The sequence below is a fragment of the Iamia sp. genome (assembly GCF_035575815.1).
Classification (GTDB): domain Bacteria; phylum Actinomycetota; class Acidimicrobiia; order Acidimicrobiales; family Iamiaceae; genus Iamia.
Window position 1 is genome coordinate 1 of the sequence record NZ_DATLXO010000011.1, and the last position, 56,518, is coordinate 56,518.

The 56,518-nt window shown below is 72.2% G+C and carries 53 protein-coding genes and 2 pseudogenes (1 of these 55 cut by a window edge); 23 read left to right on the plus strand and 32 right to left on the minus strand.

The window, feature by feature from the left end; all coding sequences use genetic code 11:
* Positions 1–2,285: S8 family serine peptidase (locus VNL12_RS00580; RefSeq protein WP_325590600.1), on the plus strand; the 2,285-nt coding region annotated here is incomplete at its 5' end.
* Positions 2,286–2,419: 134 nt separating this feature from the next.
* On the opposite strand, the gene VNL12_RS00585 is transcribed toward VNL12_RS00580, so the two are convergent.
* Entirely contained in the window at positions 2,420–4,609 is a 2,190-nt protein-coding gene (locus VNL12_RS00585) for a prolyl oligopeptidase family serine peptidase (protein ID WP_325590602.1), read from the minus strand.
* Positions 4,610–4,643: 34 nt separating this feature from the next.
* On the minus strand, positions 4,644–5,831 hold the full coding sequence (locus VNL12_RS00590) for a pyridoxal phosphate-dependent aminotransferase (RefSeq protein ID WP_349257768.1): 1,188 nt from the start codon (positions 5,829–5,831) through the stop codon (positions 4,644–4,646).
* A 144-nt stretch (positions 5,832–5,975) separates the two neighbouring features.
* Here VNL12_RS00590 and serC point away from each other — a divergent pair, with 144 nt between their 5' ends.
* Complete coding sequence (gene serC, locus VNL12_RS00595; protein ID WP_325590606.1) at positions 5,976–7,115, plus strand: phosphoserine transaminase; 1,140 nt, start codon at positions 5,976–5,978, stop codon at positions 7,113–7,115.
* A 32-nt stretch (positions 7,116–7,147) separates the two neighbouring features.
* Here the strand turns inward: serC and VNL12_RS00600 are convergent, their stop codons facing one another.
* The 6 genes from VNL12_RS00600 to VNL12_RS00625 all read right to left on the minus strand — a co-directional run bounded on the left by VNL12_RS00600 (position 7,148) and on the right by VNL12_RS00625 (position 10,902).
* Positions 7,148–7,318 carry a hypothetical protein gene (locus tag VNL12_RS00600; protein WP_325590608.1) on the minus strand — a complete coding sequence of 57 codons (171 nt, stop codon included), beginning with the start codon at positions 7,316–7,318 and terminating at the stop codon, positions 7,148–7,150.
* Positions 7,319–7,420: 102 nt separating this feature from the next.
* Positions 7,421–8,344 carry a GDSL-type esterase/lipase family protein gene (locus tag VNL12_RS00605; RefSeq protein ID WP_325590610.1) on the minus strand — a complete coding sequence of 308 codons (924 nt, stop codon included), beginning with the start codon at positions 8,342–8,344 and terminating at the stop codon, positions 7,421–7,423.
* A gap of 3 nt (positions 8,345–8,347) precedes the next feature.
* Positions 8,348–8,512, minus strand: coding sequence for a hypothetical protein (locus tag VNL12_RS00610; RefSeq protein ID WP_325590612.1), 165 nt, complete (start codon positions 8,510–8,512; stop codon positions 8,348–8,350).
* Between the two features lie 27 nt (positions 8,513–8,539).
* Entirely contained in the window at positions 8,540–8,728 is a 189-nt protein-coding gene (locus tag VNL12_RS00615) for a hypothetical protein (RefSeq protein ID WP_325590614.1), read from the minus strand.
* Between the two features lie 55 nt (positions 8,729–8,783).
* Positions 8,784–10,580 carry an HNH endonuclease signature motif containing protein gene (locus tag VNL12_RS00620; RefSeq protein ID WP_325590616.1) on the minus strand — a complete coding sequence of 599 codons (1,797 nt, stop codon included), beginning with the start codon at positions 10,578–10,580 and terminating at the stop codon, positions 8,784–8,786.
* Positions 10,581–10,713: 133 nt separating this feature from the next.
* Positions 10,714–10,902: a hypothetical protein gene (locus VNL12_RS00625; protein WP_325590618.1), complete on the minus strand. Its 189-nt coding sequence runs from the start codon at positions 10,900–10,902 to the stop codon at positions 10,714–10,716.
* A 698-nt stretch (positions 10,903–11,600) separates the two neighbouring features.
* On the opposite strand from VNL12_RS00625, the gene VNL12_RS00630 reads away from it, so the two are divergent.
* The 3 genes from VNL12_RS00630 (at position 11,601) to VNL12_RS00640 (ending at position 13,669) form a co-directional block, all read left to right on the plus strand.
* The gene (locus VNL12_RS00630; RefSeq protein WP_325590620.1) at positions 11,601–12,107 is read left to right on the plus strand and encodes a class I SAM-dependent methyltransferase; all 507 of its coding nucleotides are present in this window, start codon (positions 11,601–11,603) and stop codon (positions 12,105–12,107) included.
* A gap of 546 nt (positions 12,108–12,653) precedes the next feature.
* Positions 12,654–13,064, plus strand: coding sequence for a phosphotransferase (locus VNL12_RS00635; RefSeq protein WP_349257766.1), 411 nt, complete (start codon positions 12,654–12,656; stop codon positions 13,062–13,064).
* A gap of 65 nt (positions 13,065–13,129) precedes the next feature.
* Positions 13,130–13,669 (plus strand): hypothetical protein, encoded by a 540-nt coding sequence (locus VNL12_RS00640; RefSeq protein ID WP_325590622.1) that lies wholly within the window; start codon positions 13,130–13,132, stop codon positions 13,667–13,669.
* Between the two features lie 160 nt (positions 13,670–13,829).
* Here the strand turns inward: VNL12_RS00640 and VNL12_RS20730 are convergent.
* The 6 genes and pseudogenes from VNL12_RS20730 to VNL12_RS00665 all read right to left on the minus strand — a co-directional run bounded on the left by VNL12_RS20730 (position 13,830) and on the right by VNL12_RS00665 (position 18,594).
* Positions 13,830–14,026 (minus strand): annotated as a pseudogene (locus VNL12_RS20730) (type II toxin-antitoxin system VapB family antitoxin).
* A 209-nt stretch (positions 14,027–14,235) separates the two neighbouring features.
* Positions 14,236–15,072, minus strand: coding sequence for an SDR family NAD(P)-dependent oxidoreductase (locus tag VNL12_RS00645; protein ID WP_325590623.1), 837 nt, complete (start codon positions 15,070–15,072; stop codon positions 14,236–14,238).
* Positions 15,073–15,158: 86 nt separating this feature from the next.
* A complete protein-coding gene (locus VNL12_RS00650) occupies positions 15,159–15,860 on the minus strand; it encodes a hypothetical protein (RefSeq protein WP_325590625.1) in 702 nt (233 codons plus the stop codon).
* A 147-nt stretch (positions 15,861–16,007) separates the two neighbouring features.
* Positions 16,008–16,559: a Uma2 family endonuclease gene (locus VNL12_RS00655; protein WP_325590627.1), complete on the minus strand. Its 552-nt coding sequence runs from the start codon at positions 16,557–16,559 to the stop codon at positions 16,008–16,010.
* An 80-nt stretch (positions 16,560–16,639) separates the two neighbouring features.
* Positions 16,640–17,203, minus strand: coding sequence for a Uma2 family endonuclease (locus tag VNL12_RS00660; protein ID WP_325590629.1), 564 nt, complete (start codon positions 17,201–17,203; stop codon positions 16,640–16,642).
* A 74-nt stretch (positions 17,204–17,277) separates the two neighbouring features.
* A complete protein-coding gene (locus tag VNL12_RS00665) occupies positions 17,278–18,594 on the minus strand; it encodes a bifunctional o-acetylhomoserine/o-acetylserine sulfhydrylase (RefSeq protein ID WP_325590631.1) in 1,317 nt (438 codons plus the stop codon).
* Positions 18,595–18,806: 212 nt separating this feature from the next.
* On the opposite strand from VNL12_RS00665, the gene VNL12_RS00670 reads away from it, so the two are divergent.
* The 5 genes from VNL12_RS00670 to VNL12_RS00690 all read left to right on the plus strand — a co-directional run bounded on the left by VNL12_RS00670 (position 18,807) and on the right by VNL12_RS00690 (position 23,397).
* Entirely contained in the window at positions 18,807–20,198 is a 1,392-nt protein-coding gene (locus tag VNL12_RS00670) for a cation:proton antiporter (RefSeq protein WP_325590633.1), read from the plus strand.
* Between the two features lie 124 nt (positions 20,199–20,322).
* Complete coding sequence (locus tag VNL12_RS00675; protein WP_325590634.1) at positions 20,323–20,925, plus strand: DM13 domain-containing protein; 603 nt, start codon at positions 20,323–20,325, stop codon at positions 20,923–20,925.
* Between the two features lie 101 nt (positions 20,926–21,026).
* Complete coding sequence (locus VNL12_RS00680) at positions 21,027–22,625, plus strand: hypothetical protein (protein ID WP_325590636.1); 1,599 nt, start codon at positions 21,027–21,029, stop codon at positions 22,623–22,625.
* Positions 22,626–22,728: 103 nt separating this feature from the next.
* Entirely contained in the window at positions 22,729–23,004 is a 276-nt protein-coding gene (locus VNL12_RS00685; RefSeq protein WP_325590638.1) for a type II toxin-antitoxin system prevent-host-death family antitoxin, read from the plus strand.
* A complete protein-coding gene (locus VNL12_RS00690) occupies positions 23,005–23,397 on the plus strand; it encodes a type II toxin-antitoxin system VapC family toxin (RefSeq protein WP_325590640.1) in 393 nt (130 codons plus the stop codon).
* A 265-nt stretch (positions 23,398–23,662) separates the two neighbouring features.
* Here VNL12_RS00690 and VNL12_RS00695 read toward each other — a convergent pair whose 3' ends face one another.
* Complete coding sequence (locus VNL12_RS00695) at positions 23,663–24,136, minus strand: DUF6326 family protein (protein WP_325590642.1); 474 nt, start codon at positions 24,134–24,136, stop codon at positions 23,663–23,665.
* A gap of 172 nt (positions 24,137–24,308) precedes the next feature.
* Here VNL12_RS00695 and VNL12_RS00700 point away from each other — a divergent pair, with 172 nt between their 5' ends.
* Positions 24,309–24,893, plus strand: coding sequence for a TetR/AcrR family transcriptional regulator (locus VNL12_RS00700; protein ID WP_325590644.1), 585 nt, complete (start codon positions 24,309–24,311; stop codon positions 24,891–24,893).
* A 601-nt stretch (positions 24,894–25,494) separates the two neighbouring features.
* On the opposite strand, the gene VNL12_RS00705 is transcribed toward VNL12_RS00700, so the two are convergent.
* The 5 genes from VNL12_RS00705 to VNL12_RS00725 form a co-directional block, all read right to left on the minus strand.
* On the minus strand, positions 25,495–26,247 hold the full coding sequence (locus VNL12_RS00705; protein ID WP_325590645.1) for a nucleotidyl transferase AbiEii/AbiGii toxin family protein: 753 nt from the start codon (positions 26,245–26,247) through the stop codon (positions 25,495–25,497).
* Positions 26,237–27,283, minus strand: a complete 1,047-nt coding sequence (locus VNL12_RS00710; protein WP_325590647.1) for a helix-turn-helix domain-containing protein — start codon at positions 27,281–27,283, stop codon at positions 26,237–26,239. Before VNL12_RS00710 ends, VNL12_RS00705 begins: the two co-directional genes overlap by 11 nt.
* A gap of 89 nt (positions 27,284–27,372) precedes the next feature.
* Positions 27,373–28,419, minus strand: a complete 1,047-nt coding sequence (gene ilvC / locus VNL12_RS00715; RefSeq protein ID WP_325590649.1) for a ketol-acid reductoisomerase — start codon at positions 28,417–28,419, stop codon at positions 27,373–27,375.
* Between the two features lie 48 nt (positions 28,420–28,467).
* Complete coding sequence (gene ilvN / locus VNL12_RS00720) at positions 28,468–29,019, minus strand: acetolactate synthase small subunit (protein ID WP_325590651.1); 552 nt, start codon at positions 29,017–29,019, stop codon at positions 28,468–28,470.
* Complete coding sequence (locus VNL12_RS00725; RefSeq protein ID WP_349257767.1) at positions 29,019–30,794, minus strand: acetolactate synthase large subunit; 1,776 nt, start codon at positions 30,792–30,794, stop codon at positions 29,019–29,021. Before VNL12_RS00725 ends, ilvN begins: the two co-directional genes overlap by 1 nt.
* Before the next feature lie 479 nt (positions 30,795–31,273).
* Here VNL12_RS00725 and VNL12_RS00730 point away from each other — a divergent pair, with 479 nt between their 5' ends.
* The 3 genes from VNL12_RS00730 to VNL12_RS00740 are packed head-to-tail and all read left to right on the plus strand — an operon-like array spanning position 31,274 to position 34,231.
* Entirely contained in the window at positions 31,274–31,786 is a 513-nt protein-coding gene (locus VNL12_RS00730; RefSeq protein ID WP_325590653.1) for a hypothetical protein, read from the plus strand.
* Between the two features lie 10 nt (positions 31,787–31,796).
* The gene (locus tag VNL12_RS00735; protein WP_325590655.1) at positions 31,797–32,600 is read left to right on the plus strand and encodes a serine/threonine-protein kinase; all 804 of its coding nucleotides are present in this window, start codon (positions 31,797–31,799) and stop codon (positions 32,598–32,600) included.
* A complete protein-coding gene (locus VNL12_RS00740) occupies positions 32,597–34,231 on the plus strand; it encodes an FHA domain-containing protein (protein ID WP_325590657.1) in 1,635 nt (544 codons plus the stop codon). The genes VNL12_RS00735 and VNL12_RS00740 overlap by 4 nt, the downstream gene beginning before the upstream one ends.
* 22 nt (positions 34,232–34,253) lie before the next feature.
* Here the strand turns inward: VNL12_RS00740 and VNL12_RS00745 are convergent, their stop codons facing one another.
* Complete coding sequence (locus VNL12_RS00745; protein WP_325590659.1) at positions 34,254–36,464, minus strand: cation:proton antiporter; 2,211 nt, start codon at positions 36,462–36,464, stop codon at positions 34,254–34,256.
* Between the two features lie 132 nt (positions 36,465–36,596).
* On the opposite strand from VNL12_RS00745, the gene VNL12_RS00750 reads away from it, so the two are divergent.
* From VNL12_RS00750 to VNL12_RS00770, 5 genes are all read left to right on the plus strand, one after another.
* Positions 36,597–37,583: an ABC transporter ATP-binding protein gene (locus tag VNL12_RS00750; protein WP_325590661.1), complete on the plus strand. Its 987-nt coding sequence runs from the start codon at positions 36,597–36,599 to the stop codon at positions 37,581–37,583.
* Entirely contained in the window at positions 37,576–38,466 is an 891-nt protein-coding gene (locus tag VNL12_RS00755; RefSeq protein WP_325590663.1) for a hypothetical protein, read from the plus strand. Before VNL12_RS00750 ends, VNL12_RS00755 begins: the two co-directional genes overlap by 8 nt.
* Before the next feature lie 127 nt (positions 38,467–38,593).
* Positions 38,594–39,559, plus strand: coding sequence for an ABC transporter ATP-binding protein (locus VNL12_RS00760; protein ID WP_325590665.1), 966 nt, complete (start codon positions 38,594–38,596; stop codon positions 39,557–39,559).
* Positions 39,559–40,332 carry a hypothetical protein gene (locus tag VNL12_RS00765; RefSeq protein ID WP_325590667.1) on the plus strand — a complete coding sequence of 258 codons (774 nt, stop codon included), beginning with the start codon at positions 39,559–39,561 and terminating at the stop codon, positions 40,330–40,332. Before VNL12_RS00760 ends, VNL12_RS00765 begins: the two co-directional genes overlap by 1 nt.
* Entirely contained in the window at positions 40,329–41,678 is a 1,350-nt protein-coding gene (locus VNL12_RS00770) for an MATE family efflux transporter (protein WP_349257770.1), read from the plus strand. Before VNL12_RS00765 ends, VNL12_RS00770 begins: the two co-directional genes overlap by 4 nt.
* A 65-nt stretch (positions 41,679–41,743) precedes the next feature.
* Here the strand turns inward: VNL12_RS00770 and VNL12_RS00775 are convergent, their stop codons facing one another.
* From VNL12_RS00775 to gatC, 8 genes are all read right to left on the minus strand, one after another.
* Positions 41,744–42,988, minus strand: a complete 1,245-nt coding sequence (locus VNL12_RS00775) for a GNAT family N-acetyltransferase (protein ID WP_325590669.1) — start codon at positions 42,986–42,988, stop codon at positions 41,744–41,746.
* 66 nt (positions 42,989–43,054) lie between these two features.
* Complete coding sequence (locus VNL12_RS00780; RefSeq protein ID WP_325590670.1) at positions 43,055–44,821, minus strand: serine/threonine-protein kinase; 1,767 nt, start codon at positions 44,819–44,821, stop codon at positions 43,055–43,057.
* A gap of 119 nt (positions 44,822–44,940) precedes the next feature.
* A complete protein-coding gene (locus tag VNL12_RS00785) occupies positions 44,941–45,573 on the minus strand; it encodes a TetR/AcrR family transcriptional regulator (RefSeq protein WP_325590672.1) in 633 nt (210 codons plus the stop codon).
* Positions 45,574–45,578: 5 nt separating this feature from the next.
* Entirely contained in the window at positions 45,579–46,559 is a 981-nt protein-coding gene (locus VNL12_RS00790; RefSeq protein WP_325590674.1) for an MFS transporter, read from the minus strand.
* Positions 46,478–47,299, minus strand: coding sequence for an MFS transporter (locus tag VNL12_RS00795; protein ID WP_325590676.1), 822 nt, complete (start codon positions 47,297–47,299; stop codon positions 46,478–46,480). The genes VNL12_RS00790 and VNL12_RS00795 overlap by 82 nt, the downstream gene beginning before the upstream one ends.
* 229 nt (positions 47,300–47,528) lie before the next feature.
* Positions 47,529–49,127: an Asp-tRNA(Asn)/Glu-tRNA(Gln) amidotransferase subunit GatB gene (gatB, locus tag VNL12_RS00800; RefSeq protein ID WP_325590678.1), complete on the minus strand. Its 1,599-nt coding sequence runs from the start codon at positions 49,125–49,127 to the stop codon at positions 47,529–47,531.
* Entirely contained in the window at positions 49,124–50,560 is a 1,437-nt protein-coding gene (gene gatA, locus VNL12_RS00805; protein ID WP_325590680.1) for an Asp-tRNA(Asn)/Glu-tRNA(Gln) amidotransferase subunit GatA, read from the minus strand. The genes gatB and gatA overlap by 4 nt, the downstream gene beginning before the upstream one ends.
* 28 nt (positions 50,561–50,588) lie before the next feature.
* Entirely contained in the window at positions 50,589–50,891 is a 303-nt protein-coding gene (gene gatC, locus VNL12_RS00810) for an Asp-tRNA(Asn)/Glu-tRNA(Gln) amidotransferase subunit GatC (protein ID WP_325590682.1), read from the minus strand.
* Positions 50,892–51,112: 221 nt separating this feature from the next.
* Between gatC and VNL12_RS00815 the strand changes: the two genes are divergently transcribed.
* Positions 51,113–51,640 carry a demethoxyubiquinone hydroxylase family protein gene (locus VNL12_RS00815; protein ID WP_325590684.1) on the plus strand — a complete coding sequence of 176 codons (528 nt, stop codon included), beginning with the start codon at positions 51,113–51,115 and terminating at the stop codon, positions 51,638–51,640.
* A gap of 69 nt (positions 51,641–51,709) precedes the next feature.
* Positions 51,710–52,137 (plus strand): annotated as a pseudogene (locus VNL12_RS20735) (sulfotransferase domain-containing protein); the annotation flags it as partial.
* A 357-nt stretch (positions 52,138–52,494) separates the two neighbouring features.
* Here the strand turns inward: VNL12_RS20735 and VNL12_RS00825 are convergent.
* The gene (locus VNL12_RS00825) at positions 52,495–53,244 is read right to left on the minus strand and encodes an alpha/beta hydrolase (protein WP_325590688.1); all 750 of its coding nucleotides are present in this window, start codon (positions 53,242–53,244) and stop codon (positions 52,495–52,497) included.
* Positions 53,245–53,502: 258 nt separating this feature from the next.
* Here VNL12_RS00825 and VNL12_RS00830 point away from each other — a divergent pair, with 258 nt between their 5' ends.
* Both VNL12_RS00830 and VNL12_RS00835 read left to right on the plus strand, forming a co-directional pair.
* Complete coding sequence (locus tag VNL12_RS00830; RefSeq protein WP_325590689.1) at positions 53,503–54,156, plus strand: TetR/AcrR family transcriptional regulator; 654 nt, start codon at positions 53,503–53,505, stop codon at positions 54,154–54,156.
* Positions 54,157–54,279: 123 nt separating this feature from the next.
* Complete coding sequence (locus VNL12_RS00835; protein ID WP_325590690.1) at positions 54,280–54,690, plus strand: hypothetical protein; 411 nt, start codon at positions 54,280–54,282, stop codon at positions 54,688–54,690.
* Between the two features lie 52 nt (positions 54,691–54,742).
* Here VNL12_RS00835 and VNL12_RS00840 read toward each other — a convergent pair whose 3' ends face one another.
* Complete coding sequence (locus tag VNL12_RS00840) at positions 54,743–55,060, minus strand: hypothetical protein (RefSeq protein WP_325590692.1); 318 nt, start codon at positions 55,058–55,060, stop codon at positions 54,743–54,745.
* Between the two features lie 299 nt (positions 55,061–55,359).
* A protein-coding gene (locus VNL12_RS00845) for an MFS transporter (protein ID WP_325590694.1) crosses the window boundary here: on the minus strand, positions 55,360–56,518 show its 3' portion. The gene runs 296 nt beyond the window's last position; 1,159 of the gene's 1,455 nt are visible here — the last part of the coding sequence; the start codon falls outside the window, past its right edge — the gene reads right to left on this strand; its stop codon occupies positions 55,360–55,362.

Sequence of the window (56,518 nt, forward strand, 5' to 3'; positions counted from 1 at the left end):
TCAACCGACGACGGGTCGCGATGGTTGTCGTGGTGGCGGGGCTGGTGGCCGGCCTGGCCGCAGCCACCCCCGCGACAGCCCAGGTGAGGGGCAAGGGCGGCGGCTCAGCGTCGCCGCTCTCGGTGCGACTCGAGACCCTGGCCGACCAGCGCGCCGGCGCGTCGACGGCGGCCCAGAACCGCGTCGTCGACTTGCCCACCGACGGCGCCGGAAGCCTGCTGCGCGACGACACCGGCCGCCTGCTGGTCGACATCTGGGTCGACTCCCCCGCCGTGCTCGCCGGCCCTGGGCTGAGCGCGACCGGGGCCGTGGTCACCGCTGTCGACCCGTCCCGCACCCTGGCCACCGTGGCCGTCGACCCGCCCGACCTCGACGGGCTGACAGGTGTCGACGGCCTCCGTTCGGCTCGCGAGATCCAGGAACCGATCGTCGGCGGCAACACCAACGGGACACCCGAAGCCAGCTCCCCCGACGGCGGACCGGTCACCAGCTCGTGCGCGGACCGGCAGACCTCCGAGGCCGACACGCAGCTGCGGGCGGCCCTCGCTCGCTCCACTCACGGCGTGAGCGGCGCCGGCATCAAGATCGGCATCTTGTCCGACTCGTTCGCGTCCACCGCCGGCGGGCCGGCGGCCGATGTGGCCGCCGGAGAGCTGCCCGGCGCCGGCAACCCGTGCGGCAAGACCACACCGGTGCAGGTCCTGACCGACATCTCCGGCGGCATCGATGAGGGCCGAGCCATGGCCCAGCTGATCCACGACCTGGCTCCTGACGCGGAGCTGCTCGTCGCCAGCGCCTTCAACGGCGATGTCGACTTCGCCAACCAGATCCGGGCCCTGCGCACCGCAGGGGCCACCGTCATCGTCGACGACATCACCTACTTCAGCGAGCCGATGTACCAGGACGGGGTCATCGCCAAGGCGGTGAACGACGTCACCGCGTCGGGTGCCGTCTACTTCTCCTCGGCGGCCAACAGCCACGCGACGGTGGGCGGAACACCCATCGGCTCCTACGAGGCCACCTCGTACCGACCGGCGTCGTGCCCGGCCGCCGTCGCCGACGCGTCCTGCCACGACTTCGATCCCGGCGTCGGAGTCGACAGCACCAACCGGGTGACGGTCCCGAACGGCCAGCGGGTGCACCTGTCCATGGGGTACAGCGAACCGCTGTTCGGCGTGTCCACCGACCTCGAGATCCGCCTCCTGAGCTCATCGGGCGCGGTCGTGGCCGAGAGCCTCGAGAGCAACCCGTCGACGGGCTCGACCTTCGAGTTCCTGAACTTCACAAACAGCACCGGGACCAGCCAGAGCTACGACCTCGTCGTCTCCCGGTTCTCGGGCGCCAACACCCCCCGGTTCAAGGTCATCTTCCACCGTGCCCGTTTCGCGGCGATGGAGCACACCGCCACCACCGGCGGCAACATCGTCGGCCCCACCACCTTCGGCCACAACGCGGCCCGCTCGGGCGCGGCGGTCGCGGCCACGCCGTGGTTCGACTCGAACACGATCGAGAGCTTCTCGTCCCGGGGGCCCGCCACCTACTGCTGGAACCCGGTGAACGGCACCACCCCGGCGACGGCGATCACGCCGTGTGCGACGAAGCAGATCGACTTCTCGGCCTCCGACGGCACGGTGACCACCGTCGCTGGCTTCGAGGACTTCTTCGGCACCTCGGCCGCCGCACCGCACGCCGCGGCGGTGGCGGCCCTGCAACGCGAGGCCGAGCCGTGCCGCACCGGGCCCGAGGTGATGGCCGCGCTGCGGACCAGCGGCCGGCCGATCGCCGGCTTCGGTGCCGACGCCCAGGGCAGCGGCCTCATCGACGCCGTCACCGCCATCAGCGGCCTCGGCAGCTGCCCGGCCGGCGCCGGCCAGTCCTACAGCTCGATCACCCCGTGCCGCGTCGTCGACACCCGCGCCTCAGGAGCAGGCGGCGCCTTCACCGCCGGCCAGCAACGCAGCTTCCAGGTCGCCGGCACCGGACCCGGCTTCGCCGCCCAGGGCGGCACCGCCGGAGGCTGCACCATCCCCACCGGCGCCGTCGCCGTCGAAGCCTCCATCACCGCCGTGGGCCCCACCGGCACCGGCTACACCCGCGCCTGGCCCGCCGGCACCCCCCTCCCCGGCGCCACCTTCCTCAACTACCCGACCGGCACATCGATCACCAACACCGGCACCATCCCCATCACCACCACCGCCGCGATCAGCGACATGGCCGTCCAGACCTTCGGCGCCGGCACCCACATCGTCATCGACATCCAGGGCTACTTCTTCCCCGCCGCGTGACGGGGCCCGCCTGGACCTCCGGGGTGGTGGTGGCGGTCGGGAGCCGGGACGACGCCCGACGACGGCGGGTTCGCCCTCGAGGTGTGGCGCGCGCTGGTGGCTGAACCGCCGATCCGCGCCCCGGGAGGGCCGGGTCAGGCCGGAGGGGTCGCGGTGGCGGGGAGGGCGGGCAGGTCATCGGCGGGGGTGAAGCCGAGCACCTGGCCGTAGAAGGCCAGCTCGGCCCCCACGGCGGCCACGATCACCTCCGCCCGGCGGAAGCCGTGGCCCTCACCCTCGAAGAGCAGGTAGGCGTGGGCCAGGCCCTTGGCTGCGACTGCGGCGACGACGGCCTCGGCCTGGCTCGGGGGCACGACGGCATCGTCGGCCCCCTGCAGCACGAGCACCGGGGTGGCCAGGCCGTCGAGCAGGCCGAGGGGGCTGCGCGCCGCGTACACGTCGGCCGCGTCGGGCCACGGGCCCACCAGGCCGTCGAGGTACCGGGACTCGAACTTGTGGGTGTCGGCGGCCAGGGCGGCCAGATCGCACACGCCGTAGAGGCTGGTGCCGGCGGCGAAGGCACCGGAGGTGCAGAGGGCGACGAGGGTGGTGAAGCCCCCCGCAGAGCCGCCGCGGATCACCATGCGGTCACCGTCGACCACGCCCTCGGCGGCGAGGTGGCGGGCGGCGGCGATGCAGTCCTCGACGTCGACGATGCCCCACTGGCCGTCGAGCAGTCGCCGGTAGGGCCGGCCGTAGCCGGTCGACCCGCCGTAGTCGACGTCGACCACAGCGAGGCCACGCGACGTCCAGAACTGGCGGCTCAGCTCGAGCATCGGACGCGCCGCGCTGGTCGGCCCGCCGCGGATCATCACCACCAGCGGAGGCCGCTCACCGTCGGGTGCGACCGAGGTGAGGCTGGTCGGTCGGTAGAGCAGGGCGTGGCCGGTGCGCCCGCCGTGGCTCCTGAAGGTGAACGGCTCGGCCTCGGCGACCTCGGCGCCGGTGAGCCCGACGTTGCGAGCGGCGCGCAGCGGGCGGGCCTCGGCGGTGGGGGCCACGTCGAGGGCCCCCACCGCGGCCGAGGGTGTCGACCGCTCCGCCCGGGGGATGGCCCGACGGCCCCGACCGGCGTCGGAGCCGGGTGTGTCGGGTACCGGCGGCAGGTCGATCAGCACCGGCGTGAGCTCGGCGCGCGCCGAGCCGACGATGACGACGGCCTGGGCCGGACCGGGGCCGGAGACGACCTGGCTGACCACGGTGGCCGGCGAGCCGCCGAGGTCGAGCGCGACGTGGGCGACCGGCGTGGTCGCGCCCGTCCCGTGGGGGCCGGCGGCCACGACGCCCAGGGCCGTCGCGCCCTCGGCGGTGACCGCAGCGAGGATGCGCCCGTCGCCGAGCGGGGCGTACTCGCGGAGCCCCCCGACCCACCGGGGACCGCCGATCTCGGCCTCGACGGGGGCCACGACCTCGACGGCCCCGTCGGGTCCGTCACCGCCCGGCTCCGCGATCCGGTGGAGGTTCCACCAGCCCGAGCGGTCCGAGCAGAACCAGAGGGCGCCGCTGCGATCCCACTCCGGCTGCACGACCGACTCGTCGGGGCCGCCCGCCACGACCATCGAGTCGTTCCGGACGACGGGCGCGCCATCGGCATCGAGGCCCATCCCGACGACGACCAGCTCGGTGCCGTCCCACGGCATGCGGGGGTGGTTCCACTGGACCCAGGCCAGGCGGGCGGGCCCGGGCCGGGGCGAGGCGACGAAGTCCGGGCCCGACACCAGCACCCGGACGCGAGCCGGATCGGTCGCGGCCGAGCCGTCGGTCGGGATGGCCACCACCTCGTGGACCGGCTCCTCGGCGCCGAGGGCCGCGTCGACGTCCTCGCCGGGATGGGCCTCGCGGACCGCGAGCAGCCAACCGTGGTTCAGGGCGACCACGTCGCCGTAGCGCAGGCCCCGGGGCGAGGCCGGCTCGGGGGTCAGCGGGGCCGGCAGGGCGTCGGGGTCGTCGGCCACCAGGCGGTGCAGGCGCTGGTCGTCCCACTGGGCGAAGGTGACCACGCCGCTCTCGACGCACCAGGCTCCCCCGCCGTACTCGAGCAGCGCGGTGCGAACGTTCCCCGGGCGGTCCTCCGGTGCGACTCGGGGCGCGAGCACGTCCTCGGTGGTGCCGTCGACCCGGCGCCGCACCAGCTCGATGCGCCCACCGTCGGAGGGACGCGACTCGCTCCACCAGATGTCGTCGCCGTCGACCCGGACCTCACCCGGCGCCGCAGCCCCGGCCACCAGGGCCTGGGGCGTGACCACCGACGGCCAGGTGCCATAGGGCCGCACCTGGCGCGTCACCGTCGGCCTCCGTCGAAGGGGCGTGGGCCGCGAGTCATCGCGACAGCAGCTCGTCGATGCGGCCGATGCCTTCTCCCAGGTCGTCATCGCCGAGGGCGAAGGACAACCGGGCGTAGCCGGGGGCGGCGAAGGCCTCGCCGGGCACGATGGCGACCTTGGCCTGCTCGAGGATCACCTCGGCCAGCTCGACGGTGGTGCGCACGGGTGTGCCCGCGACCTCGCCCCGCTCGAGCACGGCCCGGAACGAGGGGAAGGCGTAGAACGCGCCCTCGGGACGCATGGCGGTGACCCCCGGAATGGCGTTCAACATGTCGTGCATCCGCTGGCCCCGACGCTCGAAGGCCTCGCGCATGCGGGCCACATCCTCCAGCCCGCCGCTGACCGCAGCGAGGGTGGCGCGCTGGCTGACGTTGGCAACGTTCGAGGTCTGGTGCGATTGCAGGTTCGCAGCCGCCTTCACCACGTCGGTCGGGCCGACCATCCAGCCCACCCGCCAGCCGGTCATGGCGTAGGTCTTGGCCACGCCGTTGAGCACCAGGCAGCGGTCGGCCAGCTCGGGCACCAACACGGGCATGGAGTGGAACTCGTGGTGGTCATAGGTCAGGTGCTCGTAGATCTCGTCGGTGACCACCCAGATGCCGGCCTCGGCGGCCCAGCGGCCGATGGCCTCGATCTCGTCTCGGGGGTAGACGGCGCCGGTGGGGTTTGACGGCGACACGAAGACCATGGCCTTGGTGTCGGGGGTGCGGGCCGCCTCCAGCTGGTCGACGGTGACCCGGAAGCCGGTCGTCTCGTCGGTGAGCAACGGAACGGGTACCCCGCCGGCCAGGCGGATCGGCTCGGGGTAGGTGGTCCAGTAGGGCGCCGGGAGGAGCACCTCGTCGCCGGGGTCGAGCAGGGCGGCGAAGGCGTTGTAGACGGCGTGCTTGCCGCCGTTGGTGACGAGGACCTGGTCGGATCCGACCTCGTAGCCCGAGTCGCGGCGGGTCTTGGTGGCGATGGCAGCGCGCAGCTCGGGCAGGCCGCCGGCCGGCGTGTAGCGGTGGTTCAACGGGTCGCGGCACGCGGCGACCGCGGCCTCGACGATGTGGTCCGGGGTGGCGAAGTCGGGCTCGCCGGCTCCGAAGCCGATGACGTCCTCCCCCGCCGCCTTCATGGCCTTGGCCTGGGCGTCGACGGCGAGGGTGGCCGACGGGGCGATGGCGGCGATCCGACGGGACACGCGGCGTGCCTCTGTCGGATCGGGTCGGCGTCCGCCGACGCCCTCAGGGCGGTGAGCGGGGTCGGTGTGCAGGTGATCGGGCATCGGGTGCCTCCTGGGGAAGCGATTTCCCCCACACGGGGTCGGCCGCGATAGTGGCACGCGATGAGCACGCCTCCGCCCGAGATCCGGATCCCCACCGACCTGCTGCCGGTCGACGGCCGCTTCGGCTGCGGTCCGTCCAAGGTGTCGCCCGAGGCGGTGGCCGCCCTGGCCGCCGAGGCCGGCGAGTACCTCGGCACGTCGCACCGCCAACCTCCGGTGCGCCTCATGGTGTCGCGGCTGCGCAACGCGGTGGCCGAGATGTTCGCCCTGCCCGACGGCTACGAGGTGCTGCTCGGCAACGGCGGCACCACCTCGCTCTGGGACGCCCTCTCCTTCGGCGCCGTCGACGACCGCAGCCACCACCTCGTCTTCGGTGAGTTCTCGCAGAAGTTCGCCGAGGTCAGCCGGGCCGCGCCGCACCTGGGTGAGCCGTCCACCGCTCGCTCGGACCCCGGTTCCGCCCCGGCCCTGGCGGCGAGCGAGGGCATCGACGCCTACTGCCTCACCCACAACGAGACCTCGACCGGCGTGGCCGTCACCCCCACCCGACCCGAGGGCGCGGACGACGGCGCCCTCGTGCTGGTCGACGCCACCTCGGCCGCCGGCGGCTTGCGCTTCGACGCGGCCGAGACCGACATCTACTACTTCGCACCGCAGAAGGGCCTCGCCTCCGATGGTGGCCTCTGGCTGGCGGCCTGCTCCCCCGCCGCCATCGCGCGCATCGAGCGCATCGCAGCCGGCGACCGCTGGGTGCCCGCCTCGCTCGACCTGGGCATCGCCCTCGACAACTCCCGCAAGGACCAGACCTACAACACGCCCGCCCTGGCCACGATCTTCCTCGCCGTGCACCAGGCCGAGTGGGTCAACCAGAACGGGGGCCTGGCCTTCGCCGCCGGGCGCAGTGCCCAGAGCTCAGCCACGATCTACGGGTGGGCCGAGGCCTCCGCCTACGCCACTCCGTTCGTGACCGAACCTGAGCTGCGCAGCGGGGTGGTCGCCACCATCGACCTGGACGATGACGTCGAGGCCGCTCTGGTGTCTGCGGTGCTGCGGGCCAACGGCATCGTCGACACCGAGAGCTACCGGAAGCTGGGCCGCAACCAGCTGCGCGTCGCTCTGTTCCCGGCGATCGATCCCGATGACGTGGCCGCCCTGACCCTCTGCATCGACCACGTGGTCGGCGAGCTCCGCTCGGCCTGACGCCTCGACAGTGATGGGCGGCGCGGACGACCTCAGCCCTCCAGCGCGGCGACGAGCGAGTCGGCCAGGGCCCGGTGGCCCTCGACGGTGGGGTGGAACGAGGCGGAGTCAGCGACGAGCACGCCGCGCTCGAGCCTCAGGCCGTAGATGAAGGGGGCGTCGCTGCAGACGGCGTGGCCGGCGAACTCGTCGGTCGAGTCCACGTAGGTGAACCCGGCGCCGTCGGCGGCGTCGCGGAGCGTGGCGTTGAGGTCGGTGAACAGGTCGCGGAGGCGATCGACGTACTGCTCGGCCAGGTTCCAACGTCAACCGAAGGCGTCGCTGCCGTCGTCGAAGAGGAGGGGGCCGCTGCAGTCGCCGTTCGTGACCTCCGGCAGGGGCGGCGGGTACCCGACCACCGCCACCAGGGCGTCGGGGGCCCCGGCGGCGATGTCGTCGAAGAGGGCCGGCACCGTGCAGGGCCCGTCGCCACAGGTCAGGGGCTGATCGTCGCCGTCTCGGAGCCCGGTGGTCAGCTCGGCGATCTTCCGGGGGGCGATCTCGTCGAGCTGCTCGTCGCAGGCCTCCTCGCTGTAGTCCGGGTTGAGCTGGCTCGTCCCGGAGGTGACCTGCAGGCAGGCGGTGAGGATGGGGACGAAGCCGATGTCGTTGCCGCCGATCGCCACCGAGACCAGCTCTGGTTCGGTGCCGCCCAGGGCGTCGAGCTGCGGGGCCTCATCCCGGTTGCCCTCGCCCGACTGGTAGAAGTCGGGGATCACCGCGCCGCTGCAGGCGGCCAGCTCGACGTCGTCGGGCACCACGGCGCTGTCGGTGGCGGCGACGTTGGCGTAGGCGTCGTCGGAGCGGTGGCAGGTGTTGGACGGCTCCGCGTCCGGCGTGTCGGTGCCGGGGTGGTACGGGGCGTTGCCCTCGCCCGAGGCGTAGGAGTCACCGAGTGCGACGTAGGCCCCGTCGGTGGTCGGCGGGGGAGGCGGCGGCGGGTTCGAGCCGCCGTGGCCCAGCACTTCCTCGGCGCGGCCCGCTTGCGCGACAAGTCGGCCGAGCGCGGCCCGGCGCCGTGGTCCCCACCCGGCCACCTCGGCACCGAAGCGCATCTCCGCCACCACGGCGAACGGCAGCACCCAACGGGCGGGCTCGAGGAGCGGAGCCCATCGGGCCTTGCGGTCAGACGGACGCACGCTGAGCCATGCGCCGGCGACCATCGTGTCGACCACGACAGCCGTGGACACCGGTCAGGCTTCCTCGAGGATCCTGAAGAACTCGGCCTCTTCCTCCGGTGTGAGGTCCTCGATGCCGAATCGGCTCAGGTCGCCCATGGGCTCGATGGTCCGGAGGATGTCGGTGATCGTCGTGGCGTCACCGGCCCGGGGAGTGTCGTTCGCAGTGGTATCCGACACGGTTCGCATCCTCAGTCTCCGACCGGCTCAACGATACGGCCCCGGTACCCCGAAGCGACGACCAGAAGCCCTCGAGCTCGTGCCGGAGGGGCTTGCCCACTCTTTGGAGGCGATGATGTCCTCGATACCGGCCACATAGGCGACGATGCCGGGCGCCACACGGGCCTCGGCCGGCACCACCCACTGATGATCCAGCCGGAGACGCTGCTCGACCACGCGCGCACCCTGGCGGGGTCGGGACCCGGATGCCGCCCGAAAGCGGCCGGGGTTCTCAGTGGTGGAGGGTGGTGGTGTCCGAGGGGGCGCGGCGCCTGCAGTGGCGGGCGACCTCGGCCTGGCGGATGAGATCCTTGATGCGGCATCGGGTCAGGTAGTCGGCCTGAGTGCGTTCGGCTGCGATCTCACCGGCGTCGTCGGTGGGTGGCGCACCGGGGGGTGATGCACCGGGGGGTGGTCGGGAGCGGACCAGGGGGCTCCGGGCGCGAAGGGGCGCGGTGAGCGGTTCTCGGTCGGTGCGCGCGGTGACGATGGTGCCGTTCGGGCCGCGGGTCATGGTGAAGCCGCCGCCGTGGACCGCCTTGTGATGGTGGCGACAGAGCAGGACCAGGTTGATGAGGTCGGTGCGACCGCCGTGTTCCCACCAGATGAGGTGATGGGCAATGCAGTGCTCGGGCGCGACCGAGCACCCGGGGAACTGACATCCGCCGTCGCGGATGCGCAGGGCGCGGCGTTGGGCCCGGTTGGCGATGCGCAGGCCGCGACCCATGTTGAGATGATCGGCGCCGGGGCCGACGTAGACGGGGACGACGGTGCCCTCACAGGCCAGGCGACGGACCACGTCGGGGTGCACTGGCCCGGACCGCGACAGCTCGGAGAGCATCGCCGGGTACGGCATCAACGGATCGAGGTCGACCAACGGATCGGCGAGGAGCCAATCGTCGAGGGGCGGATCGTCGGGATCGGGGTCATCGGGATCGGGGTCGGCGTCGAGACCTAACGGACCCGGCCAGCCGCCGCAATCGGGGTCGGGGGCGGTGCCGTCGAGGGGGAGGGGCCACGGCGGGGGCGGGGTGCGGGTTCCGGCCGTGCCGCACGCGGCGTCATCGGGGCGGCGGTCGGCTCTCGCGTCGGCCGGCGCGTCGTGGTCCGATGCGCTCTCGCGGCAGCGGTCACTTCCCTCTGTCCCTGAGCCGTCGTGGTCGTGGCCCCGGTCGGTGGGCTCTGAGCGTGTCGCGTGGGCGGGGGGCTGGCGGAGGGTGGCGGGGGTGGTGAGGGCGAAGATCAACGGGCGGGCGGTGCCGTCGTCGTCGCCGCCGCGGGTGCCGCGGGTGATGACCTCGACGAGGGCGATGGCCCGGCGCTCCGAGGGGTCGAGGCCGTCATCGGCGGTGAACACCCCGTCGTGCCACAGGGCGTCGATCTGATGCGCGAGAGCGGTGGCGATCTTCTCGCCGTCCTCGGCGCAGAGGTTCAGCTCGCCGGCCCAGCGGTCGCCCACCGGCGACAGCCGGGCCCGGGACCGGCCCCCGCCGCCGTTCGGTTCGGGGCCGTCGGGCTCGCCGATGCCGAAGCGCTCGCGGACCTGCTGGGCCCAGCGGGCCAGAAACCTCCGCCCCGCGCCCAGGGTGGCGCCGGCGACCTCGGCGACGAGGATCTCTTCGCAGAGGTCGAACGCCTCCTCCAGGCCGGGCTCACGGGCACCGAGCAGGGCCCTCACCTGGTCGCGGGTCAACCGGCCGGCGGCGTGGGCGACGCGGATGGGATCGTGGCCGCGCAGGTCGCGGGCGAGTGCCAGATCCGTCTTGGCCTGGCTGTAGGACACTCCGACGCGGGCCGTGACCCACCCCGGGGCGTTGCGGGCCCCATCGGCGGCCCACACGACGCGGGCATCGAAGCAGTCGGTGAGGGCCACCACCGTGGCATCGAGCCGGGCCCGCATCCTCTGGGCAACCAACAGCCGATCGACCAGCTCGGCGTCGCTCAGCGCACCGGGCTCGGCGTCGACGAAGGCCTCGAAGTCACCCGTCTCGGTTGTCTCGGAGGGGGGCCGATCGGCCACAGCAACCATGGGAACGACTGTACCCCAAGGGTACGACAACGAGGCCCGGTTCCTCGGCACCCCGCTCCGCCTGACCTGGTGCCCCACGAACCTTGGACCGATGTCCCCAACCACGGTGGTGTTCGGTCCGATGTTGGCAGGCTCAGGGCGTCCCGAACCGGCGGCGAAGCCGGAGGTGGCGGTGGTGGAACAGGCGGACCGCGATCACCGCCACCAGGGGGCGCGCCAGGCCGACCCGCGGTTCGATGATGAGCTGATCGGTGGCGATCACGCACCCCCCGTCGACCCGATCGGTGAGCGTGCGCTCGTGGGCCCTCGACGTTGCAGCCAAGACGTGGACCCCTCCACGAAGCCGCACCCGTCCACCACCTCCCCAAGGGCCAGTGCGCGTGGCGGTCGAAGGGCAGGACGCCGAAGAAGAGGAGCCAGCTCCCGAACACGATCTGTCCTGGCACCACGGCGGCTTCGCCCAGCGATCGCTGGTCGCGGGGGTGGGTCATGCGGACCAGCGGGAAGAGCTCCGAGTTCACCCCATCCGTCGCCGAGACCCAGTGCCACACCACCTCACGGGACGTCGCCAGCGTCGACGAGAAGACGATCTCGATCGCATCGCGCATGTCACCACCCTGGTACGTCGGGGGCGGCAACGCACGACGGAATGCCAACGGCGCAACGCGCCAGCCACGTCCGTGAGAGGCTGGGTCCGTGGCGCCAGGCGACGAGCTCCTCCTCGGCGCGTCGGGCGGGGTGGGGACCGCCGGCCAACCTGCGCCGACCGGGTCGTGGCCCACCGGGCGTTCGTGAGCTCCGGGGACGGATCGGGGCCGTCCTGGTTGGACATCGCGCCCTGGTACGACGCGTTGGTCACCGCCGGCAGCGGGCACCACGACACAGCGGTGCGCTGCCTGCTCGGGCTCACGCCGTCGCTCTCCGACCAGGTGGTGCTCGACGTGGCCTGCGGCCAGGGCGTGGCCACGAGGGCGCTGTTCGCGGCCGGCGCCCGCCGGGTCGTCGGCGCCGATGCGTCCCATGATCGAGCTCGCCGAGGGCCACGGGGCACCGCCCGGGGTCGACGTCTCCTACCTCGTCGACGACGCGCAACGACTGTCGCTGATCGACCCGGCGACCTTCGACGGTGCCACCTGCCAGCTCGGCCTCATGGACATCCCCGACCTCGACGCCACGCTCACCTCCATCGGGCGGATCCTCCGCCCGGGTGGCTGGTTCGTGTTCGTCATCGGCCACCCGTGCACCCTCGCTCCCGACGCGACGAAGACCACCGCGCCGGACGGGCGTCCGGCGGTCGCCCTGACCGGGTACTTCGCCGAGCGGTTCTGGCGGTCGACGAACCCCGAGGGCGTGCGCCGGGCGGGAAACCACCACCGCACCCTCGCCACCTACCTCAACGCCCTGGTTCGCTGCGGCTTCGTGATCGAGGAGGTCGACGAACCCGAGGCCTCGGACCTCCTGGCCGCGGCCCAGCCGCTGTACCGAGAGGTCCCCACCTTCTTCGCAGCGCGCACCCGCCGCCGCTGACCACTCCGTCAGCCGGGGGCCGGGCGCACCGTCATCCGAGAAGTCCACGGAGGGGGGACCGTTGGAGGCCCCCTCGTGCAACGCCACAAACCTTTCGATCGACGTGCTCGTCGACAGGTTCATGAGGTTCTATTGCGTCATGCGGTCGGTCGTCGGCCAGAGTGAGCGGGTGGACGAGCAGCAGCTCAGGGGCGGGGTGGCCAACGCCGGGAGCGTGGTCCGAGTCGGAGGCCACGTGCTGCGTCCCTCCAACCCGCACTCGGAGTCGATCCGCCGCTTCCTGTCGTCGCTGAACGCGGCGGGCTTCGGGGGAGCGTCGGTGCCCGTCGGCATCGACGACGACGGTCGCGAGCGCCTCATCTTCATCGAAGGTGACGTACCGGTACCGCCGTACCCGAGCTGGGCCCAGTCCGACGTCGCGCTGATGTCGATCGCCCAGCTGCTGCGTTTCATGCACGACGCGTCTCGGACGTTCGACCCATCGGATCTGACGTGGAGCAGTGAGATGGCCGACCCGGCCGAGGTCCCATCATCGGCCACAACGATGTGTGCCTGGAGAACGTCGTGTTCGACGGTGGTGTCGCCGTGGGCCTGCTCGACTTCGACTTCGCGGCGCCGGGGCGGCCGACCTACGACCTCGCCCAGATGGCGCGCATGTGCGTACCGATCGACGACGACATCAACGCCGCCCGTCTGGGTTGGGAAGCCGGGGATCGGCCCGCTCGGCTCCGGCTGGTCGCCGACGCCTACGGGCTCGACGCCGCCGCCCGACGAGAGCTGGTGGACATCCTGGCCGACTCCATCGCTCGCGGCGGCGAGTTCGTCCGCCGGCGGGTCGAGGCCGGGGATCCGAACTTCATCGCGATGTGGAAGGCGATGGGCGGCATGGAGCGCTTCGACCGTCGCCGGCGATGGTGGACCGATCACCAGGACCGGTTCCGAACCGCTCTACATTGACTGGCGGAGTGGGTGTGGCCAGCGAGGGGGCACGAGTGAACCGGACGCAGCGAACGGTGGTGGCGATGGCGTGGGCCGTTGTGGTCGGCGCCATCGTCCTGGGCGTCACCTCGCCGGATGCGCCGGCCGAGGGGGCGTGGTTGAACTTCGCACCCGAGGGTGGGGCCACCTCCGACGGGTCCGGCGGGTTGCGAACGGACCCGTGGATCCAGGCGGGGGCGTGGGCGATCGGTGCGTTGGTCGCCGGTGGCGGCGCCCTCGTGACCCTGCGGGGATGGCCACGGGCCCAGCGGGTCGCGACCCTGGCGGCCGCGGCGGTGGTCCTGCTCGCACCGGTGGTCGGGTTCGACGCGGCGCGCACCGACCAGTCCGGTGACGGCGCGCTGTGGGCCGTGACGGTCGGGACCAACGTCGTCGGCTACTCGGGCGCGCCCACGGGCCTCCCCGCGGGCAGCGGGGACCTGACCGACGTGTCGCCGTGGGTCACCGTCGGCCTGGTGGTCGTCGCCGTGGTGCTGTGGCTCGCGCTGGCGCTGTGGCTGCTCCGCGACCGGTCGCCCCTGTCGGTCGACGACCCGCCTGCGCCCGACGCCCAGGCGGCCTGACGCATGGCGCCCACCTGCGGTCGCACGGAGTGCGGGCGGCGGGCAACCTGGCGGGGAGACAGACGCTCAGGTGCTCACCACCGCAGAGCTGCCCGGGGAGCGGCGGACGGGGCGTGTCCCCTGCGGAGGTGTTCGACCCAGATCGAGGTGTCGACCAGGATCACGACGGGTCGGGGCGGCGGCGAGGAACAGGGGTCAGGGTTGGTTCGCTACCGCCCAGTGCGGCGAGGCGCCGAGCGCTCTCCCGCTCGATCAGGGCCGTCAGGGCCTGCCGGACCAGCGGCTCTTCCCGATCGTTCCGGTCAGCCGCTGGGCCTCCGCCAGCAGGTCGTCATCGAGAGCCAAGGTCGTTCGCATCGAGGCCTCCTCACGGCACGGCCTGGAGCACAGAGTGATGACGGCCCTCGTGCCGATGACTCGGGCGGGCGGCGGACCGTTCGCGATGCTCGATGGTCGGTCCTCCGCTTCGGCCCCAGCGCAGGGGTCGACCTGGCCGGCCCGATCGTCTGCGAGACCCGCGCCGGCGACGACTTGGTAGCCAACGCGGCGTCCGCCGTCGACGGCGGTCAGCGGAGGCGGAGAACGTTGCCGGTGACGAGGTGGTTGGCCTCGGCGCAGAGCCAGGCGATCGTCTCGGCCACCTCGTCGGGCGAGGCGACGTGGTGGTGGTCGTGGTCGGTCGCGACGAACGCCCGCACCTCGTCGGTGACCCAGCCCGTGTCGGTGACGGGTGGGTACACGACGTTGGCCGTGACCCCGTCGGTGGCCATCTCCGACGCCGCCGACAGCGTGTAGCTGACGAGCGCCGCCTTGGCCGCCCCATAGGAGACCTCGCCCGGGAAGCCCCCGCCGGTCCCGGAGGTCAGGGTGACGATGCGCCCCCAGGTGTCACGTCGGGCCCGGTGGCGGACGATGAGCTCGTTCATGAGCAGGGCGCCGGCGCGGGCGTCGACCTGGAGCTGGGCGTCGATCGACGTCGCCGTGATCCCCGCCGCCGTCCGTCCGACCGCATCGGAGGTGCCGGGGGCGAAGGTGTCCTGGCGCCAGCCGCTGGCGTTGTGGACCAGCACCGTCACCGGCCCCAGCTCCGCCTCCGCGACGTCGAACAGGCGGCGGGGCGCGTCGGTGTCGGCCAGGTCGACCTCGACCGGCACGGCGCGTCGGCCGCACGCCTCGATCTCGGCTGCGATCCCGGTCCCGTTACGGGTGCGGGCGGCGAGGTAGGTGTCGGGGCGCGACGGGTCGACGGCTTCGGCCGCCGCGTCGGCGTCGGCGCGCAGGTAGGTGACGAGCAGGTCGGCGCCGCGCCGGGCGAGGGCCCGGGCCACGGCGGCGCCGATGCCGTGGTTGGCCCCGGTGACGAGGGCGACGCGCCCGGAGAGGGGCAGGGGAGCTGGAGCCACAGCAGAACCTCGGGGAGCCGGGGACGGATCGGACGGTGAGGGTCGGATCAGCGGTCTGCCACGGCCGCGATGTTACAGGTCGGACCTCACGCCTGCAGTGACGGGCCGCAGGTGCGGGTGGACTCGCCGTCGATGGCGTCGACCTCGACGGCGACGGCCATCTCGTCGCCCTCGACCGGGCCACGGTCATCGGGCGCGAGGGCGGCATCGGCGAAGGCGTCGACGCAGAGGCGGTAGCCCTCGACGGCCACCGGTTCGCCGCTGATGTCGACGAGGGCCTCGGGTGGCGGTGGGGCGTCGGTGGCCTCCAGCTGGATCGCCGCGCCGGGCGCGACAGGGCGGAACACCACCGCCGGTGGGTCGAGGCCCTCATCGGCCGCCGGCGTCGGGGGCACGACCCACCCGAGGTCGATGAGGCCGTCCCCGGCGGCCGCCGGCACGAGGCGTGGTCGGCTCGACCCAACGGTCCCGACGGGGATCCAGATGGGCCCGGGCCCCTGGTTAGTCAGGGTGATGCGGCCCACGAGGTCATCGCCCGCTCGCTCGAGGGTGCCCTCCACACCCACGACCGGCGAAGCGGCGGCCGGATCCACCGTCTCGTCCGGGGCGCCCGGACCGCCCGGCCCGCCCCGTCCGACCGCCCTCGTCGTGGTGGTGGTGGTGGTGGTGCCGCCGTCGGACGCGGGCTCACCGCGGCCGACGCCGGCCACGGTGGCCACGATCACCAGGGCGACCACCGCGGCCGCCGCCCCGCCGACCATGGCCACCCGCCGCCGCGACCCGGTCACGATGCCCTCGGCCGCGCTGACCGGAGGATCGCCGCCACCTGTCCCATCGCCGGGCCGAGCCTACGGGCACCAACCTTGGATCCATGTCCGCCACCACGGTGGACTTGGGTCCAAGGTTCGCGGCGCGAGGGGCTCCGTGGCGCGTCGTCAGGACTCGACGGCGATGAGGGCCTCGACGGGCAGGTCCGCATCGAGGTACGGCGCGCGGACCAGGTCTCCGGGGCGGAGCTCGGTCCGGTGGCGGTAGCCATCGGGCGTCGGTTCGGTGTGCACGTAGACGGCCTCACGGGTGACGACCCAGTAGGTGGCGCACCCGGCCGACCCGTACAGGCGAGCCTTGGTGGTGAGGTCGAAGGTGACGGTCTCGTCGGAGACCTCCACGACGAGCAGGACATCGTCGGGGTTCCACTCCGGGAGCCGTGGCGCCACGCGTCCGACCGGCTCGGCGCCCCTGCGCCGCACCCAGCAGTCCGGGTCGGGCAGCGACCCCGCCGCCGGGAGCGTGGATTGGGTGACGGTCACCGTCGGGTGGCGGAGGCGAGCGACGATGCTCGCCGTCACCAGTCCGTGCCAATCGCCGATCACCACGGGGACCACCTCTCCCTCGACGTACTCCACCCGTGCGTCGAAGGCACCGGCCTCCCACGCCCGCACGAACCCCTCCCGGCTCCAGCGGTAGGTGAGCGAGGCCTCGGTCATGGGCCGAGGCTACCTGCGGGTCGCGACGGCACCGTCGTCGTCGACGCCCTGCAGGATGCCGTCGGCGTGGCCTGTCGGGGTCAGCGGATGAACAGCTCACCCAGGTCGATCGTCCAGCCGTCGATGAGGGGTGTCGCCAGCGTGTCAGCGGTGGTGAGCTCGAGGGCGACGTCGAAGGTCGTGGCGTCGGACGTGCGTCGGCGGAACACGAGGACGACGTCAGCCGCGGTGTCGACGAGCCAGACCTCGGCCACGCCGGCCGCCTCGTAGTGGCGCAGCTTGCTGCCGATGTCGTAGCGCCAGGTGGAGGGGGAGCGGACCTCGACCACCAGCGGCGGGGGCGAACCGAAGCGACTCTGGTCATCGGCGAGCCGCCGACCATCGGGCACCCACCAAAGGTCCGGCGCATACACGTTGACCTCGTCGAGGACGGTGTCGATCTCGATGCCCAGCTCCCCGCAGCCCGGGTGGCTCTGGCGGTGGACGTGGAAGAGTCCGATCAGCTCGGCGACGAGGCGCTGGTGACCGGCGGTGGGCGTGGACACGACGAGCTCCCCGTCGATGAGCTGGGGGTGAGGCAGCTCGCCGGGGAGCGCGAAGAACTCCTCGGCCGTCATCTTCGGGGCCGACGCTGCGAGGGCCATGAACCTCACGCTACCCAGAGGCTGTGACAGTGGAGGCACTGCGGACCTCGGTCCAACGTGGGTGGCGCGAGGGGCTACTTGGCGGCGGTGAACCCGGCCTCGAGATCGGCGAGGATGTCGTCGATCGACTCGAGCCCGACCGAGAGGCGCACCAGGCCCGAGGCCACGCCGGAGGAGGTCTGCTCGACCTCGCTGAGCTGCGAGTGGGTCGTCGACGCCGGGTGGATGGCCAGGCTGCGCACGTCGCCGATGTTGGCGACGTGGCTGTGGAGCGTGAGGCCCTCGACGAATCGCGTCCCGGCCTCCTTGCCGCCGGCGATGACGAACGCCGGCACCGAGCCGAAGCCCTTGCCGCCACTGAGCTCCTTGGCCCGGTCGTGCCAGCGCGAACCGGGCACGGCGGCGGACTGGACCGACTCCACTTGCGGGTGACCGGCCAGGAGCTCGATGACCTTCAGGGCGTTCAGGTTGTGGCGCTCCATGCGGAGGCTGAGCGTCTCGAGCCCCTGGAGGAGGAGGAACGAGTTGAACGGGCTGATGGCGGGGCCGAGGTCGCGCAGCAGCTGCACCCGGGCCTTCAGGATGTAGGCGCCGGCGCCGAGGGCGGGCCAGTACTGGAGGCCGTGGTAGCTCGGGTCGGGCTCGGTGAACTGGGGGAAGCGCTCGGTGTGGGCGCCGAAGTCGAACGACCCGGCATCGGCGATGACCCCGCCGATCGATGTGCCGTGGCCGCCGATGAACTTGGTCGCCGAGTGCACCACGATGTCGGCGCCGTGCTCGAACGGGCGGATGAGCCACGGCGTGGCCACCGTGTTGTCGATGATGAGCGGTACGCCGGCCTCGTGGGCCACGTCGGCCACGCCGCGGATGTCGAGGAAGTCGTTGCGGGGGTTGCCGATGCTCTCGCCGTAGAACGCCTTGGTGGTGGGCCGTGTCGCGGCTCGCCAGGCGTCGAGGTCGTCGGGGTCGTCGAGGAACGTCGTCTCGATGCCCATCTTGGGCAGCGTGTAGTGCAGCAGGTTGTAGGTGCCGCCGTAGAGGGCGGCGGAGGCGACGATGTGGCTGCCGGCCTCGGCCAGGTTCAAGATGGCCAAGGTCTCGGCGGCCTGGCCCGACGCCACCGCCAGGGCCCCGGGGATGCCGAGGGTGGTGTCGGGCGCCCCCTCGAGGGCGGCGACGCGCGCCTCGACCACCGCCGTGGTCGGGTTCATGATGCGGGTGTAGATGTTGCCGACCTCGGCCAGCCCGAAGAGGCTGGCGGCATGCGCGCTGTCGCGGAACTGGTACGACGTGGTCTGGTAGATGGGGGCGGCGCGCGACCCGGTGGCGGTGTCGGGCGCCTGGCCGGCATGGATCTGTCGGGTCTCGAAACCCCAGTCGGGTGAAGTCATGTCGCCACCCTAGCCGCCAAACCCGACCAAGCGGGTCAGGAATCGGTCCCCGGCGCAGCCCTGGTCCTGCGCCCCGCCGTGGTAGGGGACCTCCACCCGTTACGGGTGACAGCCGACGGGACCCGGGCGTACTGTCAGCGCGTCCGCCGAGGCAGGCCGGCGGCGAATGGGGAGGTCGACCAGTGGGACCAACGTCCTTGGCCCAGGTACCGATGCCGTTCGCGCCCTCGGGGTTGCGACCGGGCGTCGTCGTGGCCTTCGTGCTGCTCGACATCGTGATCATCTTGATCGCGGCGCGCCTGTGCGGCGCCGCGGCCCGCAAGGTGGGCCAGCCCGCCGTCGTCGGTGAGATCGTGGCCGGCATCCTGCTCGGGCCGACGCTGCTCGGCCCCAAGCTGTTCGAGCTCGCCAACCCGCCCGACTTCCTGCACTGCGACGTCTCGAACCCGGCGACGACCGCTGACGGGTCACCGTTCGTGGCGAGCGTGTCGTCGTGCCTGTTCCCGGCCCAGGCCCGCGGGGTGCTCGGCCTCCTCGGCCAGGTCGCCCTCGTCTTCTTCATGTTCCTCGTCGGCATCGAGGTCAACGCCCGCACCCTCAAGGGCAAGGAGAAGGGCATCGGCCTCGTCTCCGTGGGCGCCGTCCTCGTGCCCGTGGCCCTGGCGTTCGTGATCGCCCCGATCCTCTGGAACTCCGACTTCGTGCCCGGCTTCGGCACCGACGCCTCTCCCAACCGGCTCGGCTTCACGCTCTTCGTCGGCGCGCTGCTGTCGGTCACGGCCTTCCCGGTGATGGCCCGCATCCTGCAGGAGAAGGGACTGACGACGAGCCCCATGGGCGCGACCGGCATCGCCGCCGCCGGCGTCGTCACCATCCTCATGTTCCTGATCATCGCCAGCGCCGACGGCGTGGCCAAGGAGAAGGACCTCCTCGACATCGGTCGTGTCTGGGTCATCGCCGCGATCTACATCGCGGTGATGCTCCTCGTCGTCAAGCGCCTGCTCGCCCCTCTCGGCCGGTCCTACGCCCGCACCGGGAAGCTCAGCCCCGATGCCTTCGCCCTGTTCATCGGCGTGGCCGTTGCCTCCGGCTACGTCGCCGACCGCATCGGCATCAACGTCATCGTGGGCGGGTTCATCGCCGGGCTGGTGATCCCCGAGCCCCGCCCCGAGATGTGGCGTGAGCTCACCAACCGCATCGGCGAGTTCACCGCGGTGATCCTGCTGCCCATCTTCCTGGCCTTCAGCGGTCTGAACACGGACTTCACCGCGCTCACCGCTGCCGCGGTCCCGGGCATCATCGTGCTCGTCGTCGCCGGCATCGTCGGCAAGCTCGTGGGCGGCGCGGTCTTTGCCCGCCTGGGCGGGCTGTCGTGGGCCGAGGGCCGGGTCATCGGGGTGCTCATGAACTGCCGTGGCCTGCTGGTGCTGGTCGCCGCCCTGGTGGCGGTGGAGGCCGGGGCCATCAGCCCGCTGCTCCAGCTCGGCGGTGTGGTGATGGCCCTCGTCACCACGGCGATGACCGGCCCGCTCTTCGACACGTCGGTCGCCCAGCTGAACACCCCCGGCACCGAGGCCGAACCGGAGCCGGAGCCCGCGCCGTGATGGCCGACCGGGCGCCCGTCCCCGGGCACCCGCACCCCTACCGCCGTCGGCTGGACGCCCGTAGGTTCAGCCCCGACCGTCCACCCCTCGACCGTCGAGTACCGAGAACGCCACGGAGGCACCGATGACCACCACCGCGAATCCCGACCACCAGCTTCCGCCCCACCTGCGGCCACCCAAGCGGAGCCGGATGCCCCTGGTCATCGGCGGCGTCGTGGTCGCCCTCCTCGTGGCCGGCGTCCTCGCCTTCGGCGTGTTCGAGGTGCACACCCTCGTCACCGACGCGGAGGTGGCCGAAGCGGGACCGACCTTCGATTCCGGGGCCCAAGCCGGCGACGACACGCCCGCAGGCGAGACCGATGCGGCCGGCGAGGGCGGGGAGGGCACCGACGAGGAGCCCACAGGGGACGCAGGCGCGGCGGTCACCGTCGCCGCGTCGGGCGCCTTCGAGGCCCGCGACCACCCCGGCGAGGGAACGGTCAGCCTCCTGACCGACGGGAACCAGACCTTCGTGCGCTTCGACGACGACTTCTCCACCGACAACGGCCCCGACCTCTACGCCGCGGCCGTCGTCGGCGGTGAGCGGGTCGAGCTCGGCGAGCTGAAGGGCAACCGCGGCTCGCAGAACTACGAGCTGCCGACCGACATCGACCCGGCCGCGGTCGAGACGGTGCAGGTCTGGTGCAAGCGGTTCGACTCCACCTTCGCCGAGGCCCCCCTCGCCTGATCGCCGCGCCGCGACGCCGACCTCGGCCGACCCGACCGGCCCCACCCACCATCCGATCTAACGACGAGGCGGGAGCCACCGGCCACCGCCGAGGGGGACCTGTGAGCGATCCGAACTCGACCATCAGCATCAACAGCTCGGCGCTGTCGGAGGCCATCCCCGACCCCGTCGACCAGACCGCGCCCGGCGACCTCACGCCCGGGCTCATCGCCACCGACGTGTGGACCGACCAGATGGTCGCCGATGCGGGCATCCCGATCTACGACGTGCCGCTGGTGTCGGTGGGCGGCGGCATCGGCAGCTTCGTGATGGCTGACTTCCTGCGCATCGCCGGGATGCCGGCCCACCAGATGCGGGTGCTGACCAACCTCGACGTGCCCTGGCAGACCTACGAGTACCTCACCAAGGTCTCGCAGATCCCGCGCCGCGAGCGGTTGCGGTCCGACTCGCAGTCGATGCCCGACAACCTGTGGGGGTTCCCGAGCTACGCGTTCCGCGAAGCATGGAACGACAAGAAGCTGGCACCGGTGTGGAACGTGTGCACCGAGCCGATCCTCAACGATTACTACACGCCCCGCGCCGGCCAGGTGTTCGAGGGCATGGAGCGCGAGGCCGCCCGCATCGGCTACTGGGACATGGTGTCGAAGGGCCAGGTGCGCATGACCCGGCGCCGCTACGGCGGCGGCTACTTCACCATCCTGACCCCCCCGCAGGGCACCAGCGCGACCAAGCGCATCGCCTTCCGGTCGACCTATGTCCACCTCGCGGTCGGCTACCCGGGGGTGGCCTTCCTGCCTGACCTGCAGGCCTACCGCTCCGCGCACGACGACTACGTCCGGGTCGTGAACTCCTACGAGCCGCACGAGCACGTCTATGAGGAGCTCCGCCGGCGGCCGGGCGTGGTGGTCATCCGGGGCAACGGCATCGTGGCCTCCCGCGTGCTCCAGCGCCTGATCGAAGACCGCGACACGTACGGTCTCCAGACCCAGATCCTCCACCTGTTCCGCACCTTCCGCACCGAGACCTTCGGACCGACCATCTTCGAGCGCCGCAAGGCCCGCAACGGCTGGATCTACCAGGGCTTCAACTGGCCGAAGTCGTCGTGGGGCGGGGCCAACAAGGTCAAGTTCGAGAGGCTCGAGGGCGAGGAGCGCGCCGCGTACTACAAGCGCCTGGCCGGCACCACGACCCCAGCCCGCAAGGACTGGAAGGAGCAGCTGGCCCGGGGACGCGCGGAAGGTTGGTACCGCACCTACGTCGGCACCGTGGACTCGGTGGTCCCCGGGACCAACGGCACCGTGGTCACCCGGGTGGTGGCCAAGGACGGCAGCATCCTCGAGGTGCCGGCGCACTTCATCGTCGACGCCACCGGGCTGGAGGCCAACATCCGCGAGCACCGCCTCTTCGCCGACCTGCTCGACCACTCGGGCGCCGGGCTCAACCCCCTCGGCCGCCTCGACGTCGAACGCCACTTCGAGGTCCGCGGCACCCAGAGCGGGCCCGGCACCATCTACGCCATGGGCACCATGACCCTGGGCGGCTACTTCGCCGGGGTCGACACGTTCCTCGGGTTGCAGTACTCCTCGCTGCGCATCGCCGATGACCTGGCCCGGCGCGGCTTTGTCCAGAAGATCGGTCCCCTGCGCAGCATGTCGCAGTGGGCCAAGTGGGCCCGCCACAAACCCCTCCCGCCCGCCTGAGCTCAGTCGGCGCAGGACCGGAGGTCGCGTCCGCTTTGGCGGTCGACCATCGACATCACCGCCCGCGCTGGTCCATCCGGAGGTGATGTGCTACGTGTAGCTCATGAGGTCGGTGGGTGTGCGGGAGCTTCGGCAGCGAGCCAGCGAGCTGCTGCGACTCGTGGAGCGGGGAGAGACCGTGGAGATCACCGATCGTGGTCGCCCCGTCGCTCTCCTCGGACCCGTCCCGGAGGGGAACCCGCTCGAACGGATGCGGGCGACGGGCGAGGTCTCACCCGCGACCGGGGAGATCGACGACCTGCCTGAGCCGTTGATGCTCGCAGCGGACATCGATCTGCCTTCAGCGGTGCTGGCACGACTGCGACGCGACGAACGCTGAATGGCCGCCGTCTACCTCGACTCCTCGGCGATCGTGAAGCTGGCAGTCCGCGAACCCGAGTCCGATGCGCTGCGCCGTCATCTGCGGCGGCGGCGACCGTGGGTGTCGAGTGCCCTCGCTCGGACCGAGGTGCTGCGAGCGCTGCTGCCCGGCGGCGATGCGGCCCTCGTCGCCGGCCGCCGGGTCTTGGCCCGCTGCGACCTCGTCCGCCTCAACGACCGGGTGCTCGACGCGGCGGGGCAGATGCCACCGAGCGAGCTGCGGTCACTCGACGCGATCCACCTGGCGACCGCTGAGCGCCTCGGGGCCGACCTCGGCGGGCTCGTCACCTACGACGCGCGCATGGCGGCAGTCGCCCGTCAGCTCGGGATGCGCGTCGCCTCACCCGCGTAGGCGCCCCGCGCCTGAGTCGAGTTCCGGATGCCCTCATGCAGGACGCGAAGCTACCGTCGCCGGTGTCGGCAGGATCAGGCGGATCCCGAGGCGCCGTACGAGGCGGATCATCGCTCGAAGCGCGACCTTCCTGGGGCGAGGGATCGGTAGGGATCATCGTGTCCTACGCGAAGCTCTCGTCGGGCTACGGAGAGCTTGTCGGACCGGGCACAGGGATGGTTCTCGCGACGCTCGCCGTGATGGGTGCGCACCTGGGGCGGGCGCGTTACGGAGCAGTGGCTTGGATGTGGTGAGGTGTGGCCTCTCGTCCGGTCGTGCGCGTCGGTGCCGTTTCCTTCGGCCAGGTCCAGGAAAAATAGACGATGGCCGCGAGCAGTGCGACCTGGAAGGCGCTGCCGAAGACGTAGTAGCTCCACTCGCCGATCGCGCCTGCGACGATGGTGACCGCGTACACGATGCCCAGCACGATGTTGACGAGTCGGTTGACTGGCGGTCGCAGGACGAGTGTGCAGAACACCATCAGGCTGGGGACGACGACGTAGGCGGTGGCCCCCAGCAGGAACGACTGGTCGACCGTGAACCCGCCGATCTCGCCGGCCTCGATGTCGGCCCGGACGTCAGGTCGGTAGAGGCTGAAGTGGTCGACGTAGGCGAACAGGAACAGCATCGACGTCCAGAGCGCCGAGATCTTGAGCCTCACGTTCACTGTGAACGGTCTGAACGTCGTCTCGGCGGTCATGTGTGCCCTCTCCTCGGCTCATCGGCGGCTGACGTCGTCAGGCTCGCCGTTCGGGTGGGGCGGAACCTACCAGCGCACCACAAATAACGCAACGATACGTATCGGAATAGCAGGTGCCCGCACCTTGGCTGCGTCTGGCTCGATCTCATCGTCCGGTACGGTTCGTAGCGTCATGGGTCGCCCACCGAGCAAAGCCGCTCGAGCCAAGCTGCTCCGGGCGACCACCGAGATCCTCGTCGAGGAGGGAATCGGCGCGGTGTCGATCGAAGCGGTTGCCCGCCGGGCCGGGGTCGCGAAGACGACCCTGTACCGGCACTTCGGTGGGATCGACGGCCTGGTGTTCGCTGCCGCGACGGCGAGCGTGAGCGAGACCGTCGGGCCCGATACGGGTTCGCTCATCGGTGATCTGCGTGAGATCCAGCGGAACTACCTCGACATCGCCAGCTCGCCCATCAACCGCGAGGTGTTCGCGTGGATGCTCACACGGGCGATGCACAGCTTGGAGGCCGCCGCGCTGTTCAGGCAGGAACGGATTCAACCACGAGGTCCGACCGTGGTGGCTCTTCAACGCGCCATCGCCCGTGGAGAGCTCCCTCCCACAACCAACGTGGAGCTGGCCATGCACATCATCCAGGGACCACTCATCTCGAAACGGTTCGTCGAGAACTCCGACCTCACCGATGATGAGTTCGAGACCCTGCTCGAGATGACCGTCCGAGCGCTCGTCGACACCACGGCCGGACGACCGCCTCTGTGAACCCGGGCTCTCGTTCCCGCTGCACCACAAAGCGAACGGGCTCCCGATCGGGGCACAGCTCATCGGGCAGCGACGAACTGCTGGCCGCCCGTCGACCTCGTCGAGGTTCTTCCGCCGGGCCCGGGCGGCGTCCGCCGTGGTGGCGAAGCCTGCTTGGTCACCTGCTGCTGGCGGCCGTCAGAGGGCCCCGGCCGGACCAGCCCTCGACGTACCAGCTGACCCTGCCGCCCTGGTGCACACCGTCGTGCTCGGAACTGACGCGTCGTGAGAAGCGGGGGTGAGACGCAGCATCCCGGACGCTTCCGGGGCTCCTGCTTCCCTCACGCCCCTCACGGCAGTGCCCCGGACAAGGGCCTCCGCCGAAGACGGCCTCTGACACGGGGACTTCAGCGCGCTTGGAGGGACTCGAACCCCCAACCTTCTGATCCGTAGACGCTTCCGACGGGTCCGTCTGGTGGAGTCGACTGCCGCTCTACCAGCTCAGGTGGAGCGCACAGTCCGGCGACTGCTGCCGAATCCGGCCCCGTGGCGCCCCGTGGAGTGCCAATCGGAGTGCCAACGACGGTCGCCGTCCGACGAGCGGACCGCACCCGCGACACGGTCAGCTCAGCAGCCGGTTGACGAGTGGGCCGACCACGTCGCTCAGGTCGTCGGGGGTGACAGCGCCCATCTCCTGACCTCCACCGAGCAGCCAGCGGACAGCACGTTCGGGCTCATCGACGATCCGCGTGCGGAGGGCATCGCCAACCAGGCTGCCGAGCCGGAACGGTGCCGCCGTCAATGACTCGGCGACGGCCCCGGCTCGGTCGTACTCCAGCAGCAGCCGGTACACGTCATAGAGGTCCGAGGCCCGCTTGCGCGGGTCGCGGGGACGACCGCGGAGCACCGCACCCGACTTCATGGCCACGAGCGCCGACGGCGTCGCCACCCGGATCGCAGCCACCGCGCCCCCGGCGACGATCTCGGTACCCGTCGCCGTGTCGAGTGCCCAACGATGGCTGATCACGAAGAGCCGATCTTCCGGGCCGACGCCGTCGAGGTCCTCGTGCCGGAAGCCCTCGGTGTCGATCACGTCGATCTTCACGCCATCGACGAGCACCCGGTTTGGGTTGGAGAGGTCGGTCGACCCGATGCTCGACGCGATCACCTCTACCGCCGACGGTGCCGTGGTCTCGGTGACCGTGTCGACGTCCTGAGTCGCGCGGTGCACAGCGGCGAGACGGCACATCACGGCGAGTCCCCCGATCAGCGCGTGAGGACCGAGGTCCGCCTCAGCCAGCCGTGCGGTCGCCTTCACCAGGCGGGCCGCGTTCCCGTCAGCGCCGCCGGCGAGGACGACTCGCTCACCAGACACGCGTGAAGTCCTTCGGGTCCCATTCGGCCAGGATCTCGCCCCCCCGGGCCTGGTCCTGCGCAAGGTCGAGGGCCGCGAACAGGCCGTGGGCGAAGCGCCAGTGGCCCCATTCGCTGGTCTCGCGGTCGTCGCGCGACGCGCAGACGAGCGGGGTCGGAGCCACGGCCACGGTGCAGGCCCGGTCCTCGGAGCGCGCTGCCTCGCCGAGGCGGAGTGTGGCCTGGCGCAGCTCGACTGCCGAGGGGACGTAGAAGTCGAGTGGATAGGCGCCCCCGATCGCCATCGGCGCTCCCCACACGACGGCGCCAACGGTCCCGGCGACGGCCCATCCGGGGCCGTCCTCGTCGAGGTTCATGCCGAGCGCGCCGTAGGTGTCGGCATCGCCGACTGGTGGGAGCTGAGCGAGAGCAACCGGGCTGCGATGCCACTCCTCCGCCAAGGTCCAGAACAGCTCGGGAACGAGGGGGCGACCGTCGGAGCGGACCAACGACGCCGCCCGGAGCTTCTTCGCCGCCGCGACGATCGCCGAATGCGAGATCGAGACCCGACGCGCAACCTCACGCATCGAAGGCGGATCCTCCGGTGCGAGCAGGAGCGCCGCGGCCCACGAGATCGCTGCGGTACCCGAGATCGGCTTCGGTGGTCCTCCAGCGGTCAGTCGCTCATCGGGTGGAACGTCAGCATCGATGTGCACACCTTTGGCCCGGACCACGAGGTGTCCCCGGCGGTCGAGCCACCCCCAACCGGCGTCTCGGAGCGCCTGTTGCGCCGGGCCGGTGATCAGGTCGCCCACGGCGACGCAGGCGACGGCCTTGCTTCGCTTGTCCACCGAGGCGAGCATGCGGGCGACCGTCTCCGGTGTGACCACCGAGGCCGCCCTTGTCTCGACCGGGACCTCGATCCCGTCCACGGTCACGTTCAGGTCCCAACCCACGTCGCCAGGCGTCTCGATCGCACGATGGCCGAGGGACTTGATGGCGCGAGCGAACGCAGTCTCGCCCTGAGCTACCAGATCGGCCTCGGTCGTTCGGGCCATGCCGCCAGGATACAGCGTTGCGGTCTGTGAACACTAATAAGTGACCACAGGCCGCCAGGTGCCGTCGAAGGCGGGCGATCGCAATACGTTCAGTCGCCGCCGCTCGCGTCCTCGACCTTGGTCTTGCCCTGGGAGATCCACGGCATCATGCCGCGGAGCTCGGCGCCGACGGTCTCGATCTGGTGCTCCTTGCCGGCCTGGCGCAGGGCGTCGAAGCGCGAGCCGCCGCCCTTGATCTCGCCGACGAACTCCTCGGCGAAGCGGCCCGAGCGGATCTCATCGAGGATCGTCTTCATCTCCGCCTTCACCGTGTCGGTGATGATGCGGGGGCCGCGGGTGACGTCGCCGTACTCGGCGGTGGTCGAGATCGAGTAGCGCATGCCGGCGATGCCCTGCTCGTACATGAGGTCGACGATGAGCTTCAGCTCGTGGAGGCACTCGAAGTAGGCCGACTCGGGCTGATACCCGGCGTCGACGAGGGTCTCGAAGCCGGCCTGCACCAGGGCGGTCAACCCGCCGCAGAGCACGACCTGCTCGCCGAAGAGGTCGGTCTCGGTCTCCTCCTCGAACGTGGTGTCGAGCACACCGGCGCGGCTGGCGCCGATGGCATCGGCGTAGGCCAGCGCCACACCCCGGGCCGCGCCGGAGGCGTCCTGGTGCACGGCGACGAGCGCCGGCACGCCGCCGCCCTCGACGTAGGTGCGACGCACGAGGTGGCCGGGACCCTTGGGCGCGACGAGGGCGACGTCGACGCCCTCGGGCGCCGTCACGTAGCCGAACCGCACGCTGAAGCCGTGCGCCACGAGCACCATGTCGCCCGGGTTCAGGTTGGGCGCGACGTGCTCGGTGAAGACGGCCTCGTGCTCGGTGTCGGGCAGGAGGATCATGATGATGTCGGCCTCGGCCGTGGCCTCGGAGAGCCCGGCCACCGCCAGGCCGGCCTCGCGGGCCTTGGTCGCGGAGGACGAGCCCTCCCGGAGCCCGACGCGCACGTCGATGCCGGAGTCGGCCAGGTTCAGGGCGTGGGCGTGGCCCTGGGAGCCGTAACCCAGGATCGCGACCTTCCTCCCTGCGATGAGTGAGCGGTCGGCGTCAGCCTCGTAGGACACGGTGGCCATCTGTGCAGTGCCTTTCATCGGTGGGAGCAGGCTCCCGTTCAGTGTGGGGCGGGATCGCCCCGGAGATCAGGTGCGGGGCGAGCCCGCGGGGGCGGGCTCGGGCGCCCGGTCGAGGCGGGGTAGGGCGACGCGCCCGGTGCGCTGGATGTCACGGATGCCGAAGGGTCGCAGCATCTCCTCGAAGTCGTCCACCTTGGTCGGGTGACCCTCGAGTGACACGGTCAGCTCCTCGTGGGTGACGGCCAGGATCCGCCCCTCGAAGATCTGCACCAGCTCGACGACCTGGCCCCGCGTGGCCGGGGGGGCCGACACGCTGGCGAGCAGCAGCTCGCGCTCGACCGAGTGGCGGGGGTCGAGCTCGCTGATCTCGACCACGTTCACCAGCTTGTCGAGCTGCTTGACGATCTGCTCCAACGGGGAGGACTCGACGTCGACGACGACGGTGATGCGGCTGAAGTCCGCATCCTCGGTGGGGGCCACAGCGAGAGAGACGATGTTGTAGCCCCGCCGGGAGAACAGGTTCGCCACCCGGGAGAGCACGCCGGATCGGTTCTCGACGAGCACCGAGAGGACGTGGTGGGTGACCTCGTCTCCCGGCAGGGCGTCGCGCCGGCCCATCAGTGGCCCCCCTCGCCGGTGCCGACCTCGCCGCCGGCCTGGAACGGGGGGACCTGGATGTCGTCGTTGGTCTTGCCCGGCGGGACCATGGGGAAGACCTTCTCCCGGCTGTCGGTGCGGAACTCGACGACGACGGGGCGGTCGTCGATGTCGTTGGCCTTGTCGATCGCCGGCTGGATCTCCTCGGGCGACTCGACCCGGATCCCGACGCAGCCCATGGCCTCGGCCCACTTCACGTAGTCGGGCAGGTCGGGCGAGAGGTACACCTCGGAGTAGCGCTCCTCGTAGAACATCTCCTGCCACTGGCGCACCATGCCGAGGTACGCGTTGTTCAAGATGGCGACCTTCACCGGGATGCGCTCGGCCGAGGCAGTGACGAGCTCCTGCGCGGTCATCTGGAAGCACCCGTCGCCGTCGACGGCCCAGACCATGCGATCGGGGCGACCGACCTTGGCGCCGATGGCGGCGGGCACCGAGAAGCCCATGGTGCCGAGGCCGCCGGAGTTCACCCACGTGTAGGGGTGGCGGAACGTCCAGTACTGGCTGGCCCACATCTGGTGCTGGCCGACCCCCGATGCGAGGATCGTGTCCTCGGGCACCGAGGTGCGCAGGTGCTCGAGCACCATCTGGGGCTTGAGGTGGTCGCCGGGCTCAGGGGCCTCGTACGCCAGCGGGTAGCGCTCCTGCCACCCGCTGATCGTCGAGCTCCACGGGGTGCGGTCGGGCGTGGTGGACCCGGCGGCCTGCTGGCGCCGCACGGCCGCGACGAGGTCTTCGATGATCAGCCGGCAGTCGCCGTGGATCGGGACGTCGGGGCGGCGCACCTTGCCCAGCTCGGCAGCGTCGATGTCGACGTGGATGACCTGGGCGTCGGGGGCGAAGCCGTCGACCTTGCCGGTGACCCGGTCGTCGAAGCGGGCCCCGAGGGCGACGAGCAGGTCCGAGCGCTGGATGGCGGTGACGGCGGTGTAGTTGCCGTGCATGCCCGGCATGCCCAGGCACTGGGGGTGGCTGTCGGGGAAGGCGCCCCGGGCCATGAGCGTGGTGACGACGCGGATGTCGGTGAGCTCGGCCAGCTCGCGCAGGACCTCGGCGGCCCGGGCCTTCAGGACGCCGCCGCCGACGTAGAGCACCGGGCGGTTCGCGGCGAGGATCATCTCCGCCGCCCGCTCGATCGCCGCGGGGTCACCGGAGGTCGCCGGGTGGTACCCGGGCAGGGAGCGTGCCACCTCCTCGTCGGTCGGCCAGTCCCAGCCCGTGGCCGACCGGGGGTGGGTGGGATCCACGATGTCCTTGGGGATGTCGACGAGGACCGGCCCCGGTCGCCCACTGGTGGCCAGGTGGAACGCCTGGCGGATGACGAGAGGGATGTCGTCGGCCTCGGTGACGAGGAAGTTGTGCTTGGTCACCGATTGGGTGATGCCGGTGATGTCGCACTCCTGGAACGCGTCGGTGCCGATGGCCGCCGTGGGCACCTGGCCGGTGATGCAGACCATCGGCACCGAGTCCATGTAGGCATCGGCGAGGGGGGTGACGATGTTGGTGGCCCCCGGCCCCGAGGTCACCATGGCCACGCCCGGGCGCCCGGTGGCGTGGGCGTAGCCCTCGGCCATGTGGCCGGCGCCCTGTTCGTGGCGCACCAGGATGTGGCGGATCGTCGAGTCCAGCACCGGGTCGTACACGGGCAGGATCGCGCCGCCGGGCAGCCCGAACATGACCTCCACCCCCTCCATCTCGAGGGCGCGGATCAGCGACTGGCCTCCGTTCAGCTCCATGGTGTCTCGGTCTCCTGGTCTCGGTCCCGGTCGGGTGGGGGTGGCAGGGCGGGGGTGGCGGGAAGGTGCGCCGAAAACGACGACGACCTCCCCGAGGGGAGGTCGTGGGAGCGCACGCGGGTGATGCCGGCGGCGTGCGCTCTAGGGCCCGAGTACGAGGAAGGTGCCAGCGGACATCGCTCGGGAGTGTCGCGCACCTCCGTCCGGCCGTCCAACCGGGTCCCGACAGGTCCTCCCGTCAGCCGGTGGGGTCCCCTCCCCGAGCCGGACCACGAGCCCGGAGGACGACGCTACGCTCCGGCCTGGTCCGAGAGCCGAGTGGCTCCTGAGCGAGCCCGCTCGGACCGCGGTGCCGGGCCAGAGAGGGCGAGCGACCAGGTGAGTGACCCCAGCGCGACGATCAGCACCCGGCGCTCGGACCGAGCTGTTCTGCCCTCCGACCCGGGCGCACCCACCCGTCCCCGTCCCGAGCTCGACCGATGACCCCCGTGCTGTTCGGACGCATCCAGACCCGCCTGTTCGTGCTGTTCACGGTGGGCGCCCTCTGGACGCTGCTCATCTCGCCGTTCCTGCTCGTCAACGCCCCGGGCCAGGACGGGTACAAGGTCGCCTTCACCATCGACAACATGGTCGGCGACAGCGGGCTGGTCGCCGCCTACAAGCTGGCCTTCGCGGCCCTGGTGATCACCGCCATCTTCGGCTGCCTCGTCTGGGAGCCGCTCTACCACTTGCTCATGCAGTTCCGGTGGGAGAAGGACTGGCCGGCGCTGTTCCACCTGCTGACGATGATCCCCGAGGGCATCTCGACCTTCCTGCTGTTGCACGTCGGCAGCCTCAACCCGCTCGAGACCGAGAGCGGCAAGCCGTTCGTGCCGGTGGCGGCGTATGTCTTCTTGTTCTTCACCACCTGGATCGTCACCTGGCTAGCGGCGAACGGGCCGATGAAGATCTTCTTCGTCCGCTGGCGCTTCTCCGGCGGCCGGCTCGTCTGATCGAGGGACCATGGATCGCATCGCTGACTACCAGTTCATCCAGCCCCTCGGTGAGGGCAGCAACGGCACCTACTACCTGGCCGCCGCCCCGCCGCGACTGGGCATCGCCGCACCGCAGGTGGCGGTGAAGGTCCTCCAGGTCGCCGCGGGCGAGGAGACGTTCCACCGCCTCACCCGCGAGCTGCGGACCTTCGCCAAGGTGCGCAGCCCGCACCTGGTCTCGCTCTACGACGCGGGCCAGGAGGGCGGTCGCTGCTACTACGCCATGGAGTACTGCCCGCTCGGGTCCTTGGCCCACCCGGCACGCGAGCTCGACCGGGCCGGCCAGATCCGGGCCCTGGCCGCCGCGGCGCGCGCCGCTCACCACCTGCACGAGGCCGGCATCGCCCACCGCGACATCAAGCCGGCCAACGTCCTGCTCACCGACGAGGGGGCCAAGCTCTCGGACCTGGGGCTGGTGCAGGTCCTGGCCCCGGGCCAGACCATCACCGGCCTCGGCGCGATCGGGTCGGTCGAGTACCTCGACCCCGCGATCATGCGCGGCGAGCGGGCGTCGCGGGCCACCGACATCTGGGCCCTGGGCGTCACCCTCCACCGGGTGCTCACCGGCCAGGGCATCTACGGCGAGCTGCCCGATCGCGATCCCCTCCTCGCCGTTCGCCGGGTGCTCTCCTCGCCCCCGACCCTCGACCCCGGTCTCAGCGACGCCGAGGCCGAGCTGATCCGGGGTTGCTTCGACAAGGACCTCTCGGCCCGGTTCCCCACCGCCGCTCTGCTCGCCGACGCCCTCGACGCCCTTGGGAGCCCCTCATGAACCTCGCCGCCGCCCGCCTCGCCCCCTCGCCGGGCGCCGACGGCCTGGTGTGCCGGTCGACCGGTGCCGTGCTCTTCGTCGCCGCCCGCACGCCGGTCGCCGACGTGGCCCGGCTGGTCGACGAGGTGCTGGCCCACGACCATGCCGTCCCTGGGCGACACCTGGCCCGCCAGCTGGCCACCATGGTCGGGGCCGACGCGGATACCAGCCTGCCCGGTTTCGCCCTCGTCGCCGCCACCCCCGCCGGGCTCTACGTGAAGGCCTACGGGCCGGTCGAGATCCGCCTGCAGGGCGAGGGCGAGGAGCAGGTCATCAGCGCCGTGGGGACCCTCACGGGCATCGACCGCGAGGTCTCGGGGCCCTTCCACACCATCGTCGCCCACCGGGCCGGCGAAACGGTGCCCGTCGCCGTGTTCGACGTCGACGTGCAGGCGGGCTCGGCGCCCGGCAGCGGCTTCGCCCTCACCATGCTGACCGGCGTCACCGACGCTCCCATGGGTGTCATCCCGCCCTCGTCGACGCCGGAGGCGGCCACCTCGGGCGACTCGGCCGACGACGGGCTCGACGCCCCGACCCAGGCCTGGAGCCCACCGCCCGAGGACCGCACGCCCCCCGCACCCGAGGCCGTCCCCGCCTTCGCCTCCCCGCCGATCGAGCCGCTGCCCGCCGAGCCGCCGCTCACCGACGAGCCCAGCTGGGGCGGCCCCGCCGCATCGCCGTCCGCCCCCCCGGTCGAGCCCGCCGCCGAGACGCCCTCGGTCGACGAGGCGCCGGTCGCCCAGGGCCCGCCGGCCTGGGAACCGCCGGTCGACGAACCGCCGGCCTGGGACCCTGCCGTCGTCGGACCGCCCGGCACGGCGCCGGTGGCTCACGAGCCCCCCGTCGAAGCCGAACCGCCGGTCCACGGCGCGCCCGTCGTCGAGCCTCCGCCCGCCTACGAACCGCCGGTCGACGAGGGCCCGCCAGCCTACGAACCACCGGTCGGCGAAGCCCCGCCGGCCTACGAACCCGCCACCATGGCGCCATCAGCGGCCACCGGCGCCGGGTTCACCTCGCAGCTGCTGGGCGCCCTCGACGCCGATGAGGTCGAGGAGCGCGAGGCCCTCCCGCTCGATCTGGACCCGGCCGAGGTGCGGGCCCCGGAGCAGGCCACCAGCGAGGTGCTCGTCCAGGGCGTCATCTGCTCGCGGGGGCACTTCAACGACCCTCGCTCGCGCTTCTGCTCGTCGTGCGGCATCTCCATGGTGCAGAACACCCAGGTCCTCACGCGCGGCCCCCGCCCTCCGCTGGGGGTCATGGTCTTCGAGGACGGCGCCACCTTCTCGCTGTCGTCGGACTACGTGGTCGGCCGCCAGCCCGAGGTGAGCGAGCTGGTGCAGGAGGGGCTGGCCCTGCCGCTGCCCGTCGATGACCCCGAGCGGTCGATCTCCCGCGCTCACGCCGAGCTCCGCCTGGTCGAGTGGGACGTCCACCTGGTGAACCTCTCGGCCACCAACGGCTCCTTCGTGTGGGACGAGGCCCAGCAGCAGTGGGTGCCGATCCCCGCCGGTCAGTCGGTGGTGCTCACCCCCGGCCTGCGCGTCGCCCTCGGCCGTCGCACCGCGGTGTTCGAGTCCAGCCTGGTGCGGTGACCCTCCGGGTCGGGGGGAACGGTCAGTCCACGGGGGTCGGGAGGGGCTCGACCTCGGCGAGGAGGCTGTTCAGGCCCGTGCGCTCGATCTGGTTGGGATCGGGGGCGACGAGCAGCACCGGGCAGCCGAAGCGCTCGGCGTCGGGCCGGGCCCGCTCGACGGGCTGCAGGCCCTCGGGGCCGGCGAAGGGGCGCACGACGGCCACCGCCCCGGCGGCGGCCTCGGCCCCCTCGACCGTCTCGAGCGAGGCGGCGAGGCTCCGGCCCGGGCGGCCGAGGGCACCCAGGCGATCGAGCACGGTGCGGTAGCGGCGCGACGACCGCGCGCTCTCGTCCAGGCCCACGACCATTGGCCCCGCGATGGTTGCCAGGGCCAGGCGCACCCCGTACTCCAGGGCGGCGAGGCCGGCGGGGCCGTCGCCGACCTCGACCACCGGCGCCCCCGACGCCGACGCCGCTCCGGGCCGGGGCAGGGGGGCGACCACGACGCCGATGTCCGCCGGCCCCGCAGCCACGAGCTCGGCCACGGTGGCCACCCAGTGCGGGTCGTCGCGCCGGTCGCCGACCAGCACCAAGCGCACGCCCATGCGCTGGGCCTGGGCGGCGATGTCGGCGGCGAGGGAGGTCGTGCGCTGGGAGAACGACTGCACCGACAGGCCGCGGGCCCGCACCCTCTCCTCCAGGCCGTGGAGGGAGTCGAGCTCCGAGGCGATGGTGTCGAGGAAGCTGGCGATCTGTCGACCGTCGGTCTCCTCCTGCTGCTCGAAGGAGGTGAGCACGACCTCGGCCGGCTGCTGGGAGAGGGCGATGCCACACGCCATGTCGACCAGCGGCTCGGCCCGGGCCGGGTCGTCGATGGCCACCAGCAGCCGGAAGGAGATGGCATCGCCCAGCGCGGCCCGTTCGGCCTCGGCCACGTCGTGTTCGACCATGCGGTCCGGGTAGATCCTCTTCAGCAGGGGCGAGGTCATGAGCGTCGTGATGATCGCCATGAGCACGAGGGCGGTGAACAGCGTGTCGTCGAGGACGCCCTTGTCCCGCCCGATCGAGAGCAGCACCAGCTCGGTGAGGCCGCGGGTGTTCATCAGGGTGCCGATGGCCGCCGAGCGCCGCCACGACATGCCCTGGATGCGCCCCGCGAGGGTGGCGCCGGCGAACTTCCCGATGCAGGCGACGGCCAGCACCGCGGCGAGCACCCCGAGGAACTCGACGATCGAGACCTGGCCGACGCGGGCGTTCAGACCGGTCACGATGAAGAACAGGGGGAGGAGCAGGAGCACGGCGACGCTCTCGATGCGCTCGAGCACGGCGTGGGTGAAGGCCTCGGCGCCCTCGCGTGGGAAGACGATGCCGAGCATGAAGGCCCCGAAGATCGAGTGGATGCCGATCTGCGAGGTGCACCAGGCGGCGATGAACAGCAGGGCCAGCACGGCGGCCAGCACGTCGGGGGACAAGCCGACCGCCCGGAAGCGCTCGTTGAGCTTGACCAGCACCGGCTTCACGGCGACCGACATGACGACGCCGAACACGACGGTCAGGCCCATCACCCGGCCCAGCTCCACCGCGGGGTTGGCCCCGGCGCCCCCGGTGCTGGCCTCGACGACGGCGACGACGAGGGCCAGCAGCGACCAGGCCAGGATGTCGTCGATGGCGGCGCAGGCGAGGGTGACGGCCCCCACCGGGGTCCGCTGCATCTTGCGTTCGGTGAGGATGCGGGCCAGCACCGGGAAGGCGGTGACCGACATCGACGCCCCGATGAACAGCCCGAAGGGCAGGAAGTCGATGCCCTCGGGCAGGTACGTGTCGTGGATGAGCCACGCCAGGCCGAACCCGAGGGTGAAGGGCAGGACGACCGAGGTCAGCGACACACCGGCGGCGAGGCGCTCCTTGCCCCGGATCAGCTTCATGTCGAGCTCGAGGCCGACGACGAACATGAAGATGATGAGGCCGATCTCGGCCAGCACCTTCAGGAACGGGCGGGCTTCGAGCGGGAACAGCGTGTCGCTGATCGACTGGTCGAGCCCGAAGAGCTCGGTCACGGTGCCCGAGCCGAGCAGGAGCGGTCCGAGCATCAGCCCGGCGAGGATCTCGCCCACGACCGGTGGCTGGCCGATCCTCCGGAACAGGGCGCCCACGCAGCGGGCCACCACCAAGATGATGGCCACGTCGATCAACACCCACGCAACGGTGGACTCCTCCACCAGGCCTCCAGCGGCCAAGATCACGCCCGTCACCTGTCCCCTCCATCTCCAGGGCGCGCCCCGAACCCCGGCGGGCGCGCCGACACCACGTGAGGCGCACAATACGGCCCCCGGATCACCCACGGGGCGGGACGGGGAGGAGGCCCCGGGCCGTAGGGTCGTTCCGTGTCGTCTGTCGCCCCCGCCGCCCCGGCTGCCCTGGGCGCCGACACCATGGTGATCCGGGCCTCGGGGGTGGTGAAGAGCTGGGGGACGACGCTCGCGCTCGCCGGCGCGGACGTCGTCGTGGGTCCCGGCGTGACCGGTCTCCTGGGGGCCAACGGGTCGGGGAAGACGACGCTGTTCGGTCTCCTCCTCGGGCTCCACCGGCCCGACAAAGGCACCATCGCGGTGCTGGGCCTCGATCCCACGAAGGCGGGACCCGACGTGCGGGCCCGCGTCGGCTACTCCCCCGAGCACCACTCGCTGCCGCCGGACGTGAAGGCCGTCGACTTCGTGCGCCACGTCGCCGAGATGCACGGCCTGCCCCGCCGGGAGGCCACCGGGCGGGCGTCGGACGTGCTGTGGCAGGTCGGTCTGGGCGAGGAGCGGGTACGGCCCCTCGGCACCATGTCGACCGGGCAGCGCCAGCGGGTGAAGCTGGCCCAGGCCATCGTGCACGACCCCGTGCTGGTGCTGCTCGACGAGCCGACAGAGGGCCTCGACCCGGTCCAGCGCGACGACATGCTCGCCCTCATCCGGAGGGTGGGCCACGACTTCGGCATCCACGTCGTGCTCTCGAGCCACGTCCTCGACGAGGTCGAGCGGGTGGCCGACGCGGCGGTGATCCTCCACGCCGGGCGGGTCGTGAGCAGCGGTGCGCTGAGCGACCTCCAGGCCACGAGCACCGGCGGCGTCGTCGTGGAGGTGGCCGGCGACGGCGCCGCCCTGGTCGACGCCGTCGCCGCCCGCGGCGTCCCGGTCCAGGTGGAGGGAGCCCGGATCTACGTCACCGGCGGCCCCGAGGTGTTCGACCTCGTCCGCGACGAGCTGGCTCGCCTCGAGCTCCCGGTGCGGCGGCTCGAGCCGCGCCGACGCTCGCTCGAGGAGGTGTTCCTCTCCGCCGGGCTCGTCGGCGGACAGGCCCGATCCCCCGAGGGCTCCCATGGCTGAGCTCATCCCCGGCGCGCCCCGGGCCCGCATCGTCGACCGGGGCTACCGGGCCTACGCCGGCCCCCGGTCCGGGGGTCGCGGGGCGGTCGTGACCGTGTGGCGCCAGAGCGTGCAACGGGCCCTCGGCCTGCGGCGTTCGCCGTGGGCGAAGATCCTCCCCGTCGTGTCGGTGGCCATCTCCTACGTGCCCGCCATCGTGTTCATCGGGCTGGTGGCCCTCGTGCCCACCGACGAGCTCACCGACATCGATCCCTTGCCGACCTACGGCGAGTACTTCCCGTTCATCCAGGCCGCCATCACCCTGTTCGTCGCCTTCGTGGGGCCCGAGGTGCTCTGCACCGACCGCCGCACCGGCATGCTCGGCATCTACCTGGCGTCGCCGCTCACCCGCGACACCTACCTCTCGGCCAAGGCCGCCGCGACCTTCACCGTCCTCAGCCTGGTCACCGTCGGCCCGCCCCTGCTGATGCTCGTGGCCTACATGCTCCAGGGGGTCGGACCCGACGGACCGGCCGGGGTGGCGGCCACCTTCGCCCGCATCGTGGTGGCGGGAGCGGCGCTGAGCCTGCTCTACACCGCGGTGTCGATGGGCGTGTCGGCTCTCACCGACCGCAAGGCGTTCGCCACCGCCGCCCTGCTGCTGCTCGTCGTGGTCTCGTCGCTCTTCATGGCGGTGTTCATCGAGGCGGCCGAGCTGCCCGGGTCGCTCTACGCCCTCAGCCTGATCAACGGTCCCTTCAACCTGGTCCAGCTCATCCACGGCGAGGAACCGCTCGTCACCGACCTGACCCTGCCGGCGGCGATCGCCGGTGTCGCGGCCTGGACCCTGCTCGGCGCGGCGGTGTGCCGCACGCGCTACCAGCGGTTGCAGGTGACCCGATGAGCGAGCGCAGCGAGCGAGTCAGACAGTACGGGCTCTCTGACGGCGGAGCGTGCGGAAGCCTCCGCGCTCATCGGTGCCCGGTGATGGGACCGGCGCTGGACGCGACCCACGATGAGGTGGTGCACCGATGAGCGAGCGCCGCCCGGTGACGGGGCCCACCGACGCGGACGCCAGCTCCGAGGCCATGGTCGTGGTCGATGCCTGCACCCGCTGGTTCGGTGACGTGGTCGCCGTGTCGGAGGTGAGCTTCACCCTCGACGCCGGCGTCACCGCCCTGCTCGGCCCCAACGGCGCCGGCAAGTCGACCCTGCTGCGACTGCTCTGCGGGCTGGTCGCCCCGGCCCGGGGCACCGTGCGGGTGCTCGGCCGCGACCCCCGCACCGACATCGGGGTGCACCGGTCGCTCGGCCTGGTACCCCAGCAGGAGACGGTGTTCGATCGGCTCAGCGCCCTCGAGCTGGTCGAGACGTGCGCCCTGCTCCGCGGCGTCCCCCAGGCTCTCGACGCCGCCGCCGACGCCCTCACCCTCGTCGAGCTCGATCCCGCCGACCCTCGCCACCTGCCCACCTACTCGCGGGGCATGCGCCAGCGGGTGAAGGTGGCCCAGGCCATCGTCCACGACCCGTCGGTGATCGTCCTCGACGAGCCGCTCACCGGCCTCGATCCCCGCCAGCGGCGGCACATGACCGACCTGTTCCACCGCCTGGGCGACGAGGGGCGGTGCGTGATCGTGTCGAGCCACGTGCTCGAGGAGGTCGAGCGCTTCGGGTCCGACGTGCTGGTGATCGTCCAGGGGCGGCTCGCGGCCGAGGGCGACTTCCGGGCCATCCGTGACCTCATGGACGACCGGCCGCACCGGATCCGCATCCGCACCGACCGCCCGCAGGAGCTGGCCGGGCGGCTGCTGGCGGCGAGGAGCATCATCGGCCTCGAGGTCGTCGACGTCGACTCGGTGATCGTCGAGACCGACCGGGTCGGTGACCTGCGCCGCACCGTGGCCGCTGTCGCCCGCGACGCGGGGGCCCACCTGTGGGAGGTCGTGCCCCTCGACGACGACCTCGACTCCGTGTTCCGGTACCTAGTGGGCCGCTGATGGCCGCCCCCTCCTCCCCTGCCGTGTCCGAGCCGCCCGCCGCCCCCAGCGCGACATCGCCCCCCGGAGCTCTCCGGCGGCTCTACGGCGTCTTCCTGCGCCACCAGCTCACCTGGGGCCGCGCCGCGGTGATCGTCGCCCTGGGTGGCCTGGCCGTGCTGGTGGGCCTCGCCGTCCGGGCCGGGGCCGACGACCAGGTCACCGCGGGCACCGAGTTCATCAACAACTTCGCCTTCACCACCGTCGTGCCGATCTGCGCCCTGATGTTCGCCAGCTCGTCGCTGGGCGACACCGTCGATGACCGCACCCTCGTCTACCTGTGGCTCACCCCGGTGCCCCGCTGGAAGATCGCCGCCGCCGCCACCCTCGCCTCGATCACCGTTGCCCTGCCGCTCGTGTTCCTTCCCCTCGTGCTGGCGGCGGCGGCGACCGGTGCGGGCCCGGCGCTCGTCGGCGCCACCGCGGTGGCCACCATCGTCGGCACGATCGGCTACGCGGGGGTGTTCACCGCCCTCGGGTTGCGCTTCCGTCGGGCCCTGGTGTGGGGCATTGCCTACATCCTCATCTGGGAGGGCTTCGTCGCCACCGCCAGCGCGACCGCGGCCAAGCTCTCGCTGCGGGCCTACACCGCCTCGATCCTCTCGCAGTACACCGGCGTCGGGCTCCGCCTGGGCTCGCTCACCGTGGCCTCGGGCATCGTGGTCCCGCTCGTGGTCGGTGCGGCCTTCACGGGTCTCACCAGCTGGCTCCTCACCCGGGTCACGGTCGACTGACGGCGCCGGTCGCGTCCCGCCGGGAGATCCTGCGCCTCGCCGTCCCCGCCCTCGGCGCCCTGGCCGCCGAGCCGCTCTACGTCCTGGCCGACACGGCGATCGTCGGCCACCTGGGCACGCCCGAGCTGGCGGGGCTCGGGGTGGCCTCGACGATCCTGCTCACCGGCTACACGGTCTTCATCTTCCTGGCCTACGGCACCACGGGGTCGGTGGCCCGGCGCACGGGGGCGGGCGACCCCGCGGGCGCCGCCCGACTGGCGGTCCAGGGCCTGTGGCTCGCCGGCGGACTCGCCGTGGTGGTCGCGGCAGCGCTGTTCGCCGCGGGGCCGTGGCTGATCGGCGTGCTCGGCGCGACGGGCGAGGTGGCGGGCCACGCCCGGGTGTACCTGTGGATCTCGCTGCTCGGGTTGCCCGCCCTGTTCGTCACCATGGCCGGCACCGGGTACCTCCGCGGCATCCAGGACGCCCGCACCCCACTGGTGGTCGCGGTGGTGACGTCGCTCGCCAACCTCGGCATCCAGGTGCTGCTGATCGAGGGTTTCGACCAGGGCATCGGCGCCTCGGCCCTGGCCACGGTGCTGGCCCAGACGGGTGGCGCCGCGGTCTACCTTCGTCGCGTCGTGGGCGCGGCCCGCCGGCACGGCGCGTCGCTCCGCCCCGACGCGGCTGCGCTGCGCCGCCTCGGGCTGATGGGCCGCGACCTGCTGATCCGCACCGCCGCGCTCCGCCTCGCCTTCGGCGCCACGACCGCCGTCGCCGCCCGCATCGGGGTCGTGCCGCTCGCCGGGCACCAGGTCGCGTTCGAGGTGTGGACGTTCCTGTCGCTCACGCTCGATGCGCTCGCCATCGCCGGCCAGTCGCTGGTGGGCACGAGCCTCGGCGCCGGGGAGCCGGCCCGGGCCCGGGCCACCGGACGCCGCATCCTGGCCTGGGGCCTCCTGGGCGGGGTCGCCACGGGCCTCATGATCCTGGCGGTGCGGACACCCCTCGCCGGGCTGTTCAGCGACGACCCGGCCGTCGAGGCCCTCGCCGCCGACCTACTGATGTGGGTCGCGCTGCTCCAGCCCCTGGCCGGGGTCGTCTTCGCCCTCGACGGGGTGCTCATCGGGGCCGGCGACCTGCGCTACCTGGCCGGGGCCATGACCTCAGCCGGCGCCGTGATGCTCGCCCTGGCCGGGCTCGTGTTGGTGACCGATGCCGGCATCGCCTGGCTGTGGGCCGCGCTGGCGCTGATGATGGTCGCCCGCCTGGTGCCGTTGCTGGTGCGGTTCCGACGGGGCCGGTGGGCCGTGGCCGGCGCGGATCACCCACCCGGCCGCGCCGCACCGGGCACCCTTCCGCCGTGATCCGTCGGCCGAGCTTCGTACGCAGATGTGCCACGGAGGACAACATCCGTACGAAGCTGTGGAGGTCAGAACATGGTGGTGCAGTGGGGCGCGACCTCGGAGCGGAACAGCGCGTCAGCCGTCGCCAGCGCGCCGGGGCGCTCCGCCCGGACGCGACCGACCCGAGCCAGGACCGACGGCGCCACGCCCCCGAGGGCGACGGCGCCGAGCTCCTCAGCACCGAGCACGACATCGGCCGGACGGTCGGTGGGATCCACGTGCCCGGCGCCGGTGGCGTCGGCCTCGATCAGGAAGCGACCGCCGGAGGCCGGCCGGAAGGTGTCGACCACCTCGACCACGATGGCCCCGGCGGTGCCCCACCAGCGCGGTCCGAGGGCGGCGGGCACGTCGAGGATCCGCAGCCACAACCAGTCGGTGACCTCCGAGGCCCGCAGCCGCCGGGGGTCGCGCAACGCCCACCGCAGGGGGTCGTCGAGCGGGGCGTGGAACACGTCGACCTCGACGTAGAGGTCGTGGTCGAGCAGGCCGCGCCACAGTGCCACCTGCACCGCGTCGTCGACAGCCTCGAAGCCCTCGACCCGCAACGTGCTGCCCGGCAGGCGGTCACCCCAGTCGAAGACGGCCCGGTACGTGGCCCAGCCGTCGACGGCACCGCTCGCGTCCTCGTGCACGAGCACGTAGAGGGCACTGCCCCCGTCGCGGCGGAACGGTCGGTCACCGAACACGTGGGTCTCCCACCAGGCGTGGGAGCGGGCCACCGAGCCGGGGCGCCGGGAGCGGAGGCCCTCGTACGCGTCGGGCAGCGCGGCGCGGGCCTCGTCGATGGTGACCTGTCGAAGCCGACCGGCCGGCGGCGGCGGGGCGTCGGCCCGGAACGCGGCGCGGGCCGGGTCGAGGCGCAGCCGCACGCCCTGGGTGGCCAGCCCGTACCCGTAGCGGCCGTAGATCACGGCCTCCGAGGCGGTGAGGATCACGACGGGTTCGGGCCCGCTGGCGATGTCGTCCATCTGACGGGTCATGAGCTCGGTGAGGATGCCCCGGCGCCGGTGGGTGGGGGCCACGCCCACCATCGTCACCCCGGCGGCGGCGACCTTCGCCCCGCCCGGCAGGGTGAGGTCCATGGTGAAGGTGCCGGTGCCGCCGACCCACTCGTCGCCCTCGAGGGCACCGATGCTGCGCGCCGGCTCCCACAGCATCGCCTCATCCTCGATCATCTCCGGGCTGGGGGACGGCTCGCCGAACCCACGCCACACCGGGCGGGTGAAGTGCTCGAGCTCCTCAGGGTGCGGGACGCGGTAGGTGAGGCCCATCTCCGCAGCATGTCCGACCGGAGGTTGCGCAGGGCCACCAGTTCGGCTCCTCGACCCGCGAACCGCTCAGATGCAGCTCTCCAGCACGTCCTGAAGCTGGGGAGGGAGCTCGCTGCCGCCGCTCGAGCGGAACTGCTCGTCGAGCGCCTCGAACTCCTCGAGGGTGAGGATCTCCTCGATGCCGTCGATGCCGCAGGTGCAGGTCTCGGTGGTGCCGCCGGTTCTCACGCACTCGTCGATGAAGGTCTCGCGCACGGCCGCGGGGTACGGCTCGCCGGGCCCCGCCGGCGCGGTCGACTCGGTCGTGGTCTCCTCGGTGGTGGAGGTCGTGGTCTCCTCGGTGGTGGAGGTCGTGGCGCCCTCGGTGGTGGTCGTGGTGGACTCCGCAGACGAGTCGCCGCCGCCACCCACAATGGCGGCGAGGGCGATGATCAAGATGACCGCCACCAGGGCGATGACCGCCACGATGGCGACGACCTTGCCGCCACCGCCACTTCCGCCGCCACCGGACGATCCGGTGCCCCCATCGCCGTAGCTGTAGCCGCCGGTGGCCGGCGAGTAGGCGCCGGTCTGAGCCGCGGGCGGGTGGCCGCCCGTCGGGGCGCCGTACCCGCCGGTCTGCGGGTCGTGCCCCTGGACCCCGTAGCCGGTGGCCGGGCCCGGACCGGCGGCGGACTGCGGCGCAGGCGTCGGTTGGCCCCAGGACGCAGGTGGCGGCGCCGGTGTCCCCTGGCCCCAGGACGCAGGCTGCGGCGGAGGGGTGGGAGCGGGGTACCAGGCGGGCGGACCCTGACCGTGGGCCGCCGGGGGGGGCGGCGGCGTCGGGCTCGGGTGGGGCGAGGGCGCCGGTGGGGGCGTCGCCTGGGGCCCAGCGGCGGCGGAGCCCACCCCCGTCCCGGCTGTGGCGGCGCCGACGGCGAGAGCCGCGGCCGGGAGCCCGGGCATCAGGTCGGGGTCGGTGTGGAGGGGGACCGACTGGACGCCACGCCGCTCTTGGAGGTGCTGCGCCCACTGCGCGACCTCGAGGGCGGAGGCCGGGCGCTTCTCGGGGTCCTTGTCCATCAGCGTGTGGATAAGCAGGGCGACGTCGTCGGGCACGTCGTGCTCGACGAGCGGCGGCGGGTCCTCGGTGTTGACCCGGTACATGATGGCCACGACGGACTCATCGGCGTCCTTGACGAACGGGGTGCGCCCGCTGGCCACCGCACAGAGCATGGCGCCGAGGGCGTAGAGGTCGCTGGCGGCGGAGGCCCGGGCGCCGCGGAGCACCTCGGGAGCGGTGTAGGCCACGGTGCCGGTGATGACCCCGGTGGCGGTGCGCTGGCTGTCGCCGAAGCGGGCGATGCCGAAGTCGGCCAGCTTGTAGTCGCCGATGCGCGACGCCAGCACGTTGGCCGGCTTGATGTCGCGATGCAGGATGCCCGCCTGGTGGGCGGCGCCGAGGGCGTCGCACATCTGCACCGCGACCCGCAGGACCTCCTCCCACGGGGCCCGACCGTGGTCACCGAGCTTCGCCTGCAACGAGCCCGACGGCAGGTGCTCCATCGCCAGGAACGGGAGGCCGTCCTCGGTGGCGCCGGCGTCGTACACGGTGACGACGTGAGGGTGCCACGAGAGCGAGCCGATGGCCTGGCACTCGGCCTCGAACCGGCGCTTGGCGTCGTCGTCGGACGGGTCGACGTTGGTGAGCACCTTCAGGGCGACGGTGCGGCGCAGCTTGGGCTGGTTGGCCCGGTAGACGACGGCGAAGCCGCCCCGGCCGAGCTCCCGCTCGACCTCGTAGCCCGGGACCGACATGCCGCCCTTCAGCGGGCTATCCCCCTTGTCGCTCACTGCTCGCTCACTGGTGCACCAGATCCTCCGTCGGGCCGACGCTGATGCTAGGCGCATCCAGGCCCGACGCCGACGATCAGCGCCACGGGGGTCCTTCCCTCCCGCCGACCGTGGCGCGCTCAGCCCGGACCTGGGCTCCGATCGACCTCGGGCGCGGTGCCGGCCAGACCGGCGAGCACCAGGTCGAGGGCGCGGACCAGCAGGTCGGGCGTGATGGGCTGGTGCGAGAGGAAGCAGCGGTAGGCCGCCGGGCCCACGATCAGGTCGAGCACCAGGTCGACGTCGACATCGGGGCCGAGCTCGCCGCGGGCGACGGCCCGGCGGAGGATGCCCCGCCCGCTCCGGCGGCGACGGTCGACGAACTCGCGCTGGAGCTCGAGCAGAGCCGGGTCCTGAGCCGCGGCCGCGGCCATCTCCACGACCAGGCGACCGCTGCGCTCATCCGCGAAGCGGTCGATCATGCCCGCAAAGAGCTCCATCAGATCGCCGCGCACCGAGCCGGTGTCGGGCACCGGCGGCTCCTCGGACAGGGTGGCCACCGCCACGAAGAGCAGCGCCTCCTTGCTCGGCCACCGTCGGTAGATGGTGGCCTTGCCGACCCCGGCGCGGGCCGCCACGGCGTCCACGGTGAGACCCGACAGGCCGACCTCGGCCACCAGGTCGAGAGTCGCCCGCAGGATCGCCCCATCGGCGCCGGGGTCGCGGGGCCGCCCGGCGCGGCGGGTGGTGATCGGCTCGGACGTGGCGGCCACGGGCATCAGTCGACCACCTGGCCCCCGGCACCGGCCAGGGCGCCGGCGCCGCCGTCGCCGGTGATGACCGGGATCGGGGCGACCTCGGGCTCGCCGCCCTCGCCCGAGGGATCCCGCCGTTCGGCGCCGGACCGGTCGTCGTCGCCGGCCGGGCCGGCATCGGCCAGCGGGTCGGCGGCGCGAGCGGGCAGGAACACGAGGGCGATGACCGCACCCACGAGGGCGAAGGCGGCGCCGATGAGCAAGCTGCGACCCATCGAGGCAGCGAAGGCGTCCTGGGCCGCGGCGGCGATCTCGCGCCCGGCGGTCGTGTCGATCAGCTGAGGATCGCCGCCGGCCCGAGCGGCCACCGAGAAGGCGCCGGTGATGGAGTCCGACACCGCGCCGGCGGCCTCGGCGCCACCCGGGCGGGCGCCGATGGCGCTGAAGGTCGAGCCGAGCCGGTCCTCGACGCCAGGGCGGTAGGTGCCGGCGAGGGCGCTGCCGATGATGGCCACGCCGAGGGCACCGCCGATCTGCCGGGTGGTGTCGTTCACCGCGGAGCCGACGCCGGCCTTGTCGCGTGGCAGCGAGCCCATGATCGACTCGGTGGCGGGCGCCATGGCCAGCGCCATGCCGGCGCCCATCAACAGCTGGGCCGGCAGCAGGCGGGCCAGGTAGCCCAGCTCGGGGGTGGCGGTGGAGGCGACGGCCAGCCCCGTCGCCACGAACGTCATGCCGGCGCCGACGACCAGCTTGGTGCCCACCTTCTCGACGATGCGGGCCGAGAGCGGCCCGACGGTCATCAACACGGCAGCGATCGGCACCGAGCGGATCCCGGCCTGGAGGGGCGAGTAGCCGAGCACGTACTGCATGAACTGGGTGATGACGAACATCGACCCGAACAGGGCGAAGAACACCATCGTCACCGCCAGGCTGGCGGCGGTGAAGCGACGGTTCTGAAAGAAGCGACGTCGAGCATGGGGTGATCCGAGCGCAGCTGCCACCAGACGAAGGTGCCGAGCACCATCACGGCCACGACGAAGGCGGAGGCCACCGTCGGGTCCGACCAGCCCTTCACGGGGGCCTCGATGATGGCAAAAACCAGCGCCACCAGCCCGACGATCGACAGCACGGCGCCGACCGGGTCGATCTTGGAGCTGGTCTCAGCACGGCTGTTGGGCAGCAGGAAGTAGCCGGCCGGGAGGGCGACGAGCGTGACCGGTATGTTCACGAGGAACACCGAGTGCCACGAGTAGTGCTCGAGCAGCCAGCCAGCGAGCAGGGGGCCGACGGCGATGCCGATGCCCGACACGCCGGCCCACACCCCGATGGCCCGGGCCCGCTCCTTCGGGTCGGGGAACAAGCTGGTCAGCAGTGACAGCGTCGAGGGCATGATCAACGCCCCGCCCACGCCCATGAGCGATCGTGTGCCGATGAGGTGGATCGGCGCGGTGGCGAAGGCCGAGAGCACCGAGCCGGCGCAGAAGACGACGAGCCCGGCCGACAGGGCCGAACGTCGGCCGTAGCGGTCGCCGAGGCTGCCGGCGGTGAGCAGCAGCCCGGCGAACACGAGCGTGTAGCCGTCGACGATCCACTGCAGCTGGCCGGTGTTGGCGTCGAGGTCGTCGGCCAGCGTGCGCAGGGCCACGTTGAGGATCGTGTTGTCGAGTCCAATGACCAACAGGCTCAGGCAACAGACGAGCAGCCCGATCCAGCGCCGGCGGTGGATGGTGGCGGCGTCCATTCCCGCCATCCAAGACCATCTAGTTCCGAAACTCAAGCGTTCCGTATGTGGCGTCGGTCACCGACCCGACGCCCGGCGGCCCGGTCGCCGTCCGTTCGCCCGTAACTGGTTGCGGATCCCGTCGCTTCCGGCACGCCGATCGCGTCCAGTTCGAGACCTCGGCCGAACTGGCCGCGGATCCCGTCGCCCCAGGCACGCCGATCGCGACCGGTTGCGGTGGGGACCGGGGTCAGAGGCTGGCGCGGGAGCGGAGCAGGGCGGTGACGGCCTTGCCGTCGGCTTGGCCCTTGCTGGCCCGCATCACCTGGCCGACGAAGAACCCGGTGAGCTTGCCCCGGGCCTTGTCGTCGCCGGTGCGGAACTGCTCCCACTCGTCCTCGTGGCCGGTGATGACCTCGTCGATCATGGCCTCGAGCGCCCCGGTGTCCATGGCCTCGAAGCCCCGAGCCGTGGCGATGTCGGCCGGCGCAGCGTCGGAGGTGACCATCTCGGCCAGCACCGTCTTGGCCTGGGTGGCGGTGAGGGCGCCGGAGGTCTCCAGCCCGACGAGGGCAGCGATGCGCTCCGGGGCGACATCTGAGCCTCCCTCGCCGGAGAGGTTCTGGCTGACGTGCACCAGCACGCGAGCCGGGTCCGCGCCGGCGGAGACGGCGGCGGTGGCCTGGGCGTCCTGGTCGCGCTCGACGAGCAGGGCCACGGTCTCATCGGGCAGGGTCACCCCGGTGGCGGCCGCCAGCGCGGCTCGGCGGGCGGCGGGCATGGGCGGCAGGGCGGCGCCGATCTCGGCGATCCAGGCGGGGTCGGGGTCGATGGGCAGCAGGTCGGGCTCGGGGAAGTAGCGATAGTCGTCGGCCTCCTCCTTGGAGCGCATGGTGCTGGTGCGCCCCGTCGCCTCGTTCCAGTGCCGGGTCTGCTGCTCGATCGCCCCACCGGCGGCGAGGATGTCGGCCTGGCGTCGGGCCTCGTGCTCGATGGCCCGGCCGAGGCTGCGCAACGAGTTGAGGTTCTTGACCTCGCAGCGGGTGCCGAGGCCGTCCGAGCCCACGGGGCGCACCGAGACGTTGGCGTCGACGCGCAGCGACCCCTCCTCCATCTTGCCGTCGCTCACCCCCGCTGCGACCAGGATCGAGCGCAGCTCCGAGACGTACTGGCGGGCCTGTTCGGGGCTGCGGACGTGGGGCCGCGAGACGATCTCGAGCAGCGGGACGCCGGCGCGGTTGTAGTCGACGAGGGAGTGATCCGCGCCGGTGATGCGGCCATCGCCCCGCCGAGATGGGTCGGCGTCGCCGGAGGCGACGGCCCCTGGGGCGGCTGGGCGGGGTCGGTGGACGTGCGCGGACTTGCCGGTGTCCTCCTCGAGGTGCGCCCGTTCGAGGCCGACGACGTGGCCCCCGGGCAGCTCGATGGTGCCCTCGCTCACGATGGGGAGGTCGTACTGGGAGATCTGGAAGTCCTTCGGCATGTCGGGGTAGAAGTAGTTCTTGCGGGCGAAGACCGAGCGGCGGATCTCGGCGCCGACGGCCAGGCCGAAGCGGATGGCGAGCTCGACCGCCTTCTCGTTGACCACCGGCAGGGTGCCGGGCAGGCCCAGGGTGACGGGGTCGATGTTGGTGTTCGGGGCGTCGCCGAAGTGGTTCGGTGCGCCCGAGAACATCTTGGTGGCGGTGGCCAGCTCGGCGTGGACCTCGAGGCCGCACACCAGCTCGTAGGTGGTCCCGCCGGCGGTGACGGTGTGGATCTCGTCGGAGTCGACGGTGCTGTAGACCACCGTGGCGGCGGAGCCGGCGCCCTCAGGGCGGCGGGCGGGGTCGGAGGACGTGATGCTCATGGCCGCGCTCCCTCGAGGACGCGTGCGGTGCGGAACAGGTCGACCTCGGCCAGGGCGGTGGCCATCACCTGGACGCCGATGGGCAGGCCGTCGGAGCCGGTGCCGTAGGGCACCGAGATGGCCGGGTCGCCCGAGAGGTTCGACGGGATCGTGCACACGTCGTTGAGGTACATGGTGAGCGGGTCACCCGTCTTGTCGCCGAGGGCGAAGGCCGTGGTCGGCGACGTGGGCGACAGCAGCACGTCCACCTCTTCGTAGGCAGCGGCGAGGTCCCGGGTGATCAGGGTGCGAACCCGTTGGGCCTGGCCGTAGAAGGCGTCGTAGTAGCCGGCCGAGAGGGCGTAGGTGCCGAGCATGATGCGGCGCTTCACCTCGGCGCCGAACCCCTGGGTGCGGGTGGCGACCATCATCTCGTGCGTGGTCGGGGCGTCGACGCGGAGGCCGTAGCGCACGCCGTCGAAGCGGGCCAGGTTGCTCGACGCCTCGGCCGGGGCGATGAGGTAGTAGGCGGAGAGCCCGTAGGTCACCGCCGGCACCGAGACCTCGGTGACCTTCGCCCCGGCGCCGGCGAGGGCCTCGGCCGCGGCCCGCACCTGGGCCACCACCTCGGAGGCGACGCCCTCCATCTCGAGCATTTCGGTGATGACGCCGACCCGCAGGCCGTCGACACCGTCGTCGAGGTGGGCGCCGTAGTCGGGCTGATCTTCGGTGGTGGACGTGGCGTCCATGGGGTCGTGTCCGCCGATGACCTCCAGGACGAGCGCCGCGTCGCTGACGGTGCGGGCGAAGGGGCCGACCTGGTCGAGGCTGGAGGCGAAGGCGATCAACCCGTAGCGGCTGACCCGACCGTAGGTCGGCTTGAGCCCCACCACCCCGCAGAGCGCGGCGGGTTGGCGGATCGACCCGCCGGTGTCCGAGCCGAGCGAGACGGGGGCGAACCCGGCGGCGACGGCCGCCGCGCTGCCCCCCGACGAGCCACCCGGCACCCGGGTGGTGTCATGCGGGTTGCGGGTGGGGCCGAAGGCGGAGTTCTCCGTCGAGCTGCCCATGGCGAACTCGTCGAGGTTCGTCTTGCCGACGGCCACCGCCCCCGCCGCGGCCAGGCGGGCCACGACCGTGGCGTCGTACGGTGGGCGCCAGCCCTCGAGGATCCGCGACGAACACGTGGTCGGCACTCCCCGGGTGGTCAGGTTGTCCTTCAGGGCGACGGGCACGCCGGCGAGCGGACCGGGGTCCTCGCCCGCCGCGACCTGGGCGTCGACGGCGTCGGCCGCGGCGCGGGCGCCCTCGACGTCGACGTGGAGGAAGGCGTGGATCTCGCCGTCGCCGGCCGCGATGGCGGCGAGGTGCTCGTCGACGAGCTGGCGCGCCGTCCACTCCCCGGATCGGACCCCGGCCGCGATCTCCCGTGCGGAGATGAACGACTCCGACATCAGCGGGCGCCGGTCGCGGCGGTGGGGGTCACGGCGCCTCGCCCAGGATCGCCGGCACGCGGAAGCGGCCGCCCTCGGCCTGCGGGGCGCAGGCCAGCACCTCGTCGCGGTCGAGGGTCGGCCCCACGACATCGGGACGCAGCACGGTGCCGAGGGCCAGCGGGTGGGCAGTGGGCGCCACGTCGGCCAGGTCGAGGGCTTCGACGTCGCGGGCGTGGTCGAGCACGGCCGCCAGCTGGCCGGTGAAGGTGTCGAGCTCGTCGTCGGTCAGCGCGAGCCGGGCCAGGCGGGCCACGTGGGCCACGTCGTCGCGGGTAATGCTCTCAGACATGAGGGCGATGGTAGGCCGATGCCCCCCTGGGCCCCGAAGGCGGACCCGGGCGGATCCGCGAGGTGGAGGCTCGGCCGCGCCCTCAGCACCCCAGGCTGGTGACGATCAGGACCACGCCGCACACGGCGAAGAGCACGGCCCAAAGGCCGGAGGCGGTGCGACCGGTGCCAAGATGGCGCATCACCGAGAGCACAGGCCCCTCCCAACTCAGCTCAAACGACGTGGCCGCCGATCGCGCCTCCTTCGTGGCGATCCTGCAGGCGGCCCATGCCGGTGAGCTGGCCGCCGCCCTCGCCTACCGGGGCCACTGGCGGTCGCTGCGGCGGGCCCACCGGGCCGATGCCCGAGCCGAGATCCGCCGCATCGAGATCGAGGAGTGGCATCACCGGCACATGGTCGGCGAGATCCTGACCGAGCTGGGCAGCGGGCCCCAAAGGTGGCGTGAAGCGCTCATGTGGAGCATCGGCCGGTTCTTCGGGGCCCTGTGCTTCGTGGGCGGCTGGTTCGGCCCGCTCTACGCCGCCGGACGGCTGGAGGCCGCCAACATCGACCAGTACGAGCAGGCGGCGGTCCACGCCTCTCGGGCCGGCCTCGACGGCTACCTGCCCCGGCTGGCCGAGATGGCCGGGACCGAGGACCGCCACGAGCGCTACTTCGGCGGCCTGATCGTCGACCATCGGCTCCTGCCCCTCGCCTCCCGGGTTCTGGGCTGGCGGCCGGCCCCGGGCTCTCCGCCCGACGCGGCCTGAGCCGCCCCACCCCACGTGCGTCCTGCCCGCCCGCTCATGCTGCGCCACGATGCCGCCATCGAACGCGACATCGGAACCCAGGGACACCCGCGCCGCCGGCGGCGGTACGCCGGTGACGACGCCGACAACCGGCGTTGGGAGGGCTTCGGCTTCCGCCCGGTGACCTCGTGATCTCGGCCCGTCGAAGTCAGGCACGACCGGGACGCAGATGTTGTGCGCCCTGCTCGTCTTCGACGCCGTCGAGCTGCCCGCCCCGCTGTCGGAGCTCTCGACCTGGCTGGACATGAGGACCCGGCCGATCGAAGACGTGCGCCGGGCGCTAGAGGACCAGGAGCACCGCCGGTTCCTCAAGACCCACACCCCTCTGGACGGGGTTCCATTTGACGATCGACCCACCTACGTGTGCGTCGGTCGTGATCCGCGCGACGCCGCGCTGTCCATGAACCACCACCTGGCGGAACATGCATCGGCATCGGATGGCGGAGCTGGTGGAGGCCGCGGGCCACACCTGGCACGGCGATCGCGCAGCGGAGGGGCCGACCGAACCCGGGGGGCGTGACGGAGCGCACGCAGACTTGGATCGAGGCGTGCGCCGCTACGACGAACGGGTGGCCGGAGCTCGTCAAGCCGGACCTGGCCGCATGGGTACACCGTGGCCGTGGTTGACCGGCCGCCCAGGCATCAGCTCGTGGCACCGGCCGATCGCATCCGTCGTCGGTCCCAGGTCGCGGCCGAGAGTGCCTGCCCTCGAGGCCATCGACGCAGACCGCACCGAGACGACCGCCATCACCGGGGTGATGGCGGTCGTCCGTGCGCCGGAGTGATGCGGACCGCTGAGCCGGGCCGTCGGCCATTTAGGCGGTGACGCGGGCACAGAAGTCGGTGACGGTCTCGATCACGGCGGGGCCATCGTGGTCGAGGGTCACCACGTGGAAGCTGTCGGCGGCGGTGAACCGCTCGACGGGTCCGGCCACGGAGCCGGCGAGCACGTCACCGTTGGTCGGGTCGACCACGTGGTCCTGGGGGCTGGTCACGATCAGCACGGGGCAGGCGATGCGCCCCAGGCGCGTCTCGAGCTCGGCGGCAGCGTCGAAGAGGGTGAGCAACGGGCGCAACGGCGTGTCGGCGTAGGCCGACTCGACCACCCCCTCCTTGGCGATGTCGGAGCCGATGCCGGGCATCACCAACGCACCACCGGCGAGCATCTCCTCCACCGCGTCGCGCATGCCGTCCGGGGGGCTCACGACCGCGTTCAGGCAGGCGATCCCGGCGATCTCGGGGTGCTCGGAGGCCAACCACGCGGTCAGCGCCCCGCCCATCGACAGGCCCACGACGGCGACGGACCGGCAGCGCTCGACGAGCGACGCGTAGGCCCGCTCCGCCTCGCTCAGCCAGTCGGCGAAACCGGTCTCCATCATGTCGGCGACCGCGGTCCCGTGACCGGGCAGCAGCGGGAGGTCGACGGTGAAGCCCTCGGCGGCCAAGGCCTCGGCCACGCCCCGCATCGAGGCCGGGTTGCCGGTGAACCCGTGGACGACCAGTGCGCCCCGGTCATCGCCCTCTGCGTGGAAGGGCTCGGCTCCCTCGATGATCGGTGCGCTCATCAGCGCACCATCGGGTCGCGGGCCACGTCCGGTCGGGTTCCTGTCGCCGGGCACCAATGAGCGCGGAGGCTTCCGCAGGCTCCGCCGTCAGAGAGCCCGTGCTGTTCGGTTCGCTCGCCGTGCTCGCTCACGTCTCGTCTCCTCCGGTCGGTTGGGCGCACCATGGTGGCCCACCGCCGCGGTCCCGGCCGCCATCGCCAGTCATGGCGCTCGCCGGGACGGCTCCCGTCCTGACCCGGTGGTCAGTAGATTGGCTCCGTGCCGCCCGACATCGACCAGCCCGTGGCCGTGGCGCGCCAGCTGACCAACCAGGGCCGGGAGCGCAAGCTCCAGCTCATCGAGGCGGCCGCCGAGCTGTTCGCCGAGCGGGGTTACGACGAGACGCGCATCGTCGACATCGTCGAGCGGGCTGGAGTGGCCAAGGGTCTCTTCTACTGGTACTTCGAGAACAAGGAGGCCCTCTTCCGGGACCTCGTTCAGGAGAACCGCCTGCGCCTGCGCCGGGCGCAGGGCGAGGCCATCGACCTCGACGCCGAGCCTCTGCGGCGCATCCGCCAGGGCGCCGAGGCGTCGGTCGCCTACATGTCGAGCCACGCCCACTTCTTCTCGCTCATCGAAGTCGAGAACCTCGACAAGAAGTTCGCCGACGTGTTGCGCCAGGGCACCGAGGTCCACGCCACCGACGTGTCGGCCATCGTGGCCGAGGGCATCGCGGAGGGCACGATCCGCGACGAGGATCCCCTGCTGCTCGCCTACGGGGTGATCGGTGCCGTCGGGTACTTCGGCCACTTCCACCGGACCGGTCGCGTCGCCATGGGCGCTGATGATCTCGCCGCGTTCGTGGGTCGCTTCGTGGTCTGCTCGCTCGCCGCGGACGAGCAGATCGCCCGTCGGATCCTGCTGCCGAGCTGACGCCCTGTCGCCCCGCGCGAGCCGGGTCCGACGGCCCCTTTCGGGCGCCGGTGCGTCACCGCGGCGTTCGTTACCTGCGGGTAACGTGCGGCGATCCCGTGCGCAACCCACCGAGGAGTCCCCGTGGCGCAGTTCCTGAGTGACGAGTGGCTCGACGCCGCCCAGGCCATCCGCGAGGAGTACCGCGGCAAGGCCGGGGCCCCTCCGCACGTGATCAAGATGAACCTGATCATCAAGGAGTGCCCCGACGGCGTCGGCGCCGGTGGGGTCGTGCAGGCGCACATGGATTCGACCGAGGGCGAGATGGAGATGGACCTCGGCCACGTCGACTCACCTCAGCTGACCGTCACCCTTCCCTACGGCGTGGCCCAGGCGATCCTCGTCGACGGCAACCCGCAGGCGGGCATGGCGGCGTTCATGTCCGGCCAGATCAGCGTCACCGGCGACATGACCAAGCTGATGGCCATGCAGACCGGTGCCGTCGACCCCGTGCAGCTCGAGATCGCCGGCAAGATCAAGGCCATCACCGACTAACGGAGCCACCGGGCCGGGCGCGTTCCATGTCCGATGGCCGCCTCCGATCAGATCAGACAGTGACCAGCTCGAGCGCCGGGTCGAGGAGTCGGAGGTCGTCGGGGTCAGACGTTGCGACCCGCTGCTGGCGGCGGCGGGCGCAGATGACCACGTGCGCATCGACGACATCGGCGGTGCCACTGGCCGCGAGCAGCCGCCCCACGTTCGTGGCGTCGAGACGGTCGAGCTCGACGACGTCGGTGGTCGGTTGCCGGATCAGGCGGGCCAAGCGGTCCTGACACTCGGGTCGTCGGATGGCCTGAGCGAGCGCCGTCGCCGGGACGGTCACGCGAGCGCGCGTCTCCCCCGTTCGCGCCAGGAGGACCACCATCCGGCGATCGTTGCGGTCCAATGCGATCAGCGCACCCGCGTCGAGGGTGATGCCGGGCGTCAAGCGGCCGAGCCCCGACGGCGCGGCGCGGTGTCCAGAATCTCGTCGGCCCAGGCCCGGTCGTCGTCGGTCAGCGGCCCGCCGGTGTCGCCGGGCCCGTTCGTTTCCCGTCGTCCACCCCGAATTGCGTACCTGAGTCGCGCCGGGTGCGACTCAGGTACGCAGTTTGAGAGGAGGTGGTGGGTGAGGGCGGTCGTGGAGGACGCCCCCTCCTCCGTGGGCGACGTCCTGGTACGGGATCAGTCGCTGAGGGTGGGGGTGGCGGAGGGGACCGGGACGCCGGAGAGCTCGGCTTCCACCGCATCAGCGTGGTCGGGGACCTCGTCGACGGGGTGCTTGGTGCGTGAGCTGCGGCGGACGCCGCCCGCGGCGACGACGCAGAGGACGGCCAGCACCGCAGCCGCCAGGTAGGCCTGCGAGTAGCTGTCGCGCAGCCCGGCTGAGGGCGCGCGCACCTGCTGGACGGTCTGCATCATCTGGATCCCGAAGGTGACCCCCACCTGCACGATCATCTGCTGGGCGGCGCCGGCGACGCCGAGGTCGGCCTCGTCGACCGCGTGGGCCACTGTCGAGGACATGGCCGGGTTCGAGATCCCCATGGCGACCCCGGCGAGGGCGAGGCCCCCGACGATCACCACCGTCGGCGTGCTGCGACCGATCGTCGACATCCACACCATCGAGGCGACGATCGCGGCGGCGCCGCCCATCCCCGCCATCCGCTCGCCCAGCCGGGCCACGGCGAGGGCGGCGAGCGGCCCGGCGATGGCGAAGGCCAGAGGGCGGGCCGTCGAGACCAGGCCGGTGCGGGTCTCGTCGAAGCCGAGCACGTTCTGCATGAGCAGCGGGGTCAGGACGAAGCTGCCCATGTAGGCGGCGTTCATCAGGCCCAGCATCAAGATGGGCAGGGCGAAGTTGCGCCGCTTGAGATAGCGCGGCGGCAGCAGTGGGTGGGGGGTGCGGCCCTCGTGGGCGAGGAAGCCCACCGCCGCGAGGGGGGCGAGCAGCAGGAGCCCGACGACGATCGGGTCCGACCAGCCTCGGCCGGGGGCGAGGTTGAGGGCCACGAGCAGAGGCGTGGCAGCCAGGGCGAGCAGCACCGCGCCGCCCCAGTCGAAGGCGCGCACCCCCCGGCGGGGGGTCTCGGGCAGCACGCGGGCGGCGACGAGGAGGGCGGCGATGGTGAGCGGCACCTGTCCGGCGAAGATGGCCCGCCAGCCGAGGGTGGAGACCAGGGGACCGCCGATCACCACGCCCACGACGGGGCCTCCGGCGGCCACCATCGACCACCAGCCCAGGGCCTTGACCCGTCGGGAGCGGGGGAACACGAGGGCGATCAGGGCGAACGACGCCGGACCGGTGGCGGCTCCCTGGGCCGCCGCCAGCACGCGGAAGGCGATG

What these genes read in the sequence shown, in the direction of transcription:
- VNL12_RS00630 (WP_325590620.1), top strand. Translation starts at nt 11,601, where the DNA reads ATGATCGAGCTCGCCGAGGGCCACGGGGCACCGCCCGGGGTCGACGTC.
- VNL12_RS00765 (WP_325590667.1), top strand. Translation starts at nt 39,559, where the DNA reads ATGGCCGCCCCCTCCTCCCCTGCCGTGTCCGAGCCGCCCGCCGCCCCC.
- VNL12_RS00695 (WP_325590642.1), bottom strand. Translation starts at nt 24,136, where the DNA reads ATGACCGCCGAGACGACGTTCAGACCGTTCACAGTGAACGTGAGGCTC.
- VNL12_RS00735 (WP_325590655.1), top strand. Translation starts at nt 31,797, where the DNA reads ATGGATCGCATCGCTGACTACCAGTTCATCCAGCCCCTCGGTGAGGGC.
- VNL12_RS00675 (WP_325590634.1), top strand. Translation starts at nt 20,323, where the DNA reads ATGACCACCACCGCGAATCCCGACCACCAGCTTCCGCCCCACCTGCGG.
- VNL12_RS00690 (WP_325590640.1), top strand. Translation starts at nt 23,005, where the DNA reads ATGGCCGCCGTCTACCTCGACTCCTCGGCGATCGTGAAGCTGGCAGTC.
- gatB (WP_325590678.1), bottom strand. Translation starts at nt 49,127, where the DNA reads ATGAGCATCACGTCCTCCGACCCCGCCCGCCGCCCTGAGGGCGCCGGC.
- VNL12_RS00660 (WP_325590629.1), bottom strand. Translation starts at nt 17,203, where the DNA reads ATGGCCCTCGCAGCGTCGGCCCCGAAGATGACGGCCGAGGAGTTCTTC.
- VNL12_RS00760 (WP_325590665.1), top strand. Translation starts at nt 38,594, where the DNA reads ATGAGCGAGCGCCGCCCGGTGACGGGGCCCACCGACGCGGACGCCAGC.
- ilvN (WP_325590651.1), bottom strand. Translation starts at nt 29,019, where the DNA reads ATGGGCCGGCGCGACGCCCTGCCGGGAGACGAGGTCACCCACCACGTC.
- VNL12_RS00700 (WP_325590644.1), top strand. Translation starts at nt 24,309, where the DNA reads ATGGGTCGCCCACCGAGCAAAGCCGCTCGAGCCAAGCTGCTCCGGGCG.
- VNL12_RS00795 (WP_325590676.1), bottom strand. Translation starts at nt 47,299, where the DNA reads ATGGACGCCGCCACCATCCACCGCCGGCGCTGGATCGGGCTGCTCGTC.
- VNL12_RS00730 (WP_325590653.1), top strand. Translation starts at nt 31,274, where the DNA reads ATGACCCCCGTGCTGTTCGGACGCATCCAGACCCGCCTGTTCGTGCTG.
- VNL12_RS00670 (WP_325590633.1), top strand. Translation starts at nt 18,807, where the DNA reads ATGCCGTTCGCGCCCTCGGGGTTGCGACCGGGCGTCGTCGTGGCCTTC.
- VNL12_RS00775 (WP_325590669.1), bottom strand. Translation starts at nt 42,988, where the DNA reads ATGGGCCTCACCTACCGCGTCCCGCACCCTGAGGAGCTCGAGCACTTC.
- VNL12_RS00640 (WP_325590622.1), top strand. Translation starts at nt 13,130, where the DNA reads ATGGCGTGGGCCGTTGTGGTCGGCGCCATCGTCCTGGGCGTCACCTCG.
- VNL12_RS00665 (WP_325590631.1), bottom strand. Translation starts at nt 18,594, where the DNA reads ATGACTTCACCCGACTGGGGTTTCGAGACCCGACAGATCCATGCCGGC.
- VNL12_RS00685 (WP_325590638.1), top strand. Translation starts at nt 22,729, where the DNA reads ATGAGGTCGGTGGGTGTGCGGGAGCTTCGGCAGCGAGCCAGCGAGCTG.
- ilvC (WP_325590649.1), bottom strand. Translation starts at nt 28,419, where the DNA reads ATGAAAGGCACTGCACAGATGGCCACCGTGTCCTACGAGGCTGACGCC.
- gatC (WP_325590682.1), bottom strand. Translation starts at nt 50,891, where the DNA reads ATGTCTGAGAGCATTACCCGCGACGACGTGGCCCACGTGGCCCGCCTG.
- gatA (WP_325590680.1), bottom strand. Translation starts at nt 50,560, where the DNA reads ATGTCGGAGTCGTTCATCTCCGCACGGGAGATCGCGGCCGGGGTCCGA.
- VNL12_RS00840 (WP_325590692.1), bottom strand. Translation starts at nt 55,060, where the DNA reads ATGGTGGTCCTCCTGGCGCGAACGGGGGAGACGCGCGCTCGCGTGACC.
- VNL12_RS00725 (WP_349257767.1), bottom strand. Translation starts at nt 30,794, where the DNA reads ATGGAGCTGAACGGAGGCCAGTCGCTGATCCGCGCCCTCGAGATGGAG.
- serC (WP_325590606.1), top strand. Translation starts at nt 5,976, where the DNA reads ATGAGCACGCCTCCGCCCGAGATCCGGATCCCCACCGACCTGCTGCCG.
- VNL12_RS00740 (WP_325590657.1), top strand. Translation starts at nt 32,597, where the DNA reads ATGAACCTCGCCGCCGCCCGCCTCGCCCCCTCGCCGGGCGCCGACGGC.
- VNL12_RS00755 (WP_325590663.1), top strand. Translation starts at nt 37,576, where the DNA reads ATGGCTGAGCTCATCCCCGGCGCGCCCCGGGCCCGCATCGTCGACCGG.
- VNL12_RS00710 (WP_325590647.1), bottom strand. Translation starts at nt 27,283, where the DNA reads ATGGCCCGAACGACCGAGGCCGATCTGGTAGCTCAGGGCGAGACTGCG.
- VNL12_RS00825 (WP_325590688.1), bottom strand. Translation starts at nt 53,244, where the DNA reads ATGAGCGCACCGATCATCGAGGGAGCCGAGCCCTTCCACGCAGAGGGC.
- VNL12_RS00620 (WP_325590616.1), bottom strand. Translation starts at nt 10,580, where the DNA reads ATGGTTGCTGTGGCCGATCGGCCCCCCTCCGAGACAACCGAGACGGGT.
- VNL12_RS00655 (WP_325590627.1), bottom strand. Translation starts at nt 16,559, where the DNA reads ATGACCGAGGCCTCGCTCACCTACCGCTGGAGCCGGGAGGGGTTCGTG.